Source organism: Microcoleus sp. AT3-A2 (assembly GCF_036705685.1).
Taxonomy (GTDB): domain Bacteria; phylum Cyanobacteriota; class Cyanobacteriia; order Cyanobacteriales; family Microcoleaceae; genus Microcoleus.
Map to the genome: position 1 here is coordinate 1 of NZ_JAUBVF010000032.1, position 57671 is coordinate 57671.

Annotated in this window: 43 protein-coding genes, 1 rRNA gene and 3 pseudogenes; 20 read left to right on the forward strand and 27 right to left on the reverse strand. The window is 45.5% G+C overall.

Features of this window, described 5'->3' with window-relative positions; translation table 11 throughout:
- Positions 1-69: ribosomal RNA gene (locus QUB37_RS18095) — 16S ribosomal RNA — on the reverse strand; the annotation flags it as partial.
- A gap of 499 nt (positions 70-568) precedes the next feature.
- On the opposite strand from QUB37_RS18095, the gene QUB37_RS18100 reads away from it, so the two are divergent.
- The 4 genes from QUB37_RS18100 to QUB37_RS18115 all read left to right on the forward strand — a co-directional run bounded on the left by QUB37_RS18100 (position 569) and on the right by QUB37_RS18115 (position 4528).
- Complete coding sequence (locus QUB37_RS18100) at positions 569-1825, forward strand: ABC transporter substrate-binding protein (protein WP_333164506.1); 1257 nt, start codon at positions 569-571, stop codon at positions 1823-1825.
- A 154-nt stretch (positions 1826-1979) separates the two neighbouring features.
- A complete protein-coding gene (locus QUB37_RS18105; protein ID WP_333164615.1) occupies positions 1980-2930 on the forward strand; it encodes a branched-chain amino acid ABC transporter permease in 951 nt (316 codons plus the stop codon).
- Positions 2931-2977: 47 nt separating this feature from the next.
- Complete coding sequence (locus QUB37_RS18110; RefSeq protein WP_333164508.1) at positions 2978-3547, forward strand: GNAT family N-acetyltransferase; 570 nt, start codon at positions 2978-2980, stop codon at positions 3545-3547.
- 45 nt (positions 3548-3592) lie between these two features.
- Positions 3593-4528 carry a branched-chain amino acid ABC transporter permease gene (locus QUB37_RS18115; protein WP_194009930.1) on the forward strand — a complete coding sequence of 312 codons (936 nt, stop codon included), beginning with the start codon at positions 3593-3595 and terminating at the stop codon, positions 4526-4528.
- A gap of 116 nt (positions 4529-4644) precedes the next feature.
- Here QUB37_RS18115 and QUB37_RS18120 read toward each other — a convergent pair whose 3' ends face one another.
- From QUB37_RS18120 to rppA, 5 genes and pseudogenes are all read right to left on the reverse strand, one after another.
- The gene (locus tag QUB37_RS18120) at positions 4645-6516 is read right to left on the reverse strand and encodes a serine/threonine-protein kinase (protein WP_333164514.1); all 1872 of its coding nucleotides are present in this window, start codon (positions 6514-6516) and stop codon (positions 4645-4647) included.
- A gap of 196 nt (positions 6517-6712) precedes the next feature.
- A pseudogene (locus QUB37_RS18125) lies at positions 6713-7672 on the reverse strand (aldo/keto reductase).
- Between the two features lie 310 nt (positions 7673-7982).
- Complete coding sequence (locus QUB37_RS18130) at positions 7983-8534, reverse strand: DUF3124 domain-containing protein (RefSeq protein ID WP_333164516.1); 552 nt, start codon at positions 8532-8534, stop codon at positions 7983-7985.
- A 78-nt stretch (positions 8535-8612) separates the two neighbouring features.
- The gene (locus QUB37_RS18135; RefSeq protein ID WP_333164519.1) at positions 8613-9893 is read right to left on the reverse strand and encodes a HAMP domain-containing sensor histidine kinase; all 1281 of its coding nucleotides are present in this window, start codon (positions 9891-9893) and stop codon (positions 8613-8615) included.
- Between the two features lie 18 nt (positions 9894-9911).
- Entirely contained in the window at positions 9912-10589 is a 678-nt protein-coding gene (gene rppA / locus QUB37_RS18140; protein WP_333164521.1) for a two-component system response regulator RppA, read from the reverse strand.
- A 157-nt stretch (positions 10590-10746) separates the two neighbouring features.
- On the opposite strand from rppA, the gene QUB37_RS18145 reads away from it, so the two are divergent.
- On the forward strand, positions 10747-11124 hold the full coding sequence (locus QUB37_RS18145; RefSeq protein ID WP_333164523.1) for a hypothetical protein: 378 nt from the start codon (positions 10747-10749) through the stop codon (positions 11122-11124).
- A gap of 132 nt (positions 11125-11256) precedes the next feature.
- Here the strand turns inward: QUB37_RS18145 and QUB37_RS18150 are convergent, their stop codons facing one another.
- The gene (locus tag QUB37_RS18150; protein WP_333164526.1) at positions 11257-11661 is read right to left on the reverse strand and encodes a BON domain-containing protein; all 405 of its coding nucleotides are present in this window, start codon (positions 11659-11661) and stop codon (positions 11257-11259) included.
- A gap of 433 nt (positions 11662-12094) precedes the next feature.
- On the opposite strand from QUB37_RS18150, the gene QUB37_RS18155 reads away from it, so the two are divergent.
- From QUB37_RS18155 to QUB37_RS18165, 3 genes are all read left to right on the forward strand, one after another.
- Complete coding sequence (locus QUB37_RS18155) at positions 12095-14809, forward strand: cation-transporting P-type ATPase (protein ID WP_333164529.1); 2715 nt, start codon at positions 12095-12097, stop codon at positions 14807-14809.
- Between the two features lie 297 nt (positions 14810-15106).
- The gene (locus QUB37_RS18160; RefSeq protein ID WP_333164532.1) at positions 15107-15634 is read left to right on the forward strand and encodes a hypothetical protein; all 528 of its coding nucleotides are present in this window, start codon (positions 15107-15109) and stop codon (positions 15632-15634) included.
- A gap of 442 nt (positions 15635-16076) precedes the next feature.
- On the forward strand, positions 16077-17708 hold the full coding sequence (locus QUB37_RS18165) for a sodium:proton antiporter (protein ID WP_333164534.1): 1632 nt from the start codon (positions 16077-16079) through the stop codon (positions 17706-17708).
- Here QUB37_RS18165 and QUB37_RS18170 read toward each other — a convergent pair.
- The 3 genes from QUB37_RS18170 to QUB37_RS18180 all read right to left on the reverse strand — a co-directional run bounded on the left by QUB37_RS18170 (position 17665) and on the right by QUB37_RS18180 (position 19569).
- Positions 17665-18381 carry a TrkA family potassium uptake protein gene (locus QUB37_RS18170; RefSeq protein ID WP_333164536.1) on the reverse strand — a complete coding sequence of 239 codons (717 nt, stop codon included), beginning with the start codon at positions 18379-18381 and terminating at the stop codon, positions 17665-17667. The genes QUB37_RS18165 and QUB37_RS18170 overlap by 44 nt on opposite strands.
- Before the next feature lie 208 nt (positions 18382-18589).
- Positions 18590-18871 carry an Asp-tRNA(Asn)/Glu-tRNA(Gln) amidotransferase subunit GatC gene (gene gatC / locus QUB37_RS18175; RefSeq protein ID WP_006635952.1) on the reverse strand — a complete coding sequence of 94 codons (282 nt, stop codon included), beginning with the start codon at positions 18869-18871 and terminating at the stop codon, positions 18590-18592.
- A 176-nt stretch (positions 18872-19047) separates the two neighbouring features.
- Positions 19048-19569 (reverse strand): photosystem I assembly protein Ycf3, encoded by a 522-nt coding sequence (locus QUB37_RS18180; RefSeq protein ID WP_333039118.1) that lies wholly within the window; start codon positions 19567-19569, stop codon positions 19048-19050.
- Positions 19570-20358: 789 nt separating this feature from the next.
- On the opposite strand from QUB37_RS18180, the gene QUB37_RS18185 reads away from it, so the two are divergent.
- Entirely contained in the window at positions 20359-21681 is a 1323-nt protein-coding gene (locus QUB37_RS18185; protein ID WP_333164538.1) for a hypothetical protein, read from the forward strand.
- A gap of 194 nt (positions 21682-21875) precedes the next feature.
- Here QUB37_RS18185 and QUB37_RS18190 read toward each other — a convergent pair whose 3' ends face one another.
- From QUB37_RS18190 to QUB37_RS18200, 3 genes are all read right to left on the reverse strand, one after another.
- Positions 21876-22100: a hypothetical protein gene (locus QUB37_RS18190; RefSeq protein WP_333145441.1), complete on the reverse strand. Its 225-nt coding sequence runs from the start codon at positions 22098-22100 to the stop codon at positions 21876-21878.
- Between the two features lie 235 nt (positions 22101-22335).
- Positions 22336-22461: a hypothetical protein gene (locus QUB37_RS18195; protein ID WP_333164540.1), complete on the reverse strand. Its 126-nt coding sequence runs from the start codon at positions 22459-22461 to the stop codon at positions 22336-22338.
- 42 nt (positions 22462-22503) lie between these two features.
- Positions 22504-23679 (reverse strand): SpoIID/LytB domain-containing protein, encoded by a 1176-nt coding sequence (locus QUB37_RS18200; RefSeq protein ID WP_333164542.1) that lies wholly within the window; start codon positions 23677-23679, stop codon positions 22504-22506.
- Positions 23680-23943: 264 nt separating this feature from the next.
- Here QUB37_RS18200 and QUB37_RS18205 point away from each other — a divergent pair, with 264 nt between their 5' ends.
- The 4 genes from QUB37_RS18205 (at position 23944) to QUB37_RS18220 (ending at position 28770) form a co-directional block, all read left to right on the forward strand.
- Positions 23944-24876 (forward strand): ribonuclease Z, encoded by a 933-nt coding sequence (locus tag QUB37_RS18205; protein ID WP_333164544.1) that lies wholly within the window; start codon positions 23944-23946, stop codon positions 24874-24876.
- 415 nt (positions 24877-25291) lie between these two features.
- On the forward strand, positions 25292-28108 hold the full coding sequence (gene secA / locus QUB37_RS18210; RefSeq protein ID WP_333164547.1) for a preprotein translocase subunit SecA: 2817 nt from the start codon (positions 25292-25294) through the stop codon (positions 28106-28108).
- Between the two features lie 175 nt (positions 28109-28283).
- On the forward strand, positions 28284-28538 hold the full coding sequence (locus QUB37_RS18215) for a DUF4160 domain-containing protein (protein ID WP_333164549.1): 255 nt from the start codon (positions 28284-28286) through the stop codon (positions 28536-28538).
- A complete protein-coding gene (locus QUB37_RS18220; RefSeq protein ID WP_333108088.1) occupies positions 28501-28770 on the forward strand; it encodes a DUF2442 domain-containing protein in 270 nt (89 codons plus the stop codon). The genes QUB37_RS18215 and QUB37_RS18220 overlap by 38 nt, the downstream gene beginning before the upstream one ends.
- Before the next feature lie 86 nt (positions 28771-28856).
- Here the strand turns inward: QUB37_RS18220 and QUB37_RS18225 are convergent, their stop codons facing one another.
- The 3 genes from QUB37_RS18225 to QUB37_RS18235 form a co-directional block, all read right to left on the reverse strand.
- A complete protein-coding gene (locus QUB37_RS18225) occupies positions 28857-29150 on the reverse strand; it encodes a DUF3288 family protein (protein ID WP_333164552.1) in 294 nt (97 codons plus the stop codon).
- 143 nt (positions 29151-29293) lie between these two features.
- Complete coding sequence (locus QUB37_RS18230) at positions 29294-30211, reverse strand: hypothetical protein (RefSeq protein WP_333164555.1); 918 nt, start codon at positions 30209-30211, stop codon at positions 29294-29296.
- Positions 30212-30266: 55 nt separating this feature from the next.
- Entirely contained in the window at positions 30267-30836 is a 570-nt protein-coding gene (locus QUB37_RS18235; protein WP_333164557.1) for a tetratricopeptide repeat protein, read from the reverse strand.
- A 172-nt stretch (positions 30837-31008) separates the two neighbouring features.
- On the opposite strand from QUB37_RS18235, the pseudogene QUB37_RS18240 reads away from it, so the two are divergent.
- Together QUB37_RS18240 and QUB37_RS18245 are read left to right on the forward strand one after the other, a co-directional pair.
- Positions 31009-31749, forward strand: a pseudogene (locus QUB37_RS18240) (SDR family oxidoreductase).
- A 168-nt stretch (positions 31750-31917) separates the two neighbouring features.
- Positions 31918-33584: pseudogene (locus tag QUB37_RS18245) on the forward strand (IS1634 family transposase).
- Positions 33585-33973: 389 nt separating this feature from the next.
- On the opposite strand, the gene QUB37_RS18250 reads toward QUB37_RS18245, so the two are convergent.
- Entirely contained in the window at positions 33974-36028 is a 2055-nt protein-coding gene (locus QUB37_RS18250) for a serine/threonine-protein kinase (RefSeq protein WP_333164560.1), read from the reverse strand.
- 448 nt (positions 36029-36476) lie between these two features.
- On the opposite strand from QUB37_RS18250, the gene msrP reads away from it, so the two are divergent.
- Positions 36477-37460 carry a protein-methionine-sulfoxide reductase catalytic subunit MsrP gene (gene msrP, locus QUB37_RS18255; RefSeq protein ID WP_333164562.1) on the forward strand — a complete coding sequence of 328 codons (984 nt, stop codon included), beginning with the start codon at positions 36477-36479 and terminating at the stop codon, positions 37458-37460.
- Between the two features lie 191 nt (positions 37461-37651).
- Positions 37652-38314, forward strand: a complete 663-nt coding sequence (locus QUB37_RS18260; protein WP_333164565.1) for a Uma2 family endonuclease — start codon at positions 37652-37654, stop codon at positions 38312-38314.
- 101 nt (positions 38315-38415) lie between these two features.
- Here QUB37_RS18260 and miaA read toward each other — a convergent pair whose 3' ends face one another.
- On the reverse strand, positions 38416-39318 hold the full coding sequence (gene miaA, locus QUB37_RS18265; protein WP_333164567.1) for a tRNA (adenosine(37)-N6)-dimethylallyltransferase MiaA: 903 nt from the start codon (positions 39316-39318) through the stop codon (positions 38416-38418).
- A gap of 258 nt (positions 39319-39576) precedes the next feature.
- On the opposite strand from miaA, the gene gyrB reads away from it, so the two are divergent.
- Complete coding sequence (gyrB, locus tag QUB37_RS18270) at positions 39577-42822, forward strand: DNA topoisomerase (ATP-hydrolyzing) subunit B (protein WP_333164568.1); 3246 nt, start codon at positions 39577-39579, stop codon at positions 42820-42822.
- A 248-nt stretch (positions 42823-43070) separates the two neighbouring features.
- Entirely contained in the window at positions 43071-43787 is a 717-nt protein-coding gene (locus tag QUB37_RS18275; RefSeq protein WP_333164570.1) for a heme oxygenase (biliverdin-producing), read from the forward strand.
- 321 nt (positions 43788-44108) lie between these two features.
- Here the strand turns inward: QUB37_RS18275 and QUB37_RS18280 are convergent, their stop codons facing one another.
- Positions 44109-44762: an S-layer homology domain-containing protein gene (locus QUB37_RS18280; RefSeq protein WP_333164573.1), complete on the reverse strand. Its 654-nt coding sequence runs from the start codon at positions 44760-44762 to the stop codon at positions 44109-44111.
- Between the two features lie 132 nt (positions 44763-44894).
- Positions 44895-48452: a transcription-repair coupling factor gene (gene mfd / locus QUB37_RS18285; RefSeq protein ID WP_333164576.1), complete on the reverse strand. Its 3558-nt coding sequence runs from the start codon at positions 48450-48452 to the stop codon at positions 44895-44897.
- A 424-nt stretch (positions 48453-48876) separates the two neighbouring features.
- Here mfd and QUB37_RS18290 point away from each other — a divergent pair, with 424 nt between their 5' ends.
- Complete coding sequence (locus tag QUB37_RS18290) at positions 48877-50208, forward strand: hemolysin family protein (RefSeq protein ID WP_333164579.1); 1332 nt, start codon at positions 48877-48879, stop codon at positions 50206-50208.
- A gap of 67 nt (positions 50209-50275) precedes the next feature.
- Here QUB37_RS18290 and QUB37_RS18295 read toward each other — a convergent pair whose 3' ends face one another.
- From QUB37_RS18295 to QUB37_RS18325, 7 genes are all read right to left on the reverse strand, one after another.
- On the reverse strand, positions 50276-51610 hold the full coding sequence (locus QUB37_RS18295; RefSeq protein ID WP_333452499.1) for a hypothetical protein: 1335 nt from the start codon (positions 51608-51610) through the stop codon (positions 50276-50278).
- Between the two features lie 6 nt (positions 51611-51616).
- Positions 51617-52942 carry a hypothetical protein gene (locus QUB37_RS18300; RefSeq protein ID WP_333164582.1) on the reverse strand — a complete coding sequence of 442 codons (1326 nt, stop codon included), beginning with the start codon at positions 52940-52942 and terminating at the stop codon, positions 51617-51619.
- 13 nt (positions 52943-52955) lie between these two features.
- Complete coding sequence (locus QUB37_RS18305; protein ID WP_333164584.1) at positions 52956-54188, reverse strand: SGNH/GDSL hydrolase family protein; 1233 nt, start codon at positions 54186-54188, stop codon at positions 52956-52958.
- Between the two features lie 4 nt (positions 54189-54192).
- The gene (locus QUB37_RS18310) at positions 54193-54357 is read right to left on the reverse strand and encodes a DUF5989 family protein (RefSeq protein ID WP_193973035.1); all 165 of its coding nucleotides are present in this window, start codon (positions 54355-54357) and stop codon (positions 54193-54195) included.
- Entirely contained in the window at positions 54358-54765 is a 408-nt protein-coding gene (locus QUB37_RS18315) for an SxtJ family membrane protein (protein ID WP_333164587.1), read from the reverse strand.
- Between the two features lie 117 nt (positions 54766-54882).
- Positions 54883-56919 carry a carbamoyltransferase gene (locus QUB37_RS18320; RefSeq protein ID WP_333164589.1) on the reverse strand — a complete coding sequence of 679 codons (2037 nt, stop codon included), beginning with the start codon at positions 56917-56919 and terminating at the stop codon, positions 54883-54885.
- Positions 56920-57088: 169 nt separating this feature from the next.
- Positions 57089-57574, reverse strand: a complete 486-nt coding sequence (locus tag QUB37_RS18325) for a hypothetical protein (protein WP_333164591.1) — start codon at positions 57572-57574, stop codon at positions 57089-57091.
- Positions 57575-57671: the final 97 nt, after the last annotated feature.

Sequence of the window (57671 nt, forward strand, 5' to 3'; positions counted from 1 at the left end):
CCGTTCGACTTGCATGTGTTAAGCAGACCGCCAGCGTTCATCCTGAGCCAGGATCAAACTCTCCGTGTTGGATTGTTCTTTTAAGGCTCGTCAAGTTCTTTCCACTCAGCACAAATGCTAGTTTTTTTCCCTTGACTTTTTTCTCGTTGTTTGCGATATTAAGTATTAGCTCTCGCTTTTACTCTCTATCTTGATTTTTTTGACGAGGTTAATAGTGCTTTAAGCTTTCAAACTATTCTTTTTTCTAGGTTCAGTTTCTTGCCTTTTGTTCGTGGTTCAGTGAACCGCTTCCCTTCTGGCGCTTTATTAATATACTTATTTCGCAAGGTGTTGTCAAGCGTTTTGTAAAAATATTTTTGACTTTTTTTTAAAGGTATACACACCAAGGCTTTCGACACTTATTGTCGGCTCCGGTATCCTCTGCCTGACTCCTCTTTAGGGCTTGAGTCTGCTTTTGGACCCAGAAATACGCTTTGGGCCGGGACTCTCCGGCGAATCGGTAGAATATTTGCACATATAGATGTTCTATATAGAGATGGTCTATATATATGTGTTCGATCGCCCGCTCATGAAAAAACCTGCCCCTCGCCCTAGTGCCTTATTCGTTACCTGCGCTTCACTGCTGATGGCTTGCACTCAGACGAACGCTCCCCAGACATCGACTACAGTATCTCCAGGTACTTCGCCATCTCCGGCAACTTCGCCACAGGGTTCGGCTGCGGGGAACTCTACCGCTATTCCCGTTGGGGTTGGGGTGGCGCAAACTAGCAATGTGGCTTTGCTTGGTCAGGAACAGGTGGCTGGCGCGAAAATTGCTGAGAAGTATTTCAACGATAAGGGCGGTGTGGATGGAACGCCGATTAAACTGGTGTTCCAAGATACGGGTGGAGATGAACAAGGGGCGATCAATGCCTTCAATACTCTGATCAATCAGGATAAGGTGGTGGGTATTGTGGGCCCAACTTTGTCGCAGCAGGCTTTTAGTGCCGATCCGATCGCCGATCGCGCCAAAATTCCCGTACTCGGACCATCCAACACCGCTAAAGGCATTCCCCAGATTGGTGATTATGTGGCCAGAGTCTCCGCGCCTGTCGCCGTGGTAGCACCTAATGCAGTTAAAGCGGCCCTGAAGCAAAATCCCAATATTAAGAAAGTAGCCGTGTTTTTTGCTCAGAATGATGCTTTTAGCAAATCTGAAACTGAAACTTTTCAGGCAACGGTTAAAGATATGGGACTGGAATTGGCAACAGTCCAAAAATTCTTGACTACTGATACAGATTTCCAATCTCAAGCCACTAATGGGATAAATGTCAAGCCCGATTTGATAATTATTTCTGGGTTGGCCGCCGATGGAGGCAATTTAATTAAGCAGTTGCGGGAGTTGGGCTACAAAGGCGTTATCATTGGGGGCAACGGTCTGAATACTTCCAATGTATTTTCGGTTTGCAAGGCTCTTTGCGAGGGGGTCTTAATTGCCCAAGCATACAGCCCAAAATATCAGAATGAGATTAATAAGGCTTTTCGTGATGCTTATCGCGCTCAATTTAAGAAGGAACCTCCTCAGTTTAGCGCTCAAGCTTTTACTGGCGTACAAGTTTTTGTTGAGTCATTAAAAGAAATTAATGCTAAGTCTAAGGTTAGCCAAAAGCCTTTGGCAGAATTGCGTACAAATTTGAATCAGCAGTTGTTGAGTGGAAAGTACGATACGCCTTTGGGGGAAATTTCTTTTACGCCTGAAGGTGAAATCAATCAGAAAGAGTTTTATGTGGCACAGATAAAAATGGATGCTGATGGTAATAACGGTAAATTTGAGTTTTTGAAATGAACTCAGCCACGACACGGATACACGGATGATTTATTGAGTGTGACTCTGAAGTCTCCCCCCGCCCCCCCAAGGGGGGAAGTCAGAAGTCAGAGTAAAAATTGTATGTTTTTTGTTGTTGAATGATTTCGATGTGAGGCTCAATTCTTAACTGGTGATGGACTTAACTCTGTTTCTGCAACAATTTTTGAATGGTTTGTCGATCGGCAGCGTGTATGCTATTTTTGCCCTGGGATACACCCTAGTGTTTTCTATTCTCGGAATTATTAATTTTGCTCACGGTGCAGTGTTTACTTTGGGTGCTTATTTCACTTATGCGCTGATGGGCGGTGCTTTTGGTTTTAACGGGTTGTTGGCTAATGCGAGAATTCCCGTACAGTTTCCTTTTGCTGTGGCCATAATTTTGGGCAGTACGCTGGCTGGTTTGGTGGGAGTAATTGTTGAAAGAGTTGCTTTTTTGCCTTTGCGCCGCAGAAACTCAGATCCTCTGCTGACGGTGGTTTCTAGTTTGGGGGCGGCGGTGGCGATCGCTAATATCATCCAGTATCTTGTCGGTGCTGAAATTTACACTTTTCCTACTAATACTTACGGCAATTTGCCGGCAGCTATTAACTTTGGTACGGCAGATAAACAGATTCCTATTCGCACTGTTCAAATACTGATTTTTGGCGTAGCTATTGCGATTGTTAGTCTTCTAACTTACTTAATAAATTTCACTAAATTTGGTAAAGCAATGCAGGCGGTGGCTGAAGATGCTACTACTTCTAGTCTGTTGGGTATTGATACTGACAGATATATTGTTTTGACGTTTTTTGTGAGCAGTTTTCTGGCTGGTTTGGCGGGGAGTTTGGTGGGTTCTAGTGTGAGTATTGCTGGGCCGTATTTTGGTATTGCTTTTGGTTTGAAGGGTTTGGCGGTGATTGTACTTGGTGGATTAGGGAGTATTCCTGGGGCTGTTTTGGGTGGGTTTTTAATTGGTTTGGTGGAGGCTTTCGTACCGGGGGATTTTTCGGCTTATAAGGATGCTGTGGCTTTTGCTATATTGTTTATTATGCTGTTGGTTAGGCCGCAGGGTTTGTTTGGACGACGTTTGATTCAAAAAGTGTAGAATTATTTGCCATAACTCTAGTGCCTCAGTTGCTAAATGGATATTATATGAAATTAGAAGTTCCATTAATTGTAAGCGATCGCCTTTTGTTGCGATTAGCAAATCAAGACGATATCTGCGAAATTATTAAATTTTATAGTGAAAATCAAAAGTTTTTTACTCCCTGGCACCGACATTGGGCGGAGGACTTTTTAACGGAAAGTTATTGGCAAAAACAAGTAGAGAAAGATTTCCAAGGATTTGAGTCTGACAAATCTTTAAAGCTGTGGATTTTTGATAAGGCTAATCCTGAGTATCTTCTCGGCAACGTTAACTTTGATAATTTTGTACGAGGTGCCGGTCAGTTTTGCTTTTTGGGATATAATCTGGCAGAAGCGCAACAAGGTAAAGGTTATATGACGGAAGCTGTGCGAGTTGCAATTCAATATGTTTTTGGAGAGTTAAATTTACATCGCATTATAGCAAATTATATACCTCACAATCAGCGTAGCGGTAATCTACTTAAAAGATTAGGATTTATGGTAGAAGGTTACTCTAGAGACTATTTGTTGATAAATGGTCGGTGGGAAGACCATATTCAGACTAGCTTAATCAATCCAAATTGGAAACCAAGCTAACCCGATTTTCCTTAATAAATTTTAATCTAAAATATCTAAAATCAAATGGCTACATTTTTTACTACTTATGGGTTTCTGATTGTCTCGATGTTGCTGGGTGCAATGTTGGGAATGTCACTGTATTTGCCTCTAATGACTGGACAGTTGTCTCTGGCTAGCCCTGGTTTTTATGCTTTAGGCGGGTATATTGCGGCGATTTTGTCTACAACGGTGTTTCAACAGACAGGGGGTTTGTTTCCTCTGCCATTGTTGTTATTGGAGATGATAATTGCAGGGGCTGTTTCGGGGTTGCTGGGGATTTTAGTGGGAATTCCGGCCCTGCGGTTAAGTGGCATTTATTTGGCGATCGCAACTATTGCTTTTGTGGAAATTTTGCGGGTGTTATCGCTGAATTTAGATATCACTGGCGGGGCTGTGGGTATTTTTGGGATTCCGCAACCGTTTGCGACGCCGATCGAGTATTTGTGGATTGTACTGCCTTTACTGTTGGTAAGTATGGCGATTGTCTATCGACTGGAACGGATTCGGGTGGGGCGGGCTTTTGCGGCGATTCGGGCTGATGAGTTGGCGGCTGATGCGATCGGCATTAACCCAACTTTTTATAAGGTTTTGGCTTTCACGTTAGGTGCTGTTTTAGCTGGGGTTGTGGGTGCAGTTAGCGCTCATTTCCTGAATACTTGGAACGCCCGTCAAGGTACTTTTGATGCTAGTATTATTTACTTGACTTCTGTGTTGATTGGTGGTAGCCGAACGTTTCTGGGAGCAGTTTTGGGTGGGATGGTGTTTACTGCTTTGCCGGAGGTTTTGAGGGGAATGGCGACTATTCAGGGATTGCCGCTTTGGTTGGCACAATTTCTGCGGGATGGACGGTTAATTATTTTTGGGTTGCTAATTGTTTTGGGGACGATATTTTTTCCGCAAGGTTTGGTGACGCCGGAGTTGTTGAAGAGGTGGAGGAAGGGCGATCGTACTTCTGTTTAAAATTCATAAATCATCTGGAGTTAGGGAAAAAATCCCGCGCCATAAAACTTTTTATACAAAATTATTAGTCAATAAAGACAAAAATCCTTACTAAAAACGCTTTTGATTGAGGGCAATTAAACCAACGTCATATTCTGCCAAATCTTAATAATTTTGTCACTGCTGCCGCTAGCCATAAACTCTCCTTCCGGGCTAAAATTAACAGAATAGACCGAGTTATTATGACCCGCAATATTACAAATTTCTTGACCGTCTTTCACTCGCCAAATCTTGATAGTTTGATTGCTGCTGCTAGCCAGAATCTCGCCATCTGGACTAAAAGCAATAGAATCAACATACCAAGAATGTCCTGCGATAGTTAAAACTTCTTGCCAATCTTTGACCCACCAAATCTTAATAGTATTATCGTGGCTGCCGCTAGCCAAAAACTCTCCATTTGGACTGAAAGCTATGCAGCGAACGGAGTCTGTATGACCTGTAAGTGTGCGAATTAGCTTCCCATCTTTAACTCGCCAAATCTTGATTGTTCTGTCCCAACTGCAACTAGCAATAGTTTCGCCATCAGGGCTAAACGCAACAAAATAAACTAAGTTGGTGTGACCCGCAAGGGTGCGAATTTCTTGCCCGTCTTTGACTCGCCAAATCTTGATTGTTTTGTCCCAACTGCTGCTAGCAATAATTTCGCCATCGGGACTGAAAGCTGCGCTGTAAACTGAGTTAATGTGACCGATCAGGGTGCGAATTTCTTGTCCATCTTTCATCCGCCAAAGTTTAACAGTTTTGTCGTGGCTGCTGCTGGCTAGCATTAGTCCGTCAGGGCTGAAAGCTACTGTATAAACTGAGTTAGCGTGTCCTGTGAGGGTGACAATTTCTTGCCCGTCTTCAACTCCCCACAGCTTGATTGTTTTGTCATCGCTGCCGCTGGCTACAACTTCTCCGTTGGGGCTAAAAGCCACAGAGTAAATTAAGTTTTTATGACCTGTGAGGGTGTGAATACATTGCCAGTTATAGGTTTGCTGTTGGGACTGGGCAGGTGTTGGGGCGGGTTTGACTGGCTTGGTAATTGTTTGAGGAATTGCTAGATCGATCGCAACTTGGGGATTAATTTCTTTTAATACTTCAACAGCCGTTTGATAGCGACGGTTAGTAGCATTGGCAATCATTTTGTCTAAAATTTTCCCTAGTTGTTCACTCACGGGGTTTTTGGCCAAATACTGTCGCCATATCCAGGAATCTTCACCAGGATCGAACAAGTCAAAAGGGGAAACTTGAGTTAGCAAATACAAACAAGTTACACCTAAACTGTACAAATCGCTGGTAAAAAATGCTTTGCCTCTAGCTTGTTCGGGGGCGATGTATTCGGGGCTGCCGATGCTGGTTCCTGTTTTGAGTAATGCTGTACCTGTAGCAATTTTGGCGGCGCCAAAGTCTACTAGAACTAATTGTTTGTCGGCGCGGCGGATGATGTTTCCGGGTTTGATGTCTCGGTGAATAACGTTGTGGGAATGGATGAAGTGAAGGACGGGTAATAAGCTATTGAGTAAGTCTTGAATTTGATTTTCTGTAAATCTGCCTTCTGTTTCTACAATTTGTGCTAAATTTTGGCCGTCGATAAATTCTTGGACTACATATTGTCTGCTGTCTTGGATGGAATAGGCTAATAGTTCGGGAATTTGAGGGTGTTTGCCCAATTCGTCTAATCGCATTGCTTCTTGTTCAAAAAGTTCGGCTGCTTTTTTGCTGTTGCGATTGCTTGCTGATGGGATGAGTGGGGTTTCTGGGGGTAAAAATTGTTTGATGACGCAGCGGGGTTTTGAGGGTTTGTCTTCGTCAACGGCGAGGAATGTTCTACCAAAACCGCCTTGTCCGATCGCCTTTATAGCCCGGTAGCGATCGCGCAGCAGCAGTTTTGAACGGCAATTCCTACAAATTTTGGCGGCGGGAGGGTTTTGTGGCTTGGAACAGTTGGGATTTAGGCAGTAACTCATTCGATTTTAGATTTTGGATTTTAGATTTTGGATTTTAACTTTTTGAATATTTCCACAGCGCAGTAAATATTATACCTCTTGCACAAGTCACACTCCTATCGACTTGTAGGGTGCGTCAGACGAATTTCTAGGATGATTATATAGGATGTATGTTCTGACGCACCTTACTATATATGCCAGTTGCGTCAGTTCTGTTTTAGAAGTTCCACATAACGGGGTTATCGTCTAAATAATCGGTGACTGTTCGCCCGATCGCGTCAATCTCTTTTAATTCCTCTTCACTCAATGTTACCTCAGCAGCTTTAGCATTTTCGGCTGCTTGTTCCCCGTCGCGCGCGCCGACAATTGCATTTGTTTGTGGCTGGGAAATCAACCAAGCTAAAGCTAAGTTGCCCAAGCTTGTCTGGTGGCGATCGGCAATTGGCCTGAGTTGATTTAATGCTGTTTGCACTCGGTCGTAATTTTCTTTGATGAACAGCTTATTTTTGGCGCGGTGGTCACCTTCTTCAAACTTGTGTTCTGGCCCAAATTTACCTGTCAATATTCCTTGAGCTAGAGATGAATAGGCAAGGATTGAGATATGATTGTCCACACAATAGGACATAGCATCTTTTTCTACCCAGCGCCAAAACAGAGAATAGGGCGGTTGCAAGCTGTCGATGCGTCCGTATTGGGCTGCTTCTTCTATTTGGGCACGGGAGAAGTTGGAAACACCGATCGCCCGAATTTTTCCCTGTTCTTTTAACTTGTTCAGGGCGTCCATTGTTTCTGCAATTGGCACTAACTCGGAATTCCAAGTGCCAGCGGGCTAGTGGATTTGGTAAAGGTCGATATAATCGGTGTTGAGGTTTTTTAGCGATCGATCGCAGGCTTCGATTACCAAATCGGGTTTCAGGTGGTTGGCGAAAACTTTGCTAGCATAAACTACTTGCGATCGCACATCTGAAAGTGCTTGACCGATAATTTGTTCCGAATGCCCTTCTCCGTAAACCTCAGCCGTATCAAAGGTGGTAATACCTGCCTCAAAAGCGGCGCGCATTGCTTTGACAGTTTCAGCATCCTCAATTCCCACCCACATCCGCTTGCCAGCTTGCCAAGTCCCCATAATTATCGGGGTAATCTGAATTTGTGATGTCCCCAATTGTCGCTTTTCCATAACCTAAGTCCTCTTTGAATTTTTTAGTATTTACCCTCAAGCTATCTAATTTTAACAGAGAAAAGTTGGGTAGTCATGCACAGTAATGCTATCGTTTTATTCTGCAATAAATAGTGATGTACAAAGTTAAAAATTTAAAAGGCGAGCATTTCAATGAAAGCAGCCGAACTAGAAATTGAAGTTAGGAGTCAGGAGCCAGGAGAAAAGCTTCAGAAGGAAGAAGCCAGAATAAGTGTTTTTACAAATATGAGATGCTCCTCTTATGGTAGTCTAAAACCACCTTGTAAAGCAAGAATTTAATACTCTAAAATCATTTTGGCATTTTGTGTTGCTTGAGAACTTTAGCGGGACTAATAAATGAAATGCCCTGAGAAAAAGAGGTACTGATCATGACAGCTTCAATGACAGGCTCATAAACCGTTTTTTCTGCAACCCACTCCACAATAAAGTTGGCACCTGAGCCTCCACTTGTATCATTTGCTGCAATGAAAAAGTGTGTAGAAGCAAGCGGCTTGAGTTCTACAGGACTCTTAATATCCTGCCTAATCAATTTCCCATCGCTATCGTAGTAACGCACAGAAGTGATAATAATCGAATTTGTCAAATCCGTATTGCGAATACTGAGCGTGGCTGACAACTCCATCACCTCATCCTGGCTATTGTAGTGATAAATATGCGAGTAAATAGGGACATATACGGTTTGTCCCATCACAACTTTTGTTTTATCTAACGTGACCGATCTCAGTGAGGTTTCACGTTTTGTATCAGGTTGTTGCCTTTGTGAGGTTGTCTGCTCAGAACAAGAGGTAATGACGATCGCGGCGATCGCCCAACCAACCCAGAAATCATGTTTCAGCTTCATCGGCATTCATCCAAATACACCACATACATTGCAGTTACGTCTAAAGCAGAGTGCACCTTCTATCTCGTTTGAGGCGGCTTAGTGATAAGGTTTGAGCGGCAGTTCAATCTGAAACGTTGAGCCTTTGCCCACTTCACTCGTCACATGAATTTTTCCACCATGGGCCTGGACAATCTGTTGGACGATCGCTAACCCCAGCCCAAAGCCTCCACTCTCCTGCGAGCGATCGGTGTCCACCCGATAGAAGCGATCGAAAATATAGGGTAAGTCCGCTTCTGAAATACCGATTCCCGTATCGATTATCTGAATAACTGCCAAATTGGAATGAAGAACTAGGCGTATCTTTACAGTTCCGCCAACGGGAGTATATTTACAGGCATTGTAAAGCAAGTTTTCGACTACTTGCCGCAGCAAATCAGGATCGGCCAATAATTCAATCCGTTGTGCCGGTGATTCGCAGGTGAGTTTGATATTTTGGGGTTCTGCAAGTGCGACAAACTGGGTTGCTAAATTGCTCAGCAACTCGTTGAGATTGATTAACTTGAGCGATTCCGGCGCAAGTCGCCCTTGATGACGAGCCAACAGCAGTAAATTATTCACCAGCGCTCCCATTGATTTTGCGCTATCTACAATGTTTTGTAAGGAAGGATGGTAACGTGAATCATCACCCGCGATCAGCAACCCAAGCTGGGCATTAGTGAGAATGGCAGACAGGGGCGATCGCAACTCGTGAGAGGCATCGGCTGTAAAGCGCTGAAGCTGCTGATAGGCTTGCCGAATCGGTTGCATGGCCAGCCCACTGAGAAACCAACCTGTGAGGGCAATTAAGCCCAGTGTCAGGGGGACAGCGAGAGTTAGCACAATCTGAAGCTCAGTGAGCCTGTTTTGAGTTTCTGTCAGGGGAGTTGCAACCTGAAGATGACCGAGTACCCCTGTTCTACCTTCAACGGGTAATGTCACCTGACGCAGCCAGATTCCTTTTCCCAAAAGTGGATCGGTCGATCGAACTGTGAGATAACCAAAGGGCGTATTTAACCGATCGGGAGGAGAATTCCCAAAAAAACGAACTAACCGCCCTTGTGCGTTATACCAGCGCACGTAAATCAGATCTTCAGCAAGGGGATGGGAACCGCTGCCTAACAAGGAAACATGACTCAGATCGACCTGGTTCTGGTTTTGGCGAACTTCATAATGCACGCTGGCAGCCATGACTCTAGTTTTGTCATACAGCAGTCGATCGAGCGCCTCTAGTTTATCTTTCACCTCAATCTGATAAATTGCCCCAGCAAACAGCACGAGAATGCTTCCCATTGAGAGGGTGAACCAACGAGCCAGATTGCGACGACTTTGATTAAACATGACTTGGCTTTCCAATCATCACTTGAGAGGGGAAGTGAGGCGATAACCCATACCGTAAATGCTCTCAATCCAGTCTCCGGCTCCTACAGCCTGCAAGCGTTGGCGGAGTTTGCGAATGAGAACCGCGATCGCATTGCTCTCTGGTTCAGTCCCCCATTCCCACACGCCTTGTTGAATCTGATTCCGAGTCAAAACCTGTCGGGGATGACGCATAAAATACTCCAACAACTGAAACTCTCGACTGGAGAGGGAAACGGTTGCACCTTGTCGCTCAACAGTAAGAGTATCGAGGTGGAGGTGCAGATCCTCAAGGCTGAGCGTATCTCCTTGCCAAAGGGGCGATCGCCGTCTTAATGCCCGCACTCGTGCCATGAATTCAACCAAGTCGATCGGTTTCACCAGGTAATCATCTGCACCTGCGTCTAACCCGGTCACTTTTTCCGGCGTGGTATCTCTTGCGGTGATCATCAAAATCGGCGCTGTTTTCCCTGCCGATCGATATTGACGACAGAGATTTACCCCACTGATATGTGGCAACATCCAGTCCAAAATCAACAAATCATATTCTTTTTCTGATAACAGCCACTGTGCCGTCTCTCCATCTTTTACCCCATCCACGCTATGCCCTGCTTGAGACAGCACTGTTTGAAGTGGCATCAGTTGCTTTGGATCGTCCTCCACGAGCAAAACTCTCATATCTCTGATCGCCTCCTTCGCAGCTTGCAGTTTTCAGAATTATTAGAGTTTGAGGTGATTCGCGCATCTTCTTTAAGCTAGATTTTAGGAGAGAGCAAGTTTTATTAAAGTGCCAATAGATATTATTAGCCTCAGAAGGGATGGGAAAGAATAGCGGATGATTAGACGTTGGCTAAAAGTATCAGGCGCAGAGTTTTGGTTGCCATTGCCGTTTGTGGCGATCGCGTTTTGGGTTGGTTCCAGTTTCCTAATGGCTCAAGAATTACAACAACCCCAGATCGCAAAGAATAAACTTCAGGCAGATACCCAGCTTAAAGCAACGGTGTCTGTCAATATATTGCTGATCAACGCGGTGATTAACCGAAAACAAGGAACCACCCAGGTTGCGGTAGAAACGGCAGAACCGATTTTGAAGCGATTGGAATTAGAATTGCCAATGACTGACGCAACCCAGATAGAGGCAGCGATTGCCCAAGAACTCCAGTTATCACGTCAAAATGTTCGCCAGTTAGTTCGTTACGAAATTGTTGAATAAGTTTATTGTTTCAATATTGCGATCGCATCCAGTCAAATAAGGTTGTTAAATTTATAGGTTTTCTCGCTGCGATCGAGCAATTCCTCAAGCAGCAAGAAGCGTCCAATACTCTTGCTGCTTGAGGATTAAAAACTACTGAGTAACGATTTCGTTATTGATGGAAACATTCGCTGCAGTTTGCCGAGCAATTTGTTCTGCCAATGCTTTTTGTTCTGCCGTTTGAACGCGCCCTGTTAACACAATCGAATTATCCCGATCGTCTGCGTCCAAATCGAATTGCTTGAGGGTAATATCGGAGTCTAAAGCCTCTTCTACGCGATCGGCAATATCGTCAATGTCTTGATTCTGAGGCGTCTGTGCGGTCGTGGTTGCAGGCGCTGGAGTGGTTGGAACAGTAGTATTTCCAGTGGCAGTTGTGGGAGCAGAAGTAGATGGAACAGTTGTCTGTGGAGTATTGGGGGAGGTGCAAGCACCTAAACCCAAAACTGCAACTGTGCTGACGCTGATTCCTTGCACAAATAGCTTTAATAATTGCATATTCTTTGTTTGTTTTGTTTGTTGTGAAACGCAATTTTGCCCATAAACCTCAGCATGAAGTTTTTGAGCCTTTCAAATTAACAAGTAAATGTACCATAGTTCATCTATCAAAAGTAATGCTTTTGACAACCCTATTAATAAAAGGCAACAATCAATCAAATCCAGTGAACTAAAGTTGGCAATTCTATAAGTTATCTTAATCGGTTCTCTGCCTCAGTATAGGAAGCAAATGTGATCCAAATATGATTAACAGAAATCAGTCCATCACTTTTGGCTCACATTCATCAATAACGCTAGAAACAAGACGAAATAACAGATAAGCACTTGGCTTGACAAGAAACGTTAAGCTGTTCAGCATTTAAATTTTTTGCCTGAAAGCCAGGGTGCAAGGAGTCTAGGGTTCAAAAATCCCAATTTAAATGCGTATCAGCTTATGACTGCAACCAATGTAGAAAAATTAGTAGAACACTCTTGGCACCACCTCTCTGTCGAGAAAGTGGCTCAGATTTTAGAGACTGACCTGGAAATAGGTCTATCTTCTGAGGTGTCAGCCGAACGGCGCGAGATCCTCGGCCCCAATCAACTAACGGCTCAAAAGCAGCAAAGTGCCTGGTTGCGATTTTTTCAGCAACTGAATCAGCCGCTAATCTACATTTTGTTAGCTGCTGGGATAGTAACAGCATTTCTGAAAGAGTGGATTGATTCAGGGGTCATTTTTGGGGTTGCTCTGACGAATGCCACCATTGGTTTCGTTCAAGAGTCAAAGGCAGAGAATGCGATCGCCGCTTTAGCAAAATCTGTTGCAACTGAGGCAACCATTCTCCGCAATGGTCAAAAGCAAGTGGTTTCATCCAGTGAACTGGTTCCTGGCGATCTCGTCTTGCTGTCTTCAGGGGATAAAGTGTCTGCAGATCTACGGCTGATCGAAGTCCGTGACTTACAGGTCGATGAGTCAGCGTTAACGGGAGAATCTGTCCCAGTTGAGAAGCAATCCCAGGCGCTAGAGGCAGACGCTGCACTGGCCGAGCGCACCAACATGGCGTATACCGGAAGCCTGGTAACGTTTGGACAGGGACGCGGACTGGTCGTCAGCATTGGTGACATGACCGAGACCGGACACATCTCCCAACTCATGCAGCAAAGTACCACACTGGAAACCCCACTGAGTCGCAAAATTGACAAATTTAGCAAAACCTTGCTCTATGTCATTTTAGGTTTGGCTGCCTTCACCTTTGCTGCAGGCATTGCCCAGAGATTTTCTTGGGTTGAGGTGTTCAAGGCATCTGTGGCGCTTGCCGTCAGCGCAATTCCTGAAGGCTTACCCGCGATTTTAACGGTGACACTGGCGATCGGGGTTTCCCAAATGGCAAAGCAGCACGCCATTATTCGCAAACTTCCGGCAATTGAGACACTCGGCAGCACCACCGTGATTTGTTCCGACAAAACTGGAACCTTGACTGAGAATCAAATGACAGTTCAAGAGATTGATGCCGGTGGAAAGCGATATCGGGTTAGCGGTGGAGGATATGCACCAGACGGGGAAATTTCTGTAAATGGACACTCGGTTGACCTGGCGAACGCACCTGCTTTATATGAATGCCTGCAAGCAGGATTGTTGTGCAACGATTCTTATCTAGACGTGCAGGATGGAAACTGGACTGTAGTCGGTAGTCCAACGGAAGGGGCGCTGGTTGCGGTAGCCCAAAAAGCGGGGTTAATTACTGAGAAACTGGAGGAATCGCTTTCCCGGCTCGATACACTGCCGTTTGAATCTCAGTTTCAATACATGGCAACCTTACATGACGATCGCCCACAACGGTTGATTTATGTCAAGGGTTCGATCGAGGCAATTCTCAAACGGTGTCGCCAGATGCTCGATGAAGAGGGAGAGGCGAGATCCCTCAACCCCGCGCCGATCGAGCAAACAGTGGACAGAATGGCGAAAAAAGGGTTACGAGTTCTGGCACTTGCCAAGAAAGTTGTACCTGCTTCTCAATCTTCCATTGAGCATTCTGATATTGAGGAAGGGTTAACTTTTGTGGGTCTGCAAGGCATGATCGACCCGCCTCGCCCCGAAGCGATTCAAGCGATTCAAGTCTGTCGGTCTGCAGGAATTCAGGTCAAGATGATTACCGGCGACCATGCCAAAACAGCAGCAGCGATCGCGCACCAAATGGGACTAAATCAAACCCAAGAGGCTCCCGTTTTTACGGGTCAAGAACTGGCTCAAATGAATCAGCAGCAATTCGCCAATGCTGTTGAACAAAGCTGCGTGTTTGCTCGTGTCGCACCAGAGCAAAAGCTCCGCATTGTCGAAGCACTTCAGTCTAAGGGTGAGATTGTGGCGATGACTGGAGATGGAGTTAATGATGCTCCCGCCCTGAAGCAAGCTGACATTGGGATAGCGATGGGTATTACAGGCACCGAAGTTACAAAAGAAGCAGCGGATATGCTGTTGACAAACGACAACTTTGCTTCGATCGAGAAAGCAGTTAAGGAAGGGCGCACGGTTTATAAGAATCTGCTGCGGGCGATCGCCTTCATCCTGCCCGTGAATGGTGGAGAGTCCATGACCATCTTGATTGCCGTACTTCTGGCAACCCCACTACCCATTTTGCCAGTACAAATTCTCTGGCTGAATATGGTCAGTTCAGTTGCATTGAGCTTACCGTTGGCATTTGAGCCGCCCTCTCCCAATGTCATGCAACAGCCGCCTCGACCTGCCAATGAACCGCTTCTGTCTCGTAGGCTGACTGCTCGGATTCTGACAGTTTCGGTATTTAACTGGATTGCGATCTTTGGGATGTTTGAATGGATCGTCCAAACCACAGGCAATGAAGCTCTAGCCCGGACGATGGCAATTCAAGCATTGGTGGCGGCCGAAGCTTTTTACCTGTTAAGCATCAGTCGCTTCGTTCCGGCGATCGTCGCCAAACTGCGCGGTAAAGATGAATCAGTTGGCTATGCTGTGGCGATCGGCATTGGGGCTATTTTCATTCTCCAATTCCTGTTTAGCCAATGGGGCATGATGAATCTGTTATTCAACACTGAAGCTTTGAACACAATCCAAGGCTTAATTTGTATCGGATTCGGACTGCCAATGATTGCTTTGTCAGCTTTGCTAAAGCGTTTTGCACCTCTGAATTAATACTAAATCCTGGTTTGTCATCCTGTAGATTGATCGGCGGTTAAAACCGCTTCTATACAAACACAGTCGGCCTGCGCCGACTAAAGAATAACAGAATCTCCAAACCAGGATTCGGTATAAGTAGATTGATCGGCGGTTAAAACCGCTTCTATACAAACAAAGTCGGCCTGCGCCGACTAAAAAATAACAGAATCTCCAAGCCCGGATTCGGTATAAGCGGTTTTTGTGATGCGGTCATTCAAAGCGGCTTTACACACTATTTACCAATTTTGTAGCGTTGAATATTGAATATTTATCATGACTTCCCAAAATCTCAAACGTGCTAGCGGCCTATTTACTAATTATCGAAATGTAAAGCAGGCGCTTGTTGAGCTAAAAAGCAGGGGCTTCCCCATGCACAAGATTTCAGTGATTGCTAAACCTTCTGACAATGATGATTTAGACTCTCTGGGTGTGCAGCAAATTTTTATCACAAGAGCAGCAGGCGCACAAGTAGGCGGGATCTTAGGCAGCATACGACTAGGTTCAGTAGCCTTAATTGTTGGACTCAGCAGCCTGCTAATTCCCGGTATTGGTCAGGCATTAGCGGTAGAAAGCCTTTTAGCAACTTTCGCTGGAAGTGGGATTGCTGCAACTGCTGGTGGTCTATATGGCGCACTTCAAGGATGGTTGATGCCCGAAGAACAAGCAAGAATTTACAATGACAGATTTAAGCAGGGAGATTATTTGATCGTCATGGAGGCAAGAGAAAATGAGGTTTTGATTGCTGAACCTGTCCTTAAACGTTGGGAGATTCTGACGTGGCGTGTCTATGATGCTACATAAATTTAAGGTAAGAAAGGACGAGGGAGCATCTCAATGAAAGCAGCCAAGCTAGAAATTGGAGTTGCGAGCTAGGAGCGAGGAAGAAAGAGGAAGAAGGAAGAAGGAAGAGCCAGAACAAGTGTTTTTACAAATATGAGATGCTCCCAAAGTGTGAAGTTTTACGCTCAGTATCAGATTGTTGCTTTTTTAAGGCAGTTTGGACTCAACAGAAGGTAATGACATCGCAACGATATCAGATTGTTGTCTTGGTGAGATAGTTTGGTAACAAGAGCTCAGGACGATCGCCCCTAGCGCCCAACCAACCCAGAAATCCTGTTTCAGCTTCATTGGCATTGATCAAAATACACCACATAAATTGCAGTTAGGTCTACAACAGAGTGAACCGTTTACTGTAGACTAAAACCGTAGTTAATCTGTCAATTTCTGTGAGGAAAACGAGTTTATGACAGGAGTATCGGTGATCGAGTCGATTGTAGCGCAACCAACTCCCTTGGGCAGCGATCCTGCTACAAATAGCCAAACAGCAGGAGTTATTTCTGAATTGGTCATCATCTTGATCATTCTGCTGCTGATTGCAACTGTTGTGGCACTCGTAACCCAACGGTTGCGAATTCCCTATGTGACGGGCTTAGTGTTAGCAGGCTTGCCCATTACGGAGGTATTGTCGCGTCGAATTGGTTTAGACCCCTCTTTAGTATTAAATCTTTTCCTACCAATTCTGATTTTTGAAGCAGCTATCAATACTGATATCAGCCGTCTCCGCAGCACCTTTAAGCCGATCGCCCTGCTGGCGGGCCCAGGCTCGATCTTATCTTCAGCAATTATTGCTGTTCTGGTTAAATTTGGGCTAGGACTAGACTGGATTCCGGCGTTGCTGATCGGAGTCATTCTGGCAAACACTGATACAGTCTCAATGATCGCGGTTTTTAAAGAGATTCGTGTGCCTTCCCGGCTATCCACCATCGTGGAAGGAGAAACCCTGTTCAATGATGCGGCTGCCCTGGTTTCATTCAATTTGATTCTAGTCGTTTATGCTACAGGTTCTCTTACCGTCGTAGGAGGACTTAAGGAACTGCTCGTGGTTGCCTTGGGTGGGGGACTCGTGGGTGTCATCTTAGGTTACTTGAGTCTGCCGATATTTGTTCGATTAAATGACCCGTTGAGTAGTCTCTTGCTGACCGTGGCGCTGGCGTTAGGAACATTCCAAATCGGGCAATTTTTGGGGGTATCCGGTGCGGTGGCGGTGGTGATCGCCGGACTTATTTTTGGCAATCTGGGGCTTTCTCGCACTACATCAGCCTCGGATCGAATTACGCTACTGAGCTTCTGGGAGTACGCTGGTTTTGGGGTCAATACATTTATTTTTCTGCTGATCGGCATTGAGATTAACCCGCTGACACTGTGGAGAATTTTGCCATCCATTCTGTTCGTTATTTTGGCGTATCAACTGGCACGGATTCTCTCGGTATATCTGTTGTTAGCGGCGCTGCGGTGGTTCGATCGTCCGATTCCCCTGCGCTGGCAGCACGTTTTGTTTCTGGGAAACATCAAAGGCTCACTCTCGATGGCACTGGCGCTTAGTATTCCTCTGGGATTGACAGGACGAGATAACATTATTGCGCTGGTTTTCGGTGCAGTTTTATTCTCCCTAGTAGGACAGGGATTAAGTTTACCCTGGCTGGTAAAACGGTTACAAATCAGCCGTGTTTCTGATGTAATGCAGGAAGCTGGGCAGTTACAGATTCAGTTGATTGCTTCCAAAGCGGCTCAAGATGAGCTAGATAGTTTGCTGAAATCTGGCGTGTTGCCGAAGGCAGTTTACGAAGAGTTATGGGCATCGTATCAAGCACGAGTAGCACAGTCTGAGCGAGTGCTGCGCGATCTCTACAATCAACATCGGGCCGGGCAAGTACAGGGCGATCGCAGCGGGCTAGATACGATTCGGCGGCGATTGCTTCTAGCAGAAAAAGGAGCAGTTAGCGATGCCCTCCGCAAGCGAATTGTCCCAGAGGATCTGGTTCATCCTTACATCAAAGATTTGGATGAGAAACTTCTAACGTTGGCAGATGACTAGCGCGAATGCCGAGGTAATCAATCATCTGGTGAACTAGCTCTGGACGGGTGACGACCAAGATGGTAGAGCCTGCTTCAAGAACTGTATGACCGTTCGGAATCTCCAGATTGGCGCAGGCATGGCATTGATAACCAATAATCAGCGAACCTTTTGGAAAACGAGGGTCTTGAGCAATTTGAGCAACGGTGCGACCTGCCACCTTGCAATCGCCTGGAACTGGCAGCTTTAATACCTCGACTTGCCCGTGTTCAAAGTGCATCATAGATTCGATTTGGGGATATTCAATCGCATTCGCCATTGATGCAACTGCCAAATCAATCGTACTGATGATGTGACTGGCCCCGGCAAGTCGATAGGCTTCCAGGAATTCGCGATCGCGCATTCGCACCACAATATGGGAAATGCCATAGCTTCTGGATAGGGTGATCAGCGCTAAATTCAGTGCATCATCCCTGAGTGCTGCAACGACTGCGTTTGCTTGTTTAATTCCCGCTTCCAGAAGAACCGTTGTACTCACCGCACTGCCTTCAAATGCCATTACTCCGATTTTTTCACGAGCAAAGCGACAGGCCAGCGGGTCGGCATCGATGATGGCAACCGTATGACCGACTTTTAATAGCTGCTGGGCTAAACCCAGCCCCATCATTCCTGCTCCACCAATTAATACATACATGACTATTTGTCACCCCAAGAATGAACTTTACAAATTTATCCCTATGAGTGAGATTGTTTTTGGTTTCTATCAGTTTAATCGGCTTGTGGGGTGGCTTTTACCGGGCTTACTTATTACCTGTTCCACACTTAGTTTAATCTGCTTGTGGGGTTGGCATGGGAGCCAGCCCCTCAAGTGATTTTCCTCAGTTAAGTATGCAGCGGGAACCTTACATAATCTTAGGCACTTTGAAAAACTCCCCATCGCGATCGGGAGCTCCCTCCAAAATACTTTCTCCCTTAGCAAAGGGTTGCAAATCGTCCGATCGCATTACATTACTAACATCGATCGCCCGCGTTGTCGGCTGCACCTTACTCGTATCCAGTTCACTCAACTGCTCGAAATAATCCAAAATACCGTTAAGTTGACCAGTAAACTGCTCTTCTTCTTCCGGCGTTAATTCCAATCTCGCTAAATTCGCTACTTTCCGAACTTCTTCTCTGTCAATCATAAAAATTGGGAATTGGGAATTGGGAATGGGGAATTGGGAATTGGGCATAGGGAATGGGGAATTGGGAATTGGGCATAGGGAATTGGTTATTTGTTATTAAAGAAACGACTAACTACCAAATATTAACTACTAACTATGCCCCATGCCCCATGCCCCATGCCCCATGCCCATCCTAGTTAAAAATACACATCAATTTGCGATCGGCCTGTCGTCTTCAGCCAATTTTGTACCTCAATGTAATTGTTTGGGGCCAAGCGAATAGCCTCTTTCCAATAATCTGCAGCTTTATCAAACAGCCCTTCCGCCCCTTCAATATTGCCAGCTTCCTTTTCCTTTTCTCCTTGATAGTGGTAAATTACAGCAATATTATTCAGTGCTTGTGGCATTCTCGGATTGAGATCCAAAGCCTCGCTGTAATATTCCAAAGCTTTATCGTGTTCGCCGTTGCTAGTATGGATCAGTCCCATATTGTACAAGACATAACTGCGATCGTAAGGATCTTCCTCCAGCTTCAGCGCTTCATGATAATTGTCCAACGCTTCAGCATATTCGCCATCTGCTTGAGCTGACATACCATCCCGGTAATAAGCAAAAGCTTCCTTAGCCTGCTTTTTTGCCGGCATAATCTTTAGGATGATATCAGCCATTACCGTGAAACTTTTGTCAATAAAGTTATCGTTGCGTTGAGTTCTTGGCATATGCGATTCTTTGGCTAGTGGCTAATCAGAAAAATTAGCCTGTAAAGTTTTCCTATTAATAATTGCGCCACTGTTGTAGTGGGCCGTTGTGTTGAGGGCGCTAAAAAGTTTAGTCGATCGCACCTGCGAACCTTAAAACACGCCCTTGGGTTTAACACCCGCGCAAGCTCTATCTATTTTATATAAGTCTTGCAAGACTGGCAAAAAAACTAGATTTCTTTAACATATCTCTGGCACTCTACACAAAACTTACAAAAACCCGCGCCGAAGGGAAAAGTTCTGCTGGAGGGTGCAGGGGCAATCATCCCCTCTTCGATGGCTTACCTTCGGATTGCTTTGGTAACGCCAACGGGCGATGATTGCACACCGTACCCTACTAACTGTACCCATAATCCCCCCTCCTTGACCCTCAGAGCCAACAAGCAAATAACCTGCCGAAGAGAAATTCAATCACAAAGTTTTATTAAGCTATCCGAGTTCAGCCCATACTTAAAAGTTATTCGGCAAAACACTAGCAATATTTTGCCCAAAAGTCAATCGATTTTAGATTTTAGATTTTAGATTTTAGCATTGACCCCACGGATAAATTCGGGGGGCAAGTTTCTCGGATACAGGTTTTTTATTTCTGGGTCCTGAGTCTCCGAAGGAATGAATCCGGGGGCTTGTATCCTGGATGCTTGATTGTCAAGGGCAGCCTCAAAAAAAATCAGAAAGTCGATCGCCAAAACCAGCTCGAATTCCCGCAATATATAATAAAAATAACCGGGTAATTTTCACAGAGAGAAACCTATGGCTCCGAATCCCACCATTATGCAAGCCGTCGAACAACTTGGCTACCGCGTTACGGTTGGAGACGTGGCGGCAAAAGCTGGATTAGATGTCAATTTTGCCCAGCGAGAACTGTTAACCCTCGCCTCCGAAACAGGCGGCAACCTCCAAGTAGCAGAATCCGGCGACATTGCCTACCTATTTCCCAAAAACTTTCGAGATATTTTGCGAAACAAATTCTTGCGCTTGCAGTTGCAGGAATGGTGGCAAAAAATCTGGCGAGTTTTATTTTACCTGATTCGGATATCTTTTGGCATAGTGCTGGTAGCTTCCATCCTCTTAATTTTTGTTGCTATCACTATTTTAATCTCCAGTTTACTCTCCAGCAGCGACAGCAATAACGGGGGAGGAGGAGACGGTGGTAGCGGGGGCGGCAGCGGCGGCGGCTTTTCGTTTTTTCCCTACTTCTGGAACGACTTAAGCGGGATATTTTACTGGAACCACGACCAACGATACCACCAGCAGCGATCGCGCTTAACTGGCCAAAAGCCCGAGATTAGTTTTCTGGAAGCAGTTTTCTCCTTTCTCTTTGGAGACGGCAATCCCAATCACAATCTAGAAGAGCGCAAGTGGAGCGATATTGCCGCCGCAATTCGCAACAACCGAGGCGCCGTCGCCGCCGAACAAATTGCTCCATATCTAGATAATCTCGGACAAGGATACGCCCGAGAATACGAAGAATATATGTTACCGGCTCTCGCCCGTTTTGACGGCCGTCCCGAAGTCAGCCCCGAAGGGCAAATAATTTACCATTTTCCGCAATTGCAAACCACAGCCGTCCAGAAAAATCCTCAACCAGTAGCAGCTTATTTGCGAGAAATGCTGTGGCGTTTCAGCAACGCCAGTTCCGGCAAAATCATGCTGGCAGCAGGGTTAGGAGCTGTTAATCTTGTCGGTACATTAGTTTTGGGTAATCTATTAACTAATAATTTAATTGCCGGTGGATTTATCGGTTTCGTCAGCGCTGTTTATCCCATAATCCTGATTTACGGCGTCGGATTTCTCGCCATTCCTTTAATTCGCTACTTCTGGATTCAGTGGAAAAATAGCCGGATAGAATCCCGCAATCAAGAGCGTCAGCAGCGAGCAATGTTATTAAACGAACCCGATGCCAACTTGCTCAAAAAACTGACCTACGCCCGGGAATTTGCAGCAGAAAACGTTCTGACTGGAGAAGACTTAGCTTATACAACAGAAACAGAATTAACCCAACAAGAACTAGAACAGTCAGGCAAAATAGATGCGGAATGGCAGCGCCGGATTGGTCGCTCGGACAACTTGTAATACTAATGAAAAAAAACAGTTTTTTGTTGTTAAGTTAGGTTGCACTAAAATCTTGCACCCTTTTCAAGAATAGACAGGATGCCAGTTCCACAATAAAATATCTTTGTTGGGGAACGGGCTTTTACCTTATTGCTAATAATTGTGGAAAATATCAATCTTTATTGATGTCAGAAGTTTTTATACTCCGAGTTTTATTAAATAAGCTTAGGGCGTTTAAAAATCAAACAATTTTGGTCATATTTCGAGTCGTGATCCAGAGCCACAAGTTCCCATCCTTCCTCCCCCAAATGGTTGACAAATTGATGCAGCGAGCCTTGTTTCCAATCTCGCTGTTCTTCACCGTTTACATATAAACTAATCAGCTTGTTTCCAAAAGGATACATATTCGCATCCACAAATAAATACTCCCACTTTTGCATAGCAATCCTTAATGTAGTTAGTCATTAGTCATTAGTCATTAGTCATTAGTCATTAGTCATTAGTCATTAGTCATTAGTCATTAGTCATTAGTCATTCCCAATTCCCAATTCCCAATTCCCAATTCCCAATTCCCAATTCCCAATACTTCGGCCACGCGATTCCTGGCCTGCCACTACGCGGTTCCTGAGCGTAGTAGAAGGGCCGTACAAGTTCCCAATTCCCAATTCCCTGTATTCAAGACACGGAAGTCACGGATACAGGAATAGCTGTTTTTCCCTTCTTCCTTCTTCCTTCTTCCTCCTTCCTTCTTCCTTCTTCCTTCTTCCTTCTTCCTTCTTCCTTCTTCCTTCCCCTTGACATCCGTTACATCCGTTGCCGAACTTTCTTGCCCATTCCCAGCAGTTACTGGACTGCAATTCTAGCCAAAGTAGTACCTCGGTAATAGTGCAACAAAATCTGCTGGTAGCCGTATCCCTGTCTGGCCAAATTGTAGGCCCCCCACTGACTCATTCCAACAGCATGGCCGAAACCTTTGCCCGCAACTTGAAAACCGGTAGGAGCTTGGCCACTGTTCCTTGGGTTCCCACCGCCCCCATACTGAGGAATCACGGTAAACCGCGTACTCCTCAAATTTAAAACCCGGCGTAAATCTGCGCCAGTCATGACTCTAGAACCGCCATCTCCAACTACTTTCATCCTCAAAACGCTGCCGTAAGCGGTAGTGCGTTCTGGCTTCATCGAGATCACATTGCCCACGCCAGAAATCTTACTGCTGATTTGAGCGCGAGAAAAATTTTCTTTCCATTGGTAAACCGGCGCCCCTTGGTCGAAGTCAGGAACAGCACGCAGGTAAGGCAGGGGTTCCGTCCAAACATCTTCGACATTTTCAGTATGTCCCCCAGACGCAGAGTGGAAAGCGGCTAAAATAATTTGACCGTTGTAGGCCAGAACTTGACCAGCGGTTGCATCGACTGCGGAATAAGTGCCAGAAGATTCTGTTTGCAGTCCTTTGTAAACCTGCGAAGACTGAGTGTTGTCCACGTCGTAAAGGTCGGTTTCGCTTTTGAGGCGCTGATGGATAGCGTAGGAACGGGCGGCGACTGCTTGGGCTTTCAAAGCCTCTTGAGGCCAATTGCCACTCATTTCGGCGCCGAGAACGCTGTAGAGATATTTTTCGATATCGACGTAGTTGATGGCAGTCAAGCCTCCTTTTTGGGGAACGAGAAGCGTGCGTCCCCGATACCAATGATCGCCAATCCAGACATAACCGTTCCCCGTCGGCTCGATCCAAACTTGGTTGGCGGCCCAGCGACCAATTGCTACTGTTCCCGATCGAAATTGAGCCGACTGAGAACTATTTGCCGACAGTTCGCCCAAATTGCGCCCGCTACCGTCGCGGATTGCGGCCTTAGTAGAACTGCCGACTTTTATCTGACTTGCCCCGTCTTGTACCGCCACTCGCAAGATCAGCGCGGCCTGTGCTGGGGCTACCATTGCCAGCCAAAACAACAGCGAAATCCAAAAGTAGCGTTTTTTTAATGTCGAAAAAACGGAACCAAAAAATACTCCTGACTGCATTTGAAAATTTTCCTCCTGTGCTGTATGAGTTTAAGAATTTTTAAGGGAAGGCAAGGGAAAAAGGAAGGGGAACGGAAGAAACAAAACGTTAGAATTGGGTGGATCGCTCTGTACGCTTGTCAAAAATGATTTTAGCGAAGAGATGTTCGCAGGAACAGCGATTTATCTCGGTTCCTGCCTGCGACTATTTCCTATATGTCGGATTTGTCGCACTCTGGATATATGTAACATATTTTTTAAGACTTAATTGAGGTGATTTGACTCTTGCAGATTACATTTCTCGGAACTAGCTCCGGCGTACCCACGCGATCGCGCAACGTTTCCAGCATCGCCCTGCGCTTGCCCCAGCGAGCGGAACTCTGGCTGTTTGACTGTGGCGAAGGAACTCAGCACCAGTTTCTCCGCAGCGATCTCAAAGTCAGCCAACTAAGCCGCATTTTCATCACTCACCTGCACGGCGACCATATTTTCGGCTTAATGGGTTTGCTGGCTAGCTGCGGTTTGGCGGGGAATGTCAAGCGCATCGATCTTTACGGGCCTCCGGGACTTGAAGAATATTTGCAAGCTGGTGTTCGGTATTCTCAAACTCATTTTTCTTACCCGGTTAAGGTACACAAAATTCACGAGGGAGTCATCTATGAAGATGACGAATATATTGTTAGCTGCAGCCCTTTGAAGCACCGAGTTACTGCTTTTGGTTATCGAGTAACTGAGAAAGACCGTCCGGGACATTTTGATGTAGAAAAAGCGAAGGCTGTGGGTATTCCTTCCGGGCCTGTTTACGGTCAATTAAAACAAGGAAAGACGGTAAAGTTAGAGGACGGGCGACAGTTTAAAGGTACTGATTTTTGCGGCCCGGATCAAGTCGGGCGGAAGTTTGTTTATTGTACTGACACGGTTTTTTGTGACGGGGCCGTGGAATTAGCGAAGGATGCTGATTTGTTGGTGCATGAAGCTACTTTTGCTCATCAAGATGCTCAAATGGCATTTGATCGCCTGCATTCAACTTCCACAATGGCGGCTCAAGTTGCTTTGATCGCTGGGGCGAAACAGCTAATTATGACGCATTTTAGCCCGCGTTATGCTCCGGGGAATGCGATCGTCCTGGATGATTTGCTCAAGGAAGCGCAGGCTATTTTTCCGAATACGAAAATGGCCTATGACTTTTTGACTTACGAAGTGCCCAGGCCTGTTTAAAACGAGGGTTAATTTGATCTGAGATGTGACAGCTTTTTCAATAAGGGCGATCGGGCGGGATCTGGGGTCCAACCCCTACTCCCGACAAAAACATTAACCTCTTGTGGAACAGGCATCTTGCCTGTTGCTGAAATTAATCCAACAAAAACATTAATCTATTGTGGAACAGGCATCTTGCCTGTTATGCTCTGCAATTGTCAATAAGCACCGATACCTGAGCTGCGCCCTCGCTCACATTCACCAACTTCAATCTAAAATCTAAAATCCAAAATCCAAAATCGGTCGCTCGCCCGCAGCGACGGCCCAGGAGAGCCAATGGTTGCTACAATCGGAAAAGGTATATGTTGTGGCTAACACTACAGCCCGTAACCCTGAAAGCTAATAGCTAAATTATTAAAAATCTGCCTCTCCTGCCATGTTTAAAAATCTGCTAGGCGATCCCAACGCGCGCAAACTGAGAAAATTTCAGCCTTGGGTAGCTGATATCAATATTTTGGAAGAAGACTTCCGCGCACTCTCAGACGACGGCCTCAGAGGAAAAACGGCCGAGTTTCAACAACGTCTGGCAAAAGCTAAATCTCTCAACGAAGAAAAAGAGATCCTAGACGAAATCTTGCCGGAAGCTTTTGCAGTGGTGCGGGAAGCGGGACAGCGGGTTTTGGGGCTGCGCCACTTTGATGTCCAACTCCTCGGGGGCATTATCCTGCACAAAGGCCAAATTGCCGAAATGAAAACCGGTGAGGGCAAAACTCTCGTGGCGACGCTGCCGGCTTACCTCAACGCCCTCAACGGTAAAGGCGTACACATCATCACTGTCAACGATTATCTCGCAAGACGGGACGCGGAATGGATGGGACAGGTACACCGCTTCCTGGGATTGACTGTGGGACTGATTCAGCAGGGCATGGATCAGGTGGAACGAAAGAAAAATTATAGCTGCGATATTACCTACGCCACTAACAGCGAAGTCGGCTTTGATTATTTGCGCGACAACATGGCTACTGTCATGGAAGATGTAGTGCAGCGTCCTTTTAATTTCTGTGTGATTGACGAGGTTGACTCGGTGCTGATTGATGAAGCACGGACGCCTTTAATTATTTCCGGCCAGGTGGAACGCCCCAGTGAGAAGTATATACGGGCGGCTGAGGTAGCTGCTGCTCTGAGAAAGGAAAATGAAGAACATTACGAGGTTGACGAAAAGGCTCGGAATGTGCTATTGACCGATGAAGGGTTTGGTGAAGCGGAGCGGTTGTTGGGTGTTACGGATTTGTACGACCCGGCTGATCCTTGGGCGCATTACATTTTTAATGCGATTAAGGCGAAGGAATTGTTTATTAAGGATATTAACTACATCGTCAATCCCGATCGCGAAGTCGTGATTGTGGATGAGTTTACCGGCCGGGTGATGCCGGGACGCCGCTGGAGTGACGGTTTGCATCAGGCGATCGAAGCGAAGGAACGGGCGGAAATTCAGCCGGAAACTCAGACGCTGGCGACGATTACTTATCAGAATTTCTTTTTGCTTTATCCGAAGCTGTCGGGGATGACTGGGACGGCAAAGACTGAAGAGACAGAGTTTGAGAAGATTTACAATCTGGAAGTGACGCTGATTCCGACTAACCGCATTACCAGCCGGACAGACCTTTCGGATATGGTTTACAAGGCGGAGGCTGGGAAGTGGAATGCGATTGCCCAAGACTGCGCGGAAATGCACGAGATCGGTCGGCCGGTGCTGGTGGGCACTACGAGCGTGGAAAAGTCGGAGTTGCTGTCGCGGCTGCTGCTGGAGAGGAAAATTCCTCACAATTTGCTCAATGCTAAACCGGAAAATGTGGAGCGGGAATCTGAAATTATCGCTCAAGCCGGACGCAAAGGCGCTGTGACGATCGCCACAAACATGGCGGGACGCGGTACTGATATTATTTTGGGCGGTAATTCTGAGTACATGGCGCGCCTGAAGTTGCGGGAGTATTTTATGCCCCGGATCGTGCAACCCGAAGATGACGAGGGGTTTTCGGTGGTGCAAGTACCGGGTATTAGTGGTCGCTCCGCACCTCAAGGTTTTGATCCGACTAAGAAAAAGGTAAAGTCTTGGAAAGCTTCGGCGCAGATTTTCCCGACGGAACTATCGAACAATGCCAAACAAATGCTCGTGGCGGCCGTGGAATTGGCGGTGAAGGAGTACGGCGCGCGATCGCTCTCGGAATTGCAAGCCGATGATATCGTGGCTATAGCTTCGGAAAAAGCGCCGACAAAAGACCCGGTAATTCAAAATTTGCGGGAAGCTTACAATTTAACTCGCAGCGAATACGATGCTTTTACCAGCACCGAACATGATGAAGTCGTGCAGTTGGGAGGCTTGCACGTCATCGGTACGGAACGCCACGAATCGCGCCGAATCGACAATCAGTTGCGCGGCCGGGCGGGACGCCAAGGAGACCCGGGTTCTACGCGGTTTTTCTTGAGTTTGGAAGACAATTTGCTCAGGATTTTCGGCGGCGAACGGGTTGCCGGTTTGATGAAGGCTTTCGGTGTTGACGAAGATATGCCGATCGAATCTAAAATGCTGACTGGTTCCCTCGAAGGCGCTCAGAAAAAAGTCGAAACCTACTATTACGATATCCGCAAGCAGGTATTTGAATACGACGAAGTGATGAACAATCAGCGTCGAGCAATCTATGCGGAACGTCGCCGAGTATTGGAAGGTTTGGACTCCAAAGAACAGGTAATTAGATATGCCGAACAGACGATGGACGACATCGTGGGAGCATACATCAATCCCGATTTACCTTCGGAAGAATGGGAACTCGACAAACTTGTGAGCAAGGTGAAGGAATTTGTTTATCTGCTCGCTGACATGACACCGGATCAGCTAGAAGATTTGTCCGTTGAGGAAATTAAAACATTCCTGCACGAACAAGTCCGCAATGCTTACGACATTAAAGAAGCGGAAGTTAATGCAATCCGAGCTGAATTGATGCGAGATGCGGAACGGTTCTTTATTTTGCAGCAAATTGATACTTTGTGGCGGGAACACTTGCAACAAATGGATGCTTTGCGCGAGTCTGTAGGGCTGCGCGGTTACGGCCAGAAAGACCCGTTAATCGAGTACAAAACTGAAGGTTACGAGCTGTTCTTGGACATGATGACTGATATCCGCCGCAATGTGGTTTATTCGCTGTTCCAATTCCAGCCGCAGCCGGCAATGCAAGTTTCGCCAGAGATGGTTTGAAAATAGTTAACTGTTGACTGTTGACTGTTGACTGTTGACTGTTGACTGTTGACTGTTGCTGGTTCCCAGGCTCTTCCTAGGAACCAGTTGATTTTACACCGCCCGTATTATGGAAGAAGAATAAAAGAAAACCAAATACAGATATTCGCATTGAAATATTGTATAACCTGCAATTATGCCAACTATTTTACGAATAGGCCCTTACCGACTTTACTTTTACAGCCATGAACCAAATGAACCACCTCATGTTCATATTGACAGAGACAAATCATCGGTTAAATTTTGGTTGGAGCCAGTCAGTTTAGGAAACAACCTTGGTTTTAGTGCTAAAGAACTTCGTAAAATAGAGTCGGTAGTACAAGAAAATAAACAAACGCTATTGGAGGCTTGGTATGGGTATTTTGGCGATTCGAGCGGACGAGAGAGTTAAGCACATTCATTTTACAGAAGAAACCATTAGTGTTGATTTGATGGATGGACGAATCATTACCGTGCCTTTAATTTGGTATCCAAGATTGTTTCATGCAACGCCTGATCAAAGGGAAAAATGGGAAGTATGTGGAGGAGGCTATGGCATTCACTGGGAAGAAATTGATGAAGACCTCAGTACAGAAGGAATGCTGCGAGGTGCACCGGCTCCTAGGCCTAAAATTACTCATTAATTTCGATCGCTAATTCACTTCTAAGCTTTCATAATATAGCCTTTTTCATGTAAGAGATAGAGCAGGTATTTAAGCGAGATTTGAGATTAAACCCAATCTTCTTGGTCGCTTTTTTGTTTCCTGTAAACTTCACCTTTGGCGTGAATTTTACGGGTTTGTTCGTAAAGACTTTCTTCGGTATAATTCCATTTTTGCAGGACTTTTTTTAAGTCTGATTGAATATCTCTAGCACCGGGAAAGCCTCGGTAGCGAATTATTAATCTTGCTAGTTCCGATAAATTGTAGTCGGTTGCTTCTCCTGCTAATAAAGTATTGACACTGGCTCGATCGCGCTTGTATTGCGGATGCTGCTGATCTTGTTTTTTTTCTACTGAATCCATACTATTTTATGTTTCCCAATCATCTAAAAATGTTGCTACAAGCAACCGCCAAAAAAAAGCGCGGACCTAAATAACTATCATGAATAGAGTCTTAAATCCGCGCTTCATAAACGGTTTGATCCGGGTATCATAACTGTCAACTGTCAACTGTCAACTGTCAACTGTTCAGTCATTCCCAGAAATTTTTGTGTTTGTTCAGTAATACCAAATAGTCGATCGCCGTGACAAAAGATTTCCCAGGCACGAATTCCCATAAAACCAATACCTGCAACCGCCAAGGGCATCGCAGCGGCACCTAAAAGCGCGGCAATTGGGGGAAATATCATGCACAGCGTTAACAGAATGCCTGTAACAACACCCCCAGCAATGCCAGCTTTGGCGGTGGCGGTGGCAACTTGTTCGACTAACTCTGACTGGGTAATTTTGCCTTCCACGCACAATAGCGAGTTTTCTAAGATAGAAAATATTAACTCAATTACTGCTGCGGCGATCGCCCCTTTCATTGCAGCCCCAACGATTTCCGCAACTGCTGCTTTAAACGCTGCATCCGCTAAAACTTGCTTAGCGACTGCTAATTCTGCAGCAGTCATGTCTTTACCACCGCGAGCACGATTTACCCAAAAATATTCAAAAATCCCGTTAGCAGCTTCGCTTGGGCCTCCATTGACGTGGGCTTGGATGTGACTCCAATCTTTATCTTGACAGAAGTTGCGAATTGCTTCTGGGCCTTGGGCACGAATTTGGGCGGGTATGGATTCAAATACTTTTGCTGCTTCTTGCACATCTCGCATTCCGTCACGCATCCCAGCCCTAGCAAATTTGGATTGCAGATTTCTTGGCAGGTTCTCAAAACGGATGTTATGTGCTATTTTAAAAGCTTCTTGAGTGGCGATCGCCCCGGCACTAACAATTGAACTTGGCGCTGATTGTCCCCACGCCGTTAATACAGTTGCACTTTCCTCAACTTTAGCAGCGATTTCGTTGGCTAAGTTTTGGGTATCGGCAACAGCTTTTTGTACTTTAGCCGTTAGGAATTCGAGCGGATTCTGGTTAATTTCCATTTCGATCCAGCTTGCATCGTTAATGATTGAATTATTCCGACTATAGCATTCCTCTTCAGTAAGTGTGATTTTTTACTAAATTGCTTCTACCTTCTAACTCCGGCTGTAAATTAAGAGCTTTTTTTTGATAAAATAAACCTTCATTGATTCGACCTTGCTCTTCCAAACTTTTGCCTAAATTCCAATAAGCGACGGCTAGATCGGGTTGAATAACAATAGATTTTTGATAGTAAGTTATGGCGTCATCGAGCTGACCTTGTTTGTAAAACATACTGCCCAAATTAACATATGCTTCGACAAAATTAGGGTCGAATTCGATCGCCTTTGAGTATGCACGAATCGCCGCGTCTATTTTGTCTTGGGCTTGCAGGATATTCCCTATAGTTTTGTAGGCGGCGGCGAAATTCGGTTGGTGGCGAAGTGCTTGGTAACAGGAGGCGATCGCCTCGGCAAATTTTTGTTGAGCATAGTAAACTTCAGCGATCTTGTTGAGCGCGATCGCACTATCCGCTTGAATGGCTAGTAATTTTTGATATTGAGCGATCGCCTCGTCAAGTTTTCCTGATTTCTGGAGGCTGTCGCCTGCGGACAAATACTGCTCTGCTAACTCGGAATTTACGCTCATAGATTTTACTTTAACAGCCGACACTACTTTACCACAAGTGTTAGTTAGCAACCGCGATTTCTAGGAAAATTATGGCTATTAGAGAGTTTAAATTTGTTTCTCTACCGGAATGCGGAAAAAAATAGTATGATTATTTTGAACCAGCATCAACGCTAATTGCAGAGGAAATCTCATGGCATCACTAGCAGGAAAAGTGGCAATAGTGACTGGTGCATCGCGGGGAATTGGACGCGCGATCGCCCTCCGATTATCCCAAGAAGGCGCATCAGTTGTCGTCAACTACGCCAGAGGCGCAGAGCAGGCTAAAGATGTCGTGTCAGCAATAGAAGCAGCAGGCGGCAAAGCATTAGCCGTGCAAGCCGATGTCAGCAAAACCGCAGAAATTCGCGATTTGTTCGATCGCACTCTGGAAACCTATTCACAAGTCGATATTTTAGTCAATAATGCGGGAGTAATTCTTTACAAACCTGTAGCGGAAGTTACCGAAGCAGAGTTTGATAATCTTTTTGCAATTAACGTCAAAGGTACGTTTTTTGCTTGTCAAGAAGCTGCTAAACGGATGGCAGACGGAGGAAGAATTGTCAATTTTTCCAGTTCGACAACGGTGATGCTACTGCCAACTTACGGGGCTTACGTGGCGACAAAAGGCGCAGTGGAACAGCTAACTTGATCGCTGGCGAAGGAATTGGGCGATCGCCAAATTACAGTTAATGTGATTTCTCCGGGCCCAACGGATACAGAACTTTTTACAGTCGGCAAAACCGCCGAACAAATACAAAGATTTACTCAAATGGCTGCTTTGGGAAGACTCGGAAAAGTTGAAGACATTGCCGATGTGACGGCTTTTTTGTGCAGCGAACAAGCCCGGTGGATTACCGGACAAAATATCCGCGTTAACGGCGGGACTGCCTAAATATATACTTTAGTCAGCTTGGAGTGGATAAAACCCACATTCCGCAGGTCTTTAAATAGAATTGATGGTTATAAAATTTAAAAATTCAAGCCTGAAGTGATTACTCGGTAATCACTTCAGGCTTTTTTGAGATACAATGAACGAATGAGAAGCCAAGAGGAAAAAACCATGAATGAGCATCAAGAAGCCATAAAAGTCCTAAATTTAGACCATTTAGGAATAGTAGCAGGCATAATAGACGAGATGGAATTAGTAGAAGAAGTCAATAAAATAGTAGGAATAACAACCCAAGAAATTCTCAGCCCAGGACAAGTCATGAAAGCAATGATTTTGAATGGACTAGGCTTTTTAAGCGCCCCATTATACATATTCGAGGAATTTTTTGTAGTCCAAGCAACATCACATCTAATCGGAAAGGGAATACTACCCGAACATCTAAACGACGATAGACTAGGAAGAGCCCTCGATAAATATTACCAAGTAGGAACCACAAAACTCTTCACAACAATCGCCATAAAAGCTGCCCATAAATTCCAAGTAAAAATGAACAGCATCCATTTAGATGGAAGTTCAATGTACGTACAAGGAGAATATAAAACCGAAGTCAAAAACACCAATCAAACAAAAAAAGAAGCAGAACCAGAAACATCGGAAATGAAACCAATAGAAATAGTACACGGATACTCGAGAGATCATCGACCAGACCTGAAACAATTTATCATAGACATGATCGTAACAGGAGACGGAGACATACCACTATCTCTCAAAATAGACTCAGGGAACATCAACGACAAAAGCGTATTTGTAGAAAGACTAAAAGAATTCAAAAAACAGTGGACATTTGAGGGAATCTCCGTAGCAGACAGCGCCTTATACACCAAAGATAACCTATCGGCAATGACAGGAATCAAATGGATAACAAGAGTCCCACTCAGCATAAAATCAGCCCAAGAGCAAATTGTAGACATCAAAGAAAGTGAATGGAAAGCCAGCTCCAAAAAAGGATATAAAATAGCAGAAAGAACCAGCGACTATGGAAACATCAAACAAAGATGGTTAGTCATAGAAAGTGAACTCAGAAAAAAAGCAAGCATCAAACAAATAGACAAACAAGTAAACAAACAAGAATCAAGCGCCCAAGCCTCGCTACGTAAGCTTTTCCGGCAAAAATTCGCTTGTGTAGCCGACGCAGAAACCGCCATAAAGAATCTATCAAACACATGGAAATATCACCAAATTACCGAAATTGAATGTCAAGAAAAAAGCCCCAAAAAACAAAAATAAACCACCAACAAAGCTAGTAATATAGACACAATATCCTATCAAATAATCGGTAAAATAGAAACCAGACCCGAAATAATATCAGCCGAAAAAATCAAAGCAGGGAGATTTATACTGGCAACAAACATCTTAGATAAAAACGAAATAACCAACCAGCAAATATTAGAAGAATACAAAGACCAACAAAGTAACGAAAGAGGATTTAGATTTTTAAAAGATCCATTATTTTTCACATCGAGCGTCTTCGTGAAAAAACCAGAGAGAGTAGAAGCAATTGCCATGATAATGGGAGTATGTTTATTAGTATATAATCTTGCCCAAAGAAAGTTGAGACAAGAATTAGAATCAGCCAATGCCAGCATCAGAAACCAGGTCAAGAAAATGACAAATAAACCGACAATGCGGTGGGTATTTCAGATGTTTCAAGCCGTACATTTAGTCAACCTCAATGCATTCGTAACAAGTTAAGCAACTTAACAAAGGAACGTCGGGAGATATTAAATTATTTAGGAAAGGTTTGCGATCAATATTATTTAATAGTTGAAGATGGGTAACGCGGAAAATAAACCGGAGAATATGGTTGAATAAATTCAAATAATTGGCAACATAACAATCATGTTGCGGAATTTTAGTGTCTAATTTAGGGAAAATCAGTTCAGATATTGCCGAAGGAATATATTGGGAAATATCTATAAATTCAAATTTCTTATATTTCGCCAAAACCGCAAAAAAATGATACTAAAATTAGAAAAGGTAGGCACAGATATTTTTCCTACACTGAATGTATGATAATCCTTAGTCATTAAAGCCAGAACTGCGGAATGTGGGATAAAAGTTTGTACACCAGCAGCGATTTCAATCGCCGATTATCATAATCCCCAACCAAAATTAAAGATTCTGGTTGGGGATTCTAATAATTTTATAGCGCGGACAATCGAACAAATTAAGGAGACAGCCGCCACACCTTAATCGTGTCGTCAAAACTGCCGCTGATCAGAGTTTTGTCTTGAGGATTAAAAGCCAATTCCACCCAAGTAGAATGACCCTTCAGCGTGCCCGTCATTTCGCCCGAACCCATCCGCCACAGCTTGATAGTCCCGCTCAAATCGGCGCTGGCTAGCTTGTCTCCGTCGGGACTGAAAGCCAAGGACTTAACCTTGTCGGAATGGCCGATCAGAGTCCGCAGCAGATAACCGTTGGGCTGCCCGGACTGATTATTGGGGCTGATATCCCACAACTTCACCGTCTTGTCCCAACTGCCGCTGGCGAGAGTTTGACCGTCCGGGCTGATGGCCAGAGACCAAACTCCCTCGGAATGACCCGAAAGAGTTTCTTTCAATTCCCCAGTCTGCCAGTTCCACAGGCTGATCTTACCGTCGCTGCTGCCGATCGCCAAGGTTTCTTGATCGGGACTGAAAGCCACCGACTGCACCTCGTCAAAAACCCGCTTAAGAGTTTCCAACTCAGTCCCGCCTTCGACTTGCCACAGCTTCAAAGTTTTGTCCTTACCGACACTGGCTACGGTTTTGCTGTCGGGACTGAAAACCACCGAGAACACGCCGTCTTGGTGTCCGTCCAAAGTCTGAATTAACCGGCCAGAATAGAAATTCCACAATTTAATCGTACCGTCAACGCCGCCGCTGGCGATCGTCCTGCCGTCGGGACTGACGGCCACCGACCACACAGGCCCCAAATGTCCTGCTAAAACCTTGAGCAGCTTGCCGTGACGCTTGTGCAGCAGGTGAATTGTGCCGTCGTTGTTCCCGCTGACAATCACGCGACCCTTGGGAGCGACTGCTACCGCCCAAACCGGGTTTTTGTCTTGATCCGCCAGAGTCCGCACTGCTGGCCGTGACTGCGATGCCTGACCCCGGAAATCCTGCATCGGGGGCGGATTGAACCGAATTTCGGGAATGCTAGAAACAGGCTCAGAAGAAGTGAAAGCCTGCGGTGCTGGAGATGGCAAGCGAGAACCCAGCACTACGGACAGCAGGGCAACCGTACTTGCTCCCCACATGGCCAAAGTCCACTTGGGTTTGCCGAGAATCACGTCTACCGGTGCCGGGCCGTATTTCATGTCTGTGAGAATTGCCTCGGTCGATCGATAGCGTTTTGATGGTTCTCGCTGCACCATTTTATCCAGAATGCGGCCGAGTCGCGCCGAAACTGGTACTTTCAAATAATGCCTCCAAGCCCAACTCTCGGCTTTGATGTCAAACAAATCAAAGGGCGACATTCCCGTTAACAAGTGAATGCAAGTGACGCCCAAACTGTAGATGTCGCTGCTCTTAATCGCTTTGCCTTTAATTTGTTCCGGGGCCGCGTATTCCGCAGAACCTGTCACCGTTTCTGTTTTGAGCGGCCCGCTGTTTGCCGGAATTGCCGCGCCGAAATCGACTAAAACTAGCCCAGAGGCACTTTCCTGAGACACGGAATGTAAATCCTCTTTCCCTGCCAAAGCTGGGGATGCTTGGGGAGTTTTCCGGTGAATAATATTGGACGGTTTGATATCTCCGTGAATCAGTTGATTTTCGTGAACAAATTGCAGGACTGGCAACAATTCGCTCAGCAGATACCAAATTTGAATTTCTTTAACAACGCCTTTTTCTGAAAGCCGATCGGCTAAATTGCGACCTTCGATGTATTCTTGCACCAAATACTGGCAACCTTCGAGTTCAAAAGATGCCAGCAGTTTCGGTATTTGGGGATGTTTGCCCAACTCATCGAGAACTGAGGCTGAGCCGAGAAATGTCCGGTTTAGCTGGTTTTGACCGTCTGCGGCTGCTGCGGGTTGGCAGAACTGTTGAATGACGCAGCGGGGTTGCGAAGGTTGGTCTTCATCGACGGCTAAGAAGGTGCGGCAAGTGAGACTTTGACCGAGGGTGTGAAAGACTCGGTAGCGACCTTTTAGCAGCAAATTCGACTCGCAACTTTTGCAGACTGTCGCGCGATCTAGATTTTGGGGGTTCTGGCAATGGGGATTGATGCAGTAACTCATTTATCTTTCCGCTGGAGACCCCCGTCCGACATGGTTGCTGGTGGGGGAGGAAAGCGGGGCGGTGCGTGCCGCTTCCTGTGGACAAACTAAATAATTAATTGGAATCTTTGCTTGATCATAATTGTTTCCCAGATTTTCGCCACAATTGCTGCCGTCGATCGCGCGTAAATTATTGCTGACTTTCCTGCGAGCGAGGTTTAATAGGTTGATCGTACCGAGCTCATTCGAGCGATCGGCGGGATTCGCTGTTACCGAATTACGTTATACTGTCATTGCGAATACTTTCAGTGCGCTCGCACCAAATCAATCGCGAGATCTTGTCAAATATCCGCGATTCTTTGTTCAATGGAGTGAATCTAAAAGTTCAAAATTCCCATCTCAAATCGACTAACAGATTAAAACTTAGGCAACTTTCGTCCAACTAACTACTAACTTTTAGCTATTACTTATGCCTTTAATTCGCGTTCCCAAATCTTGGGAAATTCTCGAACCCCAAATTACCCCAGAAACAGCCTTTCTCAACCGTCGCCGCTTCATGACAAATTTAATTGGCGCCGGCGTGACAGCTTCGCTGCTGCCGCTGACAGGCTGCCAAAGCAATACTAGCTCAAAAACTGCTCTGGATCAAAGCTCAACCCAAGCATATTCGGGCTTGAGCCGGAATCCCGACTTTGCGAAAGTCGATCGAGCGATTACCGACGAAGCCTTAGCTACAAAATACAACAATTTTTACGAATACGGCGGCACAAAATCTATTTGGCAAGCCGCTCAAGCTTTGCCAACAGAAAACTGGAAAGTAGAAGTAGGCGGTTTAGTAAAAAATCCCCGCACTTATGATATTGACGACCTCAACAAAAAATTTCCTATCGAAGAACGAGTTTATCGATTTCGCTGTGTAGAAGCCTGGGCGATGGTAGTTCCTTGGGTCGGATTTCCCATGAAATTACTGATGGCTGATGTCGAACCGCAATCGAAGGCGAAATTCGTTCGCTTCACCTCATTTTACGACCCCAAAATTACTCCCGGCCCCGGTTTGATGTCGCAATTTTATCCTTGGCCGTACACCGAAGGTCTGCGAATTGAGGAAATGGCCAACGATTTAGCATTTTTTGCCACAGGCTTGTACGGCCGACAATTACCTAAGCAAAATGGTGCGCCACTGCGCCAAGTGATTCCTTGGAAATACGGTTTTAAGGGCGCAAAGTCGATCGTAAAAATTGAATTTGTCGAACAACAGCCAGCCACTTTTTGGAATACAGTCGGTCCTAACGAATACGCCTTTGAAGCAAATGTCGAACCCGACAAACCTCACCCCAGATGGTCGCAGGCCAGCGAACGCATAGTCGGTCCCGGTAGCAGTTGGTCGTGGGAAACTCGACCAACTTTGCCCTATAACGGTTATGGCGAATATGTGGCGAGTTTGTACAGTTAATTGACGGATTTCCCCTCGTTTCCCCTCGTTTCTAGGCTCTGCCTAGGAACGCAGATCAGGAGGCTCTGCCTCCCTATTCCCCCGAGGCTGAGCCTCGGATTCAGGCATTCCCAGGCAGAGCCTGGGAACGAGAAAAAATATTTTATTACCGTCTACAATAAAAATTGATGAAGCTACCAAGGAATGGTTAAATGGTAACAACAACATCAACTCCCGTAGAGCAGCAAACTACCCCAGAAAACCGCGTTATTTTAAAAGGTGTCAGTTGGTCAACTTTTAAAGCATTGCTGGCAGATGTTGGGGACGATAGAGCTTGGAGAATTGCTTACGATGGAGGAGTATTAGAAATCAGGATGCCACATCTAGAACATGAAGTTCCGAAAGGACTGATAGAAAGCTTTATTGAAGCTACAGCAGACGAGCTAGAAATCGAAGTGATGAAAGCTGGTTCTCTGACTCTGGAACGGGAAGATTTAACTCGTGCTGTCGAACCTGATACTTGTTTCTACATTCAAAATGAAGCCAGCGTCAGAGGTAAAAGAGATATCAGCCTCCCAGAGGATTTGCCACCAGATTTAGCAATAGAGTCAGATTACACGAATTCTTCTGTGAATAAGTTTACAATTTATGCTGCTCTTGGTGTTCCCGAACTTTGGAGGTATCGGCGGGAATCTCTGCAAGTTTATCAACTTGTAGAGGGAAAATATGAAATGTGCGATCGCAGTTTAGCTTTTCCCTTTTTACCCGTTGCCGAAATTCCCGGTTTCATCGAACAAAGCAGAACAATCGGACAGCGTGCTGCTGTGCGTTTGTTTCGGCAAAGAATTAGAGAAATTTTACCGAGTCAAAGTTAACGCAAAAATCAGACTTACTTTAGTTGAAGAACTAGCAAGTCAAGTTAAATTACATCAGCGTTAATCTGCGGTTGAAATAAATCTTTAATTCCGATATAAAATCACTTGAGAAATTCCTGCACTCTCTGCCAAACTCGTTCCAATAAATCTGGCGTACTCACATCAAACCATTCAATTTCAGGATAGGCCCGAAACCAGGTGCGCTGTCTCTTGGCAAATTGCCGCGTGTGCAAAATTGTTAATTCTTTGGCTTCTTCCAGCTTAATATCGCCAGCCAAATATTGTTTCATTTCCTGATAACCCAGTGTGTTCAATAGTGGCAAGTCGCAGCCGTATTTTTTACACAAATATTCTACTTCAGCAATCCAACCGCGTTCTAGCATTTGTTCTGTGCGCTGTTTGATACGATCGACCAAAACATCAATATCACAATCCAACCCAATTTGTAAAATAGGATAATTGGGAGGATTTTCGCCCTGCTGTTCCGATATAGGGCGACCAGTGACATAAAATACTTCCAGTGCTCTTAAAGTTCTTACTGGGTCATTGAGGTGAATTTTCTTAGCGGCAGAGCGATCAACTTGCTGCAACATCGCGTAACATTGAGATTGTCCGAGTTCCGCAAGTTGCGATCGCAATTCGGGCATCGGTGCTACCCTCGGAATTTTCAAACCCCTGACTACAGACTTAATATATAAGCCCGTCCCTCCCACCAACAACAGGGGGGGAGAAACAGGAAAATCGACAGCAGCAATGAAATTTTGAGCTTGTTGCTGGTAATCTGCTAGTGTCAGAGTTTCTGTGGGATCGCAGATGTCAATTAAGTGATGCGGTACACAGGCGCGATCGACCGCCGTCGGTTTTGCGGTTCCGATGTCAAATTCGCGGTACACTTGACGCGAGTCCGCACTCAGGATCGAGGATTGCAGCCGCCCCGCCAAAGCCAAAGCCACTCCCGACTTCCCCGTCGCCGTCGCCCCGCAAATCGTAATTAATCTAGGCATAAGCTGTCGCACATTTCCCTATAAAAACTCTCAAATCCTCTCCTCTCAATGCTTTCCCCTCTCTCCCTCCCCTGATTCACCGCGATCTGCCTGGGCAGGCGGGAAGCAATCTCAAAACTATTCCCCTCCCTCCCCACGATAAATTTCCCTTCAGAAAGCCCTAGCATCGCCTTTAACGGTTTTGTGCTATAATTTTAGGAGTTTTCCCATTTTAGAAGCTTTCGGGGCTTTAGGCCTCATTATTGGAGCTATTTTTGTATGACCAGCAGCTACAGCGCCGACCAGATTCAAGTTCTCGAAGGTCTCGAAGCAGTCCGTAAACGGCCGGGGATGTACATCGGTACCACCGGCCCGCGAGGACTCCACCATCTAGTTTACGAGGTTGTGGACAATTCCATAGATGAGGCGCTGGCTGGCCACTGCACTCACATCGAGATTGACATCAACGCCGACGGTTCCGTTACCGTGACAGACGACGGCCGGGGTATTCCGACCGGCATCGTTGCCAAGACTGGCAAATCGGGAATAGAAACAGTAATGACTGTACTTCACGCCGGCGGTAAATTTGGCGGTGGTGGCTACAAGGTTTCTGGAGGATTGCACGGTGTAGGTATTTCTGTTGTTAACGCGCTGTCCGAGTGGGTAGAAGTGACAGTTTGGCGCGACCAAAAAGAACATTTACAGCGCTACGAAAGAGGCAATCCAGTTACTGAACTTAATGCCAAGCCCAACAAAGGCACTCGCACCGGCACTTCAGTTTCTTTCTTGCCAGATACTCAAATATTTAGCACTGGCATTGAATTTGATTACACTACACTCGCCGGGCGCTTGCGAGAATTGGGTTACTTGAATGCGGGCGTGAGAATTACGTTTAGCGACCACCGTTTGGAACTGCTCAAAAGTAGCGAACCTCGCATCGAAACATACTGTTATGAGGGCGGAATCAAGGAATATATCGCCTACATGAACCGCGAAAAGCAGCCTCTGCACGAAGAAGTGATTTACGTGCAAGGCGAACGCAACAACGTGCAGATCGAAGTGGCTTTGCAGTGGTGTGTTGATGCTTTTAGCGACAATGTTCTCGGTTTTGCTAACAACATTCGGACGATCGACGGTGGCACGCACTTAGAAGGTTTGAAGGCTGTTTTGACGCGGACGATGAATTCGATCGCCCGCAAGCGCAACAAAATCAAAGAAAACGAGCCCAACCTCGCCGGCGAAAACGTTCGCGAAGGTTTGACAGCAGTGATTTCGGTCAAAGTCCCAGACCCGGAATTTGAAGGCCAAACTAAAACTAAACTGGGCAATACCGAAGTCCGGGGAATTGTCGATTCCTTGGTAGGCGAAGTATTGACAGAATATTTGGAGTTTCGCCCCCAAGTAGCCGACGCTATTTTGGAAAAAGCAATTCAGGCATTTAAGGCCGCTGAAGCAGCCCGTCGTGCCCGCGATTTAGTCCGCCGCAAATCAGTCTTAGAATCGTCTCCTTTGCCTGGAAAATTAGCGGACTGTAGCTCCAGAGACCCCGCCCTGTCTGAGATATACCTGGTCGAGGGCGATTCCGCGGGGGGCTGTTTTTTTTCATTTCAAGAAATAAAATTAGCTGACGGTACGACAAAAACTATCAAACAGATAGTTGACGAACAAGCAGAAGGCAAAGAACACTTTTGCTACACCATTCGCGAGAGTGGAAACATCGGGTTTGAGCGAATAACTAATGCTCGGATGACTAAAGCAAATGCTGAAGTTGTCAAACTGACATTAGACAATGGGGAGACAATAACTTGCACTCCCGACCATCCATTCATGTTGCGGGATGGCACTTACAAAGCAGCCGCCATGCTGACACCGGAAGATTCATTAATGCCGTTCCACAGCAAGTTGTCGGAAAAAACCAAACAGGGTCAGGGACTTAACGGTTACGAAATGGTTTGGAATCCCAACAGTGATAAGTGGATTTACACCCATCTTTTAGCGGATTTCTACAACCTGAAACACGGCGTTTATCTCGCATCTGACGGCAATCACCGCCATCACGTTGACTTTAACAAACTCAACAACAATCCGACAAATATTCAGCGATTGCCTGCTGAGGATCACTTGGCTCTTCACCGCGCGAACCTTGAGAAAACCTTGCACAGGCCCGATGTCATTGAAAAGAGCCGTCAAGCTCACATGACCGATGAATTTCGGGCGATGATGAAAGAGCGGATGCGGCAGCCCGAAACGCGACAAATTCTTTCAGAACAGGCGAAAGCTCAGTGGGAAGATGAAGAGTATAAAGCTTACATGACGAGCAAGTGGCGGGAGTTTTACGATACTGATGAAACTTATCGCCAGCAGAATAATGAACTGCTGAACCAAGCCCAGCAAGAGTATTGGAGTTCCGAAGAAAACCGTTTGGCTCAGTCGGAACGGGTTCGCAATCATTTTGCTAACAATCCTGAAGCGCGGCAGACTAATTCGCAATTTGCGAAAGAGCAGTGGCAAGATGAGAATTTGTTGGACTGGCGGCGCGAAAAAACTAAGGAACAGTGGACGCCGGAGTTTCGCCAGAAACGTAAAGAAGCTTTGAACGAAACTTATTACCGCAAAACTCTTGAAGCTTTGAAGGCTGTTGAGATGAAAATGGGGTGGATTGATGTTGATTATTACAATATCTACCGCCGCACGAAAAAAGATAAGTGTTTGTTGAAGTATGAGAGTTTTTGCGATCGCTACTTTAATGGTGATGCACTATATGCTCGCCAAGCGGTTCGGAATTACAACCACCGGGTTGTCAAGATCGAACATTTGGAGGAGCGGTACGATGTCTACGACATCGAAGTGCCCAACAGTCACAACTTTGCATTAGGGGCGGGAATTTTTGTCCATAACAGTGCCAAACAAGGGCGCGATCGCCAATTCCAAGCAATCCTGCCTTTGCGCGGTAAAATTCTCAACATTGAGAAAACAGACGATGCCAAAATCTACAAAAATAACGAAATTCAATCGTTAATTACAGCCCTGGGTTTGGGTATCAAAGGCGAAGAATTCGATCCGGGTCAATTGCGGTATCACCACATCGTAATTATGACTGACGCTGACGTAGATGGTGCTCACATCCGCACGCTATTGTTGACTTTCTTCTACCGCTATCAGCGCGCACTTGTAGAACAAGGTTACATCTATATTGCTTGTCCTCCTCTCTATAAAGTGGAACGGGGACGCAATCATTACTACTGTTACAGCGATCGCGAAATGAACAATCTCATCCGCAATGAATTTCCGGCGAATGCTAACTACACCATTCAGCGGTTCAAAGGTTTGGGTGAAATGATGCCGACACAGTTGTGGGATACGACGATGAACCCAGAAACTCGGACGCTGAAACGGGTGGAAATTGAAGACGCTGCTGAAGCCGATCGCATCTTTACGATCTTAATGGGCGATCGTGTCGCCCCCCGCCGCGAATTCATCGAAACCTACGGCCCCAAACTCAACCTCCTCGACTTGGACATCTAAATTAGCCATTAGTCGTCAGTCGTTAGCTAACAGCTAATAGCTGAGGACTAATGACTAAACTTTTGCGGCCCTGATGCCTTCTGCCCTTTCGGGCGATCGGACATCAGGGCCGTTTAATTTCTCTAGGTTTTGTTATAAAAATTAATACAATCTCTCATCAAATCGATCTAAGGTAAACACTTAGGTAAATTTTAGATTTTTGGCGCATCCATCAACTACCACAAAAATAGAAGGTTGGACAATATAGCATGAGCATCAATTTAGCGACCAAATTGCGTGAGGGAACGAAAAAGTCCCACACAATGGCAGAAAACGTCGGTTTTGTCAAGTGTTTTTTAAAAGGCGTTGTAGAAAAAACTTCTTACCGGAAGTTAGTAGGAAACCTCTACTTTGTCTACTCGGCAATGGAAGAGGAAATGGAACGCCAAAAGCAGCATCCGGTTGTTTCAAAAATTAACTTTTCTGAGTTGAATCGCAAACAAAGCTTAGAGCAAGATTTATTTTACTACTACGGTGCGAATTGGCGGGAACAAGTAGCTCCGTCAGCCGCAGCTAAAGCTTATGTGCAGCGCATTCACGAGATTTCTGCGACCGCACCGGAACTGTTAGTAGCTCACTCTTACACTCGCTACCTTGGCGATTTATCCGGCGGACAAATCCTCAAGGGAATTGCCCAGCGCGGGATGAATCTTTCCGAGGGAGAAGGCACTGCTTTCTATGAATTCCAGGATATTCCTGATGAAAAAGAATTCAAAGCTAACTACCGTCAGGCAATGAACGAACTGCCGATTGACGAAGCAACAGCAGAGAGAATTGTTGACGAAGCTAATGCAGCTTTTGGCATGAACATGAAGATGTTTATGGAGTTAGAAGGCAATTTAATTAAAGCTGTCGGTCAGATGCTTTTCAATACCCTGACGCGGAAGCGCGGTGGCGCCAGTACCGAATTGGCTACTGCTGATTGAGTTAAAGCTCACTGGGGATAATTTGAGCCTCGTTTAAGAGGAAAAACTTAAATCCTGGGGGTTTGATGGCTGCTTTTACAGTCACCAAATCTCCGGGATTTTGCATGGCGGGCGATCGACTTTTTCTAAAAGAAGGAAGAAGGAAGAGGGAAGAAGGAAGAAGGAATTAAGAACGTCGTAAACGTCAAGACGGTTCCCACAACTTACAACTAAGCTGGTGTGCATTTAATTTTCACAATCCTGTTTATTGAAACTCTTGTGGGGAGTAGGGGTTGGGCATCCTGCCCGCCCAAAAAATTTAATTTAAATGCAGAACAACTATCACCTTCCCATGCCGCGATCAGGAGGCTGCTCGTCCGGAACAGGCAAAGAACTAGGCCTTACCTGCCGCTCTAAATACTTGCTTAAAGCGTAAGCGATATCCCCACGAGTCATCGGCTTCAAAGGATTAATCTTATTAGTTGCCAGATCAATGTTAACAAACCCTTCATAAAGTGCAGTAGCCATAGACTTTCTAGCCCAATTAGGGATTTCGCCTGCATCTGGATAGTTAGCTAAAATTTCGGAAATGCTGGGATCTGGAAATTGAAAAACCCCGTAAGCTTGAGCAAAAATCGCCAAAGCTTCAGCGCGAGTCACCTTTTGATTTGGGAAAAACATTCCGTCGCGATATCCGCTCATCGTTCCCGTTTTCAAAGCAGTTTGAATCGCACTGTAAGCCCAGTAACTTTTCGGTACATCCGGCAATTCCCTATCCGGTTTCTGAGCGGTTTTCCGCCGTTCCAAACCAAAAGTTTTCACTAAAATCATCGCCAAATCGGCGCGACTGACAATGCCATCAGCATTAAAATTACCACTAGCATCTTTATTCATCAATCCTGCACTCACAACCCGATCAATCGGGTCAATTATTTGTTGAGATTGAACCCCCATTGGCACTCCTTGCACTAGCGCGATCGCCAAAAAAATACTCACTAACTTTTTCACGATTTTAATCCTTTCTGTCGCTAAAACCATCATGAAAACAGCAGTAATATTTTTTATAGTTCCATTGGTACTATTCTGTGGTTTCGGCGGTGCGCGAGATTTGGGGATTATATATTAAAATCAAAGATTGGATTCCGGCAAAGCGCCCTGCATTTTACCCAGCCAATCAATCAAATTATCCAATTGCTTTTGGGCCGTCAAAACCGCCATACCCCGAATAGTAACCTTCCCCTTGCTGTAGACAAAACGAGAGCGCAAATGTTCCGGCAAATTAGCCTTGAGCAAATTCCAAGCAGGCTCTTCCATCGCAGTTTCCAAAACTATGTTCTGCTTATTCTCCGGTTTGATCCGAGAAAAACCGATTTTTTTAGCGATTTGTTTGAGTTCGACAACACGGATAAGTTGCTGGGCTGGCAGAGGAATTGGCCCATAACGATCGCACCAATCAGCCTGAATCTGCTGTAACTCTTCTGAGTTATTAGCAGAAGCCACAGATCGGTAAGCGCTCATCTTTTGATCCAAATCTGCGATGTAATCGGCAGGAATAAATGCCGTCAAAGTGAGGTCGATTTGCGCGTCCTCAACTTTCGGAATTTCCTGACCCTTAATTTCCCGAATAGCCTCCTCTAACATTTCAGCATACAAATCAAAACCGATCGCCTCCATTTGACCAGATTGTTCAGTACCCAAAACATCACCCGAACCGCGAATTTCCATATCTCGGACAGCCAACTGATAGCCCGAACCCAACTGCGCGAACTCTTGAATTGCCCGCAGCCGCTGCCTTGCAGCATCAGACAGTTGGTTCTGCTTCGGATAAAACAGCCAAGCATGAGCTTGAATCCCCGCGCGTCCCACCCGTCCCCGCAACTGGTAAAGCTGACCCAAACCAAACTTCTGCGCGTCTTCAATTAAAATAGTATTGACTCGCGGAATATCCAAACCCGACTCAATAATCGTCGTACACACCAAAATATCGAAATCTGCCGCACTGAAAGTCAGCATGATTGATTCTAGTTCCGACGCCTCCATTTGACCGTGGGCGATCGCAATTCTGGCAGACGGAACCATCTCCTGCAACTGAGCGGCCAACTCATCAATCCCCTCAATCCGCGGCACCACGTAAAAAACTTGACCGCCCCTGTCTAATTCTTGACGAATTGCCGATCGCACCACTTCCGGGTTATAGGGAGCCAAATGCGTCTGAATCGGGCGCCTGGAAGGAGGCGGAGTCGAAATCAAACTCATCTCGCGAATCCCCGACAGCGACATATACAAAGTCCGGGGAATCGGCGTTGCTGTCAGAGTCAGAACATCTACCTCTGTTTTGAGAGATTTAATTGCTTCCTTTTGCTTAACTCCAAACCGCTGTTCTTCATCCACCACCAACAAGCCCAAATCCCGAAATTTAATCGCTTTGCTCAAAACAGCTTGAGTACCGACAATCACATCTAATTCCCCAGTCGCCAAACGCTTGTGAATCTCCCGGCGCTCGGTTTCTGTGCGAAAGCGATTGAGCAAACCAACTTCGATCGGATAAGGGGAAAAACGCTCCGAGAGCGTGTGATAGTGCTGTTGGGTCAAAATCGTCGTCGGCGCGAGCAAAGCCACCTGCTTGCCCGCCGTAACAGCCTTAAAAATTGCTCTCAGAGCAACTTCTGTCTTACCAAAACCAACATCGCCGCAGACCAAGCGATCCATCGGTCGATCGCCCTCCATGTCGCGTTTCACATCCTGAGTTGCCTTCAACTGATCCGGCGTTGGCTGGTAAGGAAAAGAATCCTCCAACTCTTGTTGCCAAGGCATATCAGGAGGAAAAGCGTAACCTGTTTGTTTAGCTCTTTTAGCATAAAGATTCAGCAAATCCACTGCCAATTTCTTAACAGCTTTGCGAACCTTTGTTTTAGTTTTTTCCCAAGTTTGACCTGTCAGCTTGTTTAGATCCGGTACTTTATCGGCTACAGTCCGAAACCTCGACAAAGCGCCCAATTGATCGGCCGCCACTCTCAGAGTACCGTCAGCGTATTGCAGCACCAAATATTCGCGAGTTTCGCGATCGATCGTCAAGCGTTCTAACTTGAGAAATTTACCCACTCCGTGCTGGCGGTGAACCACATAATCACCAGGGCTTAATTTATTCGGGTCTACTTGCTTAGAAGCAGCGCGGCGGCGCTTGCGGACGTAGCTAAAAGTAGCCAAAGAATGCTGACCGTAAAATTCCCGATCGGTAATTAAAACAATCCGAAAAGTCGGCAGAATAAAACCTTCCAATTCTGCTAAACCGCTGTACTTCAAAGCAACCGGAACGTGCTGCAATTGCAACTTATCGATCGCCAAATAATCGCGCGGATTCACCACAAACTGAGCCGGACAGTCGTGTTCCGACAGCAGAGAAACCGATCGACTCGGTTGAGCAGAAACCAGAAAAATGGTAAAACCCCGATCGCGCTCTTCCCTGAGCATTTGAGACAGCTTCGCAAATTGGTGAGGCATCACCGGCACAGGCCGAGAAGCCAAATTAATCGCAGACGGTAGCTGGTCGCCCTCCGCAGAGCTTTGAAGTTTTTTAGCCGTAGAATCTTCTGCCAATTCTGAAAGTTCTAGCCTCTCGAAAGCTGCGACATCTGCCATAGATTCAGCAAAAGTTCGGTGAATTTTCGGAACTTTCAAATTAGCAATTGGCAACTTTTCTGTTCCCGCCTCAGCAACTGCCGATTCCCGATTACAATTATTCCACTGTTCCTGTGCATTCTCATACCAGCGGTCGCTGTGACCTTCGCACCCTTGCGGTTCGTCAATAACAACTAAAGTATTTTCTGTCAAATAATCCAACAAAGATGCAGGTTGCTCGAACGCTAAACCCAACAGTCTGCGGACAAATTTTTCGGCTTCATTTTCTGGATCTACAGAGCCTAGTTGGTTAATTTCGTCAATATTTTTTTCAGATAAAACTGCTTTAATAATTGTGTTAAAATTAGTGGGAGTTAAAACTAATCGATCTACCTTATCGAGCGATCGCTGGGAAGACGGATCGAACTCCCGAATTTGCTCCAAATTATCTCCGAACCATTCCAGCCGTACTGGCAACTCCGCCGCTACGGGAAAGACATCGACAATATCGCCCCGGCGACTCCACTGGCCCTCCATTTCTACCAGAGTCACCCGATCGTACCCCATCGACACCAGTTGTCGGTCAAGTATCTTCGAGTCTTGAACCGCACCTCGCTTCAGCGTCAGACAGTAGGGTTCAAAAGCATCCGGTGGGGGCAAGTGAGACTGGAGAGCTCTTTCGGTAGCTACAATCGCGATCGGCTTAGAATTAGCGTTTGTTTCTCGTTTCTCGACCAAATCCGCCAGCACCTGCATTTGTCCCCAAGTCATTTCGTTCTCGTCGGAGTAAGATAGCTCGTAGGGAGAAGCCTCCGAAGTTGGGTAAAAATGCACAGTCTGCCAGCCCATAGCCTCCAGCCCGGCCACCCAGCGGCCGGCTTCTTCTAGAGTTGCCGTCACTACCAGTAAACTACGCCCTTCTTGCTGTGCGAGGGCGGAAGCTACTAAACCTTTGGGCAAACGGGCTACGCCGGACAGTTGCACGTAGCGATGGCGCTTGAGCTTGTTGAGGAGTTCTGTTGCTAGGGGCGATCGCCCCAGGGTACGAATTATTGAAGAGAAAGTCATGCGCTTTTAATTTTAATCCCTGATCGGCGAAGGCTCTTTCCCTTTGCCTGTTAAGGAGATTGTACGACAAACATCCATGATTGTGCCGCTCTGCTGTTGAGGCCTGGGAACTTAACTGGAGATAGATTTCTGCTTTAATATGTCGATCCTGCGATCGTGATCAAGCCAGTTCCGTTAATCTAGTGACAGGTTTAGAAAAAATTTCGATTTTGCGATCGAGATTCGCAGCTTCCAGACCTCTCCTGTGACTGCACCCAAAGACGGATACCCTGCCACGTACTCAAGTTGTGAAGATCGAAAAATTTTAGACATTAGGGAAATCCCCCAGATACTGGCTGCGGAGTCAATCTAAAATCTAAAATCTAAAATCTAAAATCGACTAACCGGGCAGAGCGCTTCGCCGTTACTACCGAAAATTTTAGAAATGTCCCCAAGTACCGATATTCTGATTGTTCTCCTGCTAATTTTCCTCAATGGCTTGTTTGTGATGTCAGAGATGGCCATCATCTCTGTACGCAAGGTGAGACTGCAACAGATGGCCAACCAAGGTTCGATCAATGCCCGTGTAGCCTTGGATCTGGCTAATGCCCCCAATCAGTTCTTGCCGACAGTTCAAATCGGGATTACGATGCTGGCCATTCTGTCGGGCGCTTTCGGAGAAACGACAATTGCTAAAAGGGTAGAGCCTTTGTTACGCATGATTCCTGCCCTCGCGCCTTATGCTCAGACGATCGCCTCAGTAGTAGCAATTTTAACGATCACTTATCTGACCTTAATTATCGGCGAACTCGTGCCAAAGCGGCTGGCGCTTAACAACCCAGAGCCGATCGCTTCAAGTGTAGCAATTCCCATGCGAATGCTCTCAAAAATTGGCGCTCCTGCGGTTTATCTGTTAAGTTATTCCACTGACTTAGTGATGCGACTGATGAGGATATCGCCCTCGACAGAACCGCAAGTTACAGAAGAGGAAATTAAAGTTTTAATCGAGCAAGGAACAGAAGCCGGAACCTTTGAAGAAGCCGAACAAGATATGGTGGAAAGAGTGTTTCGTTTGGGCGATCGGCGAGTCAGCGCCTTAATGACCCCGCGTCCAGATCTTACCTGGCTCGACCTCGACGATTCAGTGGAAGAAAATCGCCAAAAAATGCTCGGCAGTGGTCATTCTCGGTTTCCCGTTTGTCAGGGAGGGCTCGACAACGTTGTCGGTTTAGTACACGTTACTGATATGCTGTCTCGGACTTTAACTGGTCAACCCCTAGATTTAAGCGCTTCTTTACGACGACCGTTATTTGTACCGGAAAGCACGCGGGGTTTAAAAGTATTAGAACTTTTCAAACAATCTAGCAATCAAATTGCCTTGGTAGTAGACGAATACGGCGTCATTCAAGGATTGGTTACAGTCAACGACATTTTAGTCGAACTCGTGGGCGACTTTCCCTCGATTGAAGATGCTGACGAGCCAGAAGCCGTCCAGCGCGAAGACGGTTCTTGGCTATTAGACGGAATGCTAGCAGTCGAAGATTTTTTTGAGATATTTGGAATCGAAGAATTGTCAGCAGAACACAAAGGAAGTTACCACACAATGGGCGGTTTTGTGATTACAAATTTGGGCAAAATTCCCACAGCAGCCGAGCATTTTGAGTGGAACGGTTTGCGCGTGGAAGTAGTCGATATGGACGGGAACCGAGTTGATAAAGTCTTGGTAATGCCGATCGACTCAGCGGGCGATAGACCTAGAACCCAACCAAAAACCTAAAATTTGAACTCACGGGTAAGGTGCGCTAGGCGCACCCTACATCAACCATTCAGCGGATATTTCAGACCTACTTCTTTTTGCTCCTAGGCTGATCTTTCCGCAAAGATTCCAGAATAGAACGGCCCACATAATTGCTAAAAACTACCTCTCCAGCTTGATTGTAGTGGCAGCAGCTATCTACATAAACAGCCTCTTTAGTCTTGTCAAAAACATTGACAGCATTCACTAGATTGATATTATTTTTTTCCAAATTAGGAAACTTTTTGAAAAGAGCCGGATATCCAATTTGCACAGCTTTAGCATAAGGAGTATCCTTGTTAAAAGCAATCTGCTTTTCGGCTTCACCAAACACCCTTTTTGTCTGATAATATTGATTAGGCTGAAGAATATGAAAATAAGGTACATTACTAGCAGACAGAACTTTGTGCATAAAAATTGAACTTTTTGCCCAATTCAACGCCATTTCTTGAAAAGCTACTGAATCCTGTAAAACTGACTTATTAGTATTGATATAAATAACACTGCCACTGTCATCTTTTTGTTGTTTAGTTCGTTCTTTTTCAAACTTAATGACATCGGTTTTATAGTTATTAACTAGATTTTGAACATAAACAGAAGTCAAAGCATCGCACGCAGCTAAAGAGCAGTGTTGCAAACGTTCCAAACCCTGATTAATCCTAGCTTTATTTTCTTGAATTCTGATAGTTGCTTTCATCGCTTTGAGAGAAAGGCTATTATTCGCCAAGCTAGTCAGCGGCAAAATATGCTGAATGCTTGGCATCGCCAAATCGACTTGATTTTTATTGTTTAAGTTAGAAAGTGCTACTTCATTAAAACCATCTATATTCACAACCAGATCCAGTTCTTGTCCTAAAGCCAAAAAATAATTTAGAATTAATAATTGCTGGGGTTGTTTGTAGCCTCCGGTAGCAAAAGACAAAATTACAAATTCTTTATCTTTCAAACCCGGAAGCTGCTTGAGGTATTGAGGTAAAATTTTGTTTTGAACTTCAAACACTCCATAATTAGAAGCCACAGAACCGCCAAAAACTCCGATAATAAATTGATTTTTCTTGGTTTTTTTCAAAGGGTAATCGTAAGGAGATATAAATCCGTAGTTGTTAACCTTAAAACCAGGTCTAAAATCAGCGCTGGGTTTTTGAATAAACCCAAAAAAAGGATGAAACCTTTCAACAATAGACTGATTCAGCCGCACTCCTTCTAAATTAATTCCTAAAGCCGACTTATCTTGCGTCTTTTCCCTAGTATAGAAAAATTGCTTGTGCTTGACAAAATACCATGCCAAGGAGCCAAGTTCCAGGAAAAACAGTAAAAACGCTAAGTTAATCAAAGCAATTTTTAGAAATCCTTGTCCTTTTTTGATAAATTTTAAATCTTTCATAAACCTCTATTTCGACTCTCTTACTACTTTAATAATAGAACTAGAAACATAGTTTGCCAATACTTCGTCTCCGACTGAATTATAGTGGCAGCAGGCATCTTTGTAAACTGTCTCTTTTGTATTGTCTAAAATATTCACTGCGCTAAAAACATTAACCCCAGCTTTTTGCAAATCACCGACTTTGGACAACAATACCGGATAACCTTTTTTCACACCTTCAATGTAAGGGCTCTTCTGGTCGATCGCGATTTCGTTTTCCTTGGCGGTAAACGCTCGCTTAGTGGGATAATACTGGTTGGGCTGGATAAAGTGAAAATACTTAATCTTTCTACTTGATAAAATTTGATTCATCCCGATCGACGATTGGTACCACATCGATGCCATTTTGTCAAAAGCAGCGGCATCCTGCAAAACAAAGTCAGCTTTGGGAATATATACTATACCGCTATTTGCCGTGTCTGGGTTGGATTGTTTGACGAGCGAATCGTACTTGACAACTGCTTGCTGATAATTGTTGACTAATTGTTTTACCTGTAGCGAGGTGACAGCGTGACACAAAGCAAGTTGACAAGTTTGCAATTTGTCAATACCTGCCTTCAATTGTTTTTTGTTTTCGTTAATTTGCACGATCGAACTCATCGCTTCCGGTGACAAGTTGTTGTTGGCTAAACCAGTCAGAGGCTTTATGTGCTGAACGCTGGGCATTCCTATTTCTACTTGGGCTTTGTTGTTTAAATTTGACAGTGCTACTTCGTTAAAACCGTCAATATTGATGACTAAATCTAACTCTTGACCCAACGCCATAAAGTAATTTAAAATTAATAATTGTTGGGGCTGTTTGTAGCCACCATTGCCAAAATTTAAAACAATAATTTCCTTGTTTGCAAATTCTGGATAAGTCTTCAATTTGTTAGACAATCTGCGAGTTATGTATTCATCAACGGCAAAATTATTCGCAACTGAGCCACCAAAAACTCCGATAATAACTTGATTTTTATTGGTTTTAACAAACGGATATTCGTACAGTGAAAAAAAGCCTTGTTTGTTGACTTTTAACTTTAATTTTTCATTAGTGAAAGCACCTTGTTTGAGTACATAGCCAAAAAGTGGGTGCAGTCTTTCTACTATAGACTCATCAAGTCTAACGCCGCTCCTTTCAATATCTTCTACTACTTTTTCTTTGGCTTTAGTTCGGGTATAAAAAAACTGCTTTTGGTTGATAAAATAAAAAGCTAGCGACAAAGCTTCCAGACAAATAAAGGCGATCGCCAAATTAACCGCGATTATAATTAATATATTTTTGCCTTTTTTAAGCGCCGTTGAATCTTTCATGAAATTTGACTGATTACGGTTGTATGTTGGGGACTGGAGACTGCTTCAATGTTTCGCACAAATTTCGGTTAATCAGGATACTAGCCAGCCGATGTCCGAGTTCATTCCAGTGACCTCCACATGGTACAGAATTCTCAAAACCGTGGGCGCAGACTTGATATTTTTCAGTGTAACCTTGGATCTGTTCGGATAAATTCAGTACCCGAAAACCCTCGCGCGCGCCCAATTTTTCCAGCCGCCTATCGGGATAAAACAAATCCTGAATGTTGTTCTTTCTCATAAAATTTTTTCGCCTCTGGGCCTCTGGTCTAACTTGCATCGGATCGCCGATTGTCACAAGCAAGAAATCAGCATTTTTCTGCACGACTTCATTCCGCATCGTCACAATCAAACCCTCTGTCACCCTCCAAGCCTCTTCCCAAGCTGCATTTTGAGGTTCCTTGAGGTTCAGGGTACTTAAAGTGGTAAAATCCTCAGACAACTCGCGCTTTTTCCTTTCTAAGTCTACTTTCTTAATGACCTGCAAAATGCGCGAATTGTTGACGAGAAAACTGGGCATCCTGTCTACAAATGAAACTGCTCTTTCGTTGCGATCGATCGGCGCCAGATTGCGAAAAGACATATCCGGCACTAACTTGCCACTAGCATCATAAGCAAAAAATGGTCGGTAGCGATCGTATTCCAATTGCGGCGAATTGTTAATTATATCATTCCCAATAAAAAAAGCAAGAATTACAATATCAGGATTGTAATCCCACACTTTTTCTCGCAGCATTATCAATTCTTGAGCAGTACCGTAACCCTGCACCCCGAAATTCATGACCTCAACATTTTTGCGTCCCTTAACAGCTTCGCAGTTGCCTAACTTTCGTTCCAATTTTGACCAGAAAGTTTGTTCCACAGGTACGTGAATTGCTTCAGTGAAAGAATCGCCCAAAACCGCAACGCGCAAAGTATTTGGAGGTTTGGCTTTTGTATGTTCACGATCGCGCAAACCCTCGCTATTCACCTGCACAAAACTCGCACCTTCCTCATTCCACTCCCCCGATGCACCAGGTTTCAGCTTCCAGCCCAAATTCGGATCGGAAGTGTGGAAACGAGTTGGCGCTGACTCTACGAAATCTCCTATTTTTGGATAGCCTTCAATCCTCGCTACCCGCAATCCAATTTCACCAATTACCACCCCCATCAATAAACTACAGAGTGTCAAACTTAAATTGACACCCAAATTCTTCAACTTGCTCATTCTTTCAAAACAGCGTGTAAATAAACGGAGCAATCACAGAACCCTGACTCAATACAATCAAAGCTCCCAAAAATACTAAAGTCACAATTAACGGTATCAGCCAATACTTTTGGCGTTCTCTCATAAACGCCCACAAATCTTTGAGAAAATCTAAAGTTGCTTCAAACACTTAAAAAGGACGCTCCATACTAACTTTGGTTCTTGCTTTACTGGGGACGCGGTAAGTATCCATTTTTGGATTCAGTTTTCGCCGCATTGCATCTTCGCCAAACAGGCTTTTGATAACTCCCATCGGCCAAATTATCAGGTAAAAAACTATTCCTAAGACGATCGGCGTTTCGATTTTGTTGAGAATCAGTCCAAAGCGCATCCATGCGTGATAAACGGGATTCAGCGATTTCGGCGCAACCAATCCTAGCAGCACTAGCACTCCGCCGATTGCCCAAGGCCACCAAGGTAGAGAATGCCGCCGCAGTAGAGGTACTGCTAAACCGAACAGCACTGCAATCAAGCCACCAATTAGCAGCCCGAAATCGCGCAAGCCTTTTTTGTCGAGTTTTTTAATTTCGTCGCTCATGGGGAAGAAGGAAGAAGGAAGAGGGAAGAAAGAAGAGGGAAGAGGGAAGAAGGAAGAAGGAAGAATGACAATTGCCAACTAACAACTCACAACTGCCCACTGCCAACTTACTAATAATTAATCTAGTTCAAATTCATTTTTCCAAGCATCATCTTGTTTCCAAGGAATTTGTTCGGACTTGGGAAGCAAGTAATTTTCCAAAACCAGATAGTCCATTTCGGTTCGCATGAAACAGCGGTAAGCATCCTCTGGAGTGCAAACAATGGGTTCGCCTCGAACGTTGAAAGAAGTATTTACCACAATAGAACAGCCCGATCGCTTTTCAAAATGGCTGATTAAGTCATAGTAGCGAGGATTGGTTTCTTTGTGAACAGTTTGAATGCGAGCCGAGTAATCGACGTGGGTGACAGCCGGAATCTCCGATCGCGGAATGTTGAGCTTTTCAATGCCAAACAACTGCTCTTGTTCGGGAGTCATCGGAATACGGAGACTGGTTTTGACAGGTGCTACTAATAGCATATAAGGGCTAGAATGGTCAATCTCGAAATAATCCGCAACTCGTTCGGCTAAGATTGACGGCGCAAAAGGTCGAAATGATTCCCGATATTTAATTTTCAGGTTCATCACGGACTGCATTTTAGCACTGCGGGGATCGCCAATGATCGATCGACCGCCCAGAGCCCGCGGCCCAAATTCCATCCGCCCCTGGAACCATCCCACCACATTTCCCTGTTCCAAAATTTCCGCCAACTGCGGCATTAATTCGGCATCGTCCAATCGGTGATAGCTGGCTTTGACAGCATCCAAATATTCGATAATTTCTGCGTCAGTAAACTTCGGGCCCAAATAAGAGCCCCGCATTTGGTCGTGACAAGTTAAATGAGCAACTGACTTCGCCACAGTTGCCACCGCTTCGTTTGTAGTGAGAACTTCAGTCCTCTTCTCAACCGCTGCCACAGTTGCCACCGCTTGGTTTGCAGTGAGAACTTCAGTCCTCTCCTCAACCGCTGCGTTTGTAGTGATAAGTTCAGTTTTGAGGGATTCTATACTATTTGTTGGTGTCGAGTTCGCGCTCACAGTGCGAGTTTGTTCGCAATACTGATACCAAATCGCCAAAGCCGCGCCCAAAGCACCGCCAGCATCTCCCGCTGCCGGCTGAATCCAAATATCTTTGAAAATACCTTCCCGCAAGAGTCTGCCGTTAGCAACACAGTTGAGAGCAACGCCGCCGGCCATACAAAGATAATCAACATCCAATTCTTTTTTAACTGTTCTGCACAACCGCAAAACAACTTCTTCGGTAACAACTTGAATGGAAGCTGCAATGTCCATTTCTCGCTGAGTCAATTTTCCTTCAGCTTGACGCGGCGGCCCTTCAAACAGTTCGTCAAACTTCTTGTTTGTCATGGTTAAGCCAACTGTATAGTTGAAATAATCCATGTTCAAACGGAAAGTTCCGTCATCTTTGAGGTCGATTAAATAGTTGAGAATTTTGTCTACATACTTGGGTTCGCCATAAGGAGCTAAACCCATGAGTTTGTATTCGCCAGAGTTGACTTTGAAGCCGGTGTAATAGGTGAAAGCTGAATAAAGCAAACCCAAGGAGTGAGGAAAATCGATTTCCCACTGAGGTGTAAGTTGGTTCCCGTCTCCCAACCAAACTGAGGTTGTGGCCCACTCGCCCACGCCGTCGAGGCACAAAACGGCTGCTTTTTGAAACGGGCTGGGGAAAAATGCCGATGCTGCGTGGGATTGGTGATGTTCGGTAAATAGCAGAGATGGCAGTTTATTCGTTTTGCAGTTTGCTATTGCTGCCAGATCTCTTTTGAGCATGGTTTTGAGGTAAAGCTTTTCTTTGAGCCATATCGGCATGGCGGCTAGGAAAGAGCGAAAACCTTGGGGTGCGTAGGATAAATAGGTTTCGAGAAGGCGCTCGAATTTGACTAAAGGTTTGTCGTAAAAGACTATTTGATCGACTTCCCGCAAATCTATTTGCGCTTCTTTCAAGCAATAAGCGATCGCATTCTTAGGGAATCTGGCGTCATGCTTTTTGCGGGAAAATCTTTCTTCCTGCGCTGCTGCTATAATTTCTCCGTCGCGAATTAAGGCTGCGGCGCTGTCGTGATAGTACGCCGAGATTCCAAGTATGTTCATCGCTCTCCTCACAAATCGCAATGCGTTTGCTTTTGACTATTTAGAATAGCTAACGATTATAGCTGCTTCAGTGCTGATTGGGAATTGAATTTTGCGATCGCCTCTAATTTTACCTGGATCGATGTCGGTGGGCTGCCCTCGGACGATCGGCTGTTAGAGAGCATTTAAGCTAGCGCCGGCTTATCCTGCGCCCCCAAGCTCTGAAGTAAGTGACGACCGGGAATTGATAAAATTCACCTACCAACCACAGCACAATGCCTAAATGCGACAAAAAAGCTAAGCCTGTCCAAGCTGCGGGCAGCCACGACAACCGGCTGCCGGGAACCGGGGGAAAATAGTAAGCTGAAAGTCCCAGCAAGGTAGTGGGAAGGAAAATTAGACCAACAGCCGCTGCCAAGTAGGGCCATCCGAATTCTACGCCTTCGAGGTGGGATCCTATCCACTGTTTGCCGTTCCAGTGCCAAGTTACGGGCGGTTGGCGATCGGCCATTTGGAGCGATTGTCTTTCAACGCTTGCGGTATAAATGTGCTGGCAGAAGTTGCAAGCTAGCGCGTCCATCAGTGCTAGGGTGGAAATTTGACCGGTGCGGCACACGGGACAGGGATATGTATCTTGAGGGTTGAAAGGTCGGGTTGATTTTTTGGAAATCTGCATAGATCAGGCTGTTTGTCAAGATATTGAGCGATCTTAACAAAGTACAGAGATTATGGGTTGGCTGATGGCGGTTTTTGTACCTAGATTGTTGGTGAGT

Bases quoted from the DNA above. Each gene is read 5' to 3' on its own strand.
- QUB37_RS18160 (WP_333164532.1), top strand. From the start codon at position 15,107: ATGACTTCCCAAAATCTCAAACGTGCTAGCGGCCTATTTACTAATTAT.
- QUB37_RS18220 (WP_333108088.1), top strand. From the start codon at position 28,501: ATGGGTATTTTGGCGATTCGAGCGGACGAGAGAGTTAAGCACATTCAT.
- msrP (WP_333164562.1), top strand. From the start codon at position 36,477: ATGCCTTTAATTCGCGTTCCCAAATCTTGGGAAATTCTCGAACCCCAA.
- rppA (WP_333164521.1), bottom strand. From the start codon at position 10,589: ATGAGAGTTTTGCTCGTGGAGGACGATCCAAAGCAACTGATGCCACTT.
- QUB37_RS18250 (WP_333164560.1), bottom strand. From the start codon at position 36,028: ATGAGTTACTGCATCAATCCCCATTGCCAGAACCCCCAAAATCTAGAT.
- QUB37_RS18230 (WP_333164555.1), bottom strand. From the start codon at position 30,211: ATGGAAATTAACCAGAATCCGCTCGAATTCCTAACGGCTAAAGTACAA.
- QUB37_RS18130 (WP_333164516.1), bottom strand. From the start codon at position 8,534: ATGAAGCTGAAACATGATTTCTGGGTTGGTTGGGCGATCGCCGCGATC.
- QUB37_RS18155 (WP_333164529.1), top strand. From the start codon at position 12,095: ATGACTGCAACCAATGTAGAAAAATTAGTAGAACACTCTTGGCACCAC.
- QUB37_RS18260 (WP_333164565.1), top strand. From the start codon at position 37,652: ATGGTAACAACAACATCAACTCCCGTAGAGCAGCAAACTACCCCAGAA.
- mfd (WP_333164576.1), bottom strand. From the start codon at position 48,452: ATGACTTTCTCTTCAATAATTCGTACCCTGGGGCGATCGCCCCTAGCA.
- QUB37_RS18185 (WP_333164538.1), top strand. From the start codon at position 20,359: ATGGCTCCGAATCCCACCATTATGCAAGCCGTCGAACAACTTGGCTAC.
- QUB37_RS18165 (WP_333164534.1), top strand. From the start codon at position 16,077: ATGACAGGAGTATCGGTGATCGAGTCGATTGTAGCGCAACCAACTCCC.
- QUB37_RS18225 (WP_333164552.1), bottom strand. From the start codon at position 29,150: ATGGATTCAGTAGAAAAAAAACAAGATCAGCAGCATCCGCAATACAAG.
- QUB37_RS18325 (WP_333164591.1), bottom strand. From the start codon at position 57,574: ATGCAGATTTCCAAAAAATCAACCCGACCTTTCAACCCTCAAGATACA.
- QUB37_RS18200 (WP_333164542.1), bottom strand. From the start codon at position 23,679: ATGCAGTCAGGAGTATTTTTTGGTTCCGTTTTTTCGACATTAAAAAAA.
- QUB37_RS18150 (WP_333164526.1), bottom strand. From the start codon at position 11,661: ATGCAATTATTAAAGCTATTTGTGCAAGGAATCAGCGTCAGCACAGTT.
- QUB37_RS18105 (WP_333164615.1), top strand. From the start codon at position 1,980: ATGGACTTAACTCTGTTTCTGCAACAATTTTTGAATGGTTTGTCGATC.
- QUB37_RS18120 (WP_333164514.1), bottom strand. From the start codon at position 6,516: ATGAGTTACTGCCTAAATCCCAACTGTTCCAAGCCACAAAACCCTCCC.
- QUB37_RS18180 (WP_333039118.1), bottom strand. From the start codon at position 19,569: ATGCCAAGAACTCAACGCAACGATAACTTTATTGACAAAAGTTTCACG.
- QUB37_RS18215 (WP_333164549.1), top strand. From the start codon at position 28,284: ATGCCAACTATTTTACGAATAGGCCCTTACCGACTTTACTTTTACAGC.
- QUB37_RS18170 (WP_333164536.1), bottom strand. From the start codon at position 18,381: ATGTATGTATTAATTGGTGGAGCAGGAATGATGGGGCTGGGTTTAGCC.
- QUB37_RS18190 (WP_333145441.1), bottom strand. From the start codon at position 22,100: ATGCAAAAGTGGGAGTATTTATTTGTGGATGCGAATATGTATCCTTTT.
- secA (WP_333164547.1), top strand. From the start codon at position 25,292: ATGTTTAAAAATCTGCTAGGCGATCCCAACGCGCGCAAACTGAGAAAA.
- QUB37_RS18195 (WP_333164540.1), bottom strand. From the start codon at position 22,461: ATGTCAAGGGGAAGGAAGAAGGAAGAAGGAAGAAGGAAGAAGGAAGAA.
- QUB37_RS18315 (WP_333164587.1), bottom strand. From the start codon at position 54,765: ATGAGCGACGAAATTAAAAAACTCGACAAAAAAGGCTTGCGCGATTTC.
- QUB37_RS18100 (WP_333164506.1), top strand. From the start codon at position 569: ATGAAAAAACCTGCCCCTCGCCCTAGTGCCTTATTCGTTACCTGCGCT.
- gatC (WP_006635952.1), bottom strand. From the start codon at position 18,871: ATGATTGACAGAGAAGAAGTTCGGAAAGTAGCGAATTTAGCGAGATTG.
- QUB37_RS18235 (WP_333164557.1), bottom strand. From the start codon at position 30,836: ATGAGCGTAAATTCCGAGTTAGCAGAGCAGTATTTGTCCGCAGGCGAC.
- gyrB (WP_333164568.1), top strand. From the start codon at position 39,577: ATGACCAGCAGCTACAGCGCCGACCAGATTCAAGTTCTCGAAGGTCTC.
- miaA (WP_333164567.1), bottom strand. From the start codon at position 39,318: ATGCCTAGATTAATTACGATTTGCGGGGCGACGGCGACGGGGAAGTCG.
- QUB37_RS18115 (WP_194009930.1), top strand. From the start codon at position 3,593: ATGGCTACATTTTTTACTACTTATGGGTTTCTGATTGTCTCGATGTTG.
- QUB37_RS18135 (WP_333164519.1), bottom strand. From the start codon at position 9,893: ATGTTTAATCAAAGTCGTCGCAATCTGGCTCGTTGGTTCACCCTCTCA.
- QUB37_RS18305 (WP_333164584.1), bottom strand. From the start codon at position 54,188: ATGAGCAAGTTGAAGAATTTGGGTGTCAATTTAAGTTTGACACTCTGT.
- QUB37_RS18290 (WP_333164579.1), top strand. From the start codon at position 48,877: ATGTCCCCAAGTACCGATATTCTGATTGTTCTCCTGCTAATTTTCCTC.
- QUB37_RS18295 (WP_333452499.1), bottom strand. From the start codon at position 51,610: ATGAAAGATTTAAAATTTATCAAAAAAGGACAAGGATTTCTAAAAATT.
- QUB37_RS18110 (WP_333164508.1), top strand. From the start codon at position 2,978: ATGAAATTAGAAGTTCCATTAATTGTAAGCGATCGCCTTTTGTTGCGA.
- QUB37_RS18275 (WP_333164570.1), top strand. From the start codon at position 43,071: ATGAGCATCAATTTAGCGACCAAATTGCGTGAGGGAACGAAAAAGTCC.
- QUB37_RS18300 (WP_333164582.1), bottom strand. From the start codon at position 52,942: ATGAAAGATTCAACGGCGCTTAAAAAAGGCAAAAATATATTAATTATA.
- QUB37_RS18145 (WP_333164523.1), top strand. From the start codon at position 10,747: ATGATTAGACGTTGGCTAAAAGTATCAGGCGCAGAGTTTTGGTTGCCA.
- QUB37_RS18320 (WP_333164589.1), bottom strand. From the start codon at position 56,919: ATGAACATACTTGGAATCTCGGCGTACTATCACGACAGCGCCGCAGCC.